The following is a 57671-nucleotide window of genomic DNA, read 5'->3' on the forward strand; positions in this document are numbered from 1 at the left end:
GAATAAATACTTTCCAGTGATCATAATTCAGTGTTTCCTTTGTCAATGAAACCATTACTCCATCTACACGATTGGCCAACATGACCTTAGCATTGGCAACTTCGGTCGCATAGCTTTCATTACATTGCGATATCAGTACAGAATAGCCATGTTTGCTAGCCTCTTCTTGCGCACCAACGACAACTTGTGGAAAAAAAGAGGTAGAGAATTCAGGTAAGACAATACCGATCGTGTTGGTCTTGTTCGTGATGAGGCTTAGTGATTGCATATTGCGTTGATAATCTAATTTCTCAGCCAGTTCCAAGATTTTTTGGCGCGTTTCTGCCTTTACATTGGCATGGCCGGTAAGGGCGCGAGATACGGTGGATTTTGAAATATTTAGTTCGTTGGCTATATCAACAATGGTTATCTGATCACTTTTCATAGAAATAAGCGTTGGTCTCGATTTATAATGAGCTTTAAAAATAAGATATGTTTATGATAAAGTGAACAAATTTAATTTTTAGCGTTGGGACCCTGTCCATCTTTCGGGGATTTATTGAAGTAAAGGTGCATATAGTGACATTTGCACCTTTACTGCTGTAGATTGGCTAACTTGTTGTTAATAACCGGGATTTTGTCTCATCAATGGCATTTTTTGAATTTCACTCAATGGAATTGGTAGGAGGTACATTGCTTTCCTAAAGTTTAACGGTCGTAAAGCTGAACCCACTAAGTAGGTAAAAGTATTATCATTGCGCGTGATAATTATTGTTTTGTTAAAGCCTTTGAGCACATTTTCGGCGATCATCCAGCGCCGAATATCATTAAAGCGATGATCTTCAAAAGCGAGTTCGATACGTCTTTCATTTTGGATAACCGCGCGCATTTGTTCTACATTCATGCCTACTTTTAGTCCATATTGGCGGTCGGCGCCAGGTATTATTCCTGCTCTTTCCCGTATTTCCTTAAGCGCGTCATAAGCTCGATCTGGAAACCCTGCTTCGTTGATTGCTTCGGCATAGTTAAGTAATACCTCCGCATAGCGAATCAGGGGCCAACCGCGTTCGGTAGATCCTGCAGTATTGGTCGCTAGATTTTCATCCTGCATTTTTCTGCTGTAATAGCCCGTGGAGTAATTATTGGGTGTATATGCATCGTTTGTGGGATTAGGCGGGTTTGAACCGCTACTCATATAGGTGTAGATGGTTGTCTTGGGACCTGTATTGGATACATAAGATACGCCATTATAAATGATGGAATAGTCGAATCGCGGATCCCGATTTGTATAAGGGTTGTTGGGATCATAAAGCGGGCTTTCGTCCGTTGGTTTACCATCTCTCATGGGAAATGCAGCGACTAGATTGTGCGTTGGTTTCATCACTGAGCTGCCTGAACGGGTGGGAGGTAAGTAATAGGCCTCCAGCTCTTTCTGTGTTGTGCGATTGTAGGCGAGAATATATTCACTGTTCATTCGTTTGAGGAATACCTGGTAAAAACCGTTCCCTGGGCGAGTTTCATTATCTACATTGAGCGCATATTGATGACTATTGATCACCGCTTGAGCAGCATTTGCTGCATTTTGCCAGCGGTTTTTGTCATAGTTTGGGTATCCTACTAGGGTACTGAGTTCGGCCGTTGCATCGCTACTTAGTCCACCGTTGAACAGTGGGCTTGCTGCGTAAAGCAATACGCGTGATTTTAAAGCCAGGCAGGCTCCATTGGTAATCCGACCAAAGTCGATATCTCTATAGATCACGGGCGCGAGAGTCGCTGCGGCGGCATCCAATTCTTGTACAATATAATTGATGGATTCTTCAAACGTGTTACGTGGAAGGTCAATAAGATCGTTGATTTCGAATACGCGATCACCTACAAGGGGTATACCGCCAAAGGCGGCAACCATATTGTAATAATAGAAGGCGCGTAGGAAGCGTGCTTCTGCAACCATCCTTGTTCGGGTAGCGGGCGTAAATGGCGCATTCGGAAGCTTTGTCAACAGTAAATTTACGCGACGAATATTGGTATAGGGGGTATTCCACAGATCCTTGTTCGCAGCAAAGCCCGTGAGTACATTGCTGGGGGCTATTACACCTTGCGCATAAGCATTTCCCCAGACTGAGACATTATTATTGCCCTCGGCATTATCCGTAGCCAATTCCATGTTACCGGCGCCGCCCGCTGCGGAGAAACGATAAGGGTCAAAGCTATAGCCCATGTCTTGATAAATTCGATTTAGAAAACCGAGTGTCCGAACGCTGTCGGTAAAGACATCTTCAGCAGAAATGCCTACAGTTTTATCATCCAAGAATTTGGAGTTTTGACAAGAGTATATGATGCTTGTCAATGCAATTAGAAATATAAATATCTTCATGATTGTGCTTTAAAAAGTTACATTTAAACCGAAGTTGAAAATACGCGTAGGGGGGTATGGTAGGTCTGCAGATGATTCCAGTACTTCGGGGTCTAAATTGTATAGTTTGTCTAGCTTTGTCCATGTGAATAGGTTGTAGCCGCTGCTGTAGATGCGTAATTGTTTTATTTTAAGTTTTTGAAGTACATTTGCAGTTAGTGTATAACTAATCTCAGCGGTTTTAAGTCGGATATAATCGCCTGGTATAGCCCAGAAGTCCGAATACCAATCCCGGGGGCTTTGGCTCAGCCCACTTGTATATACTTGCGGATATTTGGCCGCGTTTCCTAATTCTGGTGTCCAATGTTGCAGGTGTATCGGGAGTGCTTTGCTGGCGTTGTGATGGATAACAGCACCTTCGGCGCTAGCGACGAAATTGGCAGCTCCCTGAAAGAGCACGGTAACATTAAAATTTTTGTAACCGGCACCCAATGTAATTCCATAGGTTGTATTAGGCAGGTTTGTATAGCCAAAAAAAGATTGGTCACTCGCGTTTATAATCCCGTCCCCATTCAAATCTTTGTATTTTAAATCCCCTGGGCGGCCGCCTGCGGGTTTGGCTACAGTAGGATCCGCAATTTCTTCGGTTGTGTAAAACTCGCCTGTCCAACTGTATTTCAGCTTGGCTCCAATTGCTTGGCCGGTTTGTTTTTGATAAGGGTATAACGGTACTGGTTCGTCTCTAAACAACACCTTGTTTTTCGCCAACGAATAGGTGCCCTTTACAGTGTATCGCCAATCGTCCTGAATTTGGCCTGTATAGCCTAATTCGACTTCCCAACCTTTATTATTGGTTTTCCCTAAGTTGACGTTAGGCAGCGTTTGGCCGAATACCGCTGAAACAGCTCCTCTGCTGGTGAGGATATCAAAGCGATTGTTGTCAAAATAGTCAATGGTTGCTGTTACCTTGCGATTTAAAAAAGCTAAATCAAGACCGATATCCATTTTCTTTTCTTTCTCCCAGGTTACCTGGTTATTTCCTAAGGCACCCTCTGCCGCGGTGACATAGCTGTTATTGTTAGCTTCGCCAAATAATCCCGAACCGCTGCCGATATTGTAGTTTTGAAGATAGGCATATACTCCACCGGTATTGTCTACGCCGGTTAGACCATAGGAGCCACGCAGCTTGAAAATATCAATAAAGGGAAGTTTTTGTTTAACAAATTTTTCTTCCGCGATGTTCCATCCGATAGAGGCTGCAGGAAAGAAGCCAAATCGACGTTCTTTCGCAAATCGATCGGATCCATTGTAGGCGCCGCTGATCTCAAATAGGTATCTATTCTGGAAGTCGTATCCTATACGTGCTGTATAGCCCCGGAAATTCTCCGGAATAAAATTATAATCTTTGGTACCTGTTGCGCTTTTACTATTTTGGTTGTATAATACCAGTGCGGATAGATGGTGTGCCTGTGCAAAACTACGGCTGTAATTCAGCATGGCCTGCAAGGTGATTGCGTAATTGGTACTTCCGGCGCCATAGTTTAAGGTTGGCGTTGCGATACGATAGACATTATCCTGACGCCCGAACGAATAGGAATCGGTTGTCGGATCATAGATATACGATGGGAAACCACCGCCAGCGGTAGGACGTTGTAAAGAACGGTTGTAAGCGTAGTCGTTGCGGTAGGCTATTGTTCCTTTGAAAGACAGCCCCTGTGTAATGAAGTTCAATTTCTGATTTGCGGAGGCTGCCAGATTCATATTATTATTGTGGGTACGATAGTAACCGTTGTACATCAAACGACCAATGAGATTGTTGTTATTTCTGCCGGCAGAATTTCTCTGCCACACGCTGTAGCCTAGACTACCATCTGGATTGAATAGGGGATAGTTATAAGGCGCGGTCTCGGCCGTACGGCTGAGATCGCTAAAAATATTGTCGTTAGCACTGGCATTGTTGCGATTGGTTTCACCTAGGCTACCGAAGAAATCAAAACGCACATCGAGGTCATTATTCACTTTTAAATCTATGTTTGAGCGATAGTTATATCGTTTATAATAGAATTTACTGTTCAGGTCTTCGCTGAAATCCTTTAGTTGTCCACCTTGGTTCAAATACCCTACAGATACGTAATATCTTGCGCGGTCGGTACCACCTGTTACATTCAGTGTATTTGTCGATTGCGGTGCAAATTTGCGTAATAGGATTTCCGTCCAGTCGTTATTGGGGTGTGTATAGGGAGAAGTTCCGTCTTTGAACAATTTTAGATCTTCTTCTGAGAATTGCGGTTTAAAATTTGCGTTCGGATTCAAGTTATTTGTGTTGACCTGGGATTCGACTAGGAGTTTGGCTGATTCGTAGGCGTCTAAATATTTGGGTGTCCGGGTTAATTGACTCAGTGCATATTCAGTCTGAAAGTTGATTTGAGGCTTGCCCGACTTTCCTCGTGTTGTTGTTACTAAGACAACTCCGTTAGCACCTTTGATACCGTAAATGGAGGTTGTTGCAGCATCTTTGAGGATGCTTATCGATTCGACTTCATTTGCATTTAAGGTTTGGAATTGTGCATAGGTGAACTCGATGTCATCAACAATGATAAGCGGTTGGTTGTTGCCGGTATAAGAACTTGTTCCACGAACATAAAACGTGGCACCGTCGTTACCCGGTTGTCCTGAACGCTGCTGACTGGTAAATCCTGTTAAACGGCCCGCCAACGTATTTTGTAAGCTAGGTGATGGGCTTTGCCGAATTTCGTCACCACTAATGGAGCTTACAGCGCCTGTAAGCGTTTTTTTCGTAGTTTTACCATACCCCACCACGACGACTTCATCGATTTCCTGCTCACGCGGCACTAATTGGATGTTAATTGTGTTTGTTCCCTGCACGTCTACCTCCTGGCGTAAATAACCAAGGTGGTTGACTACAATCGTCTCACTGCTGATATTTAATTTAAAGCGGCCGTTTTCATCCGTGCGTGTTTGGCGATTTGTCGCATTTTTCTCTGTAATTGTCACATCTTTGAGCGGACCACTGCTTCCGCGAACGGTGCCTGTCAACTGTCTTTCCTGGCTGAGAGCAGTTGAGCAGGTAATCGTGGTTAGGCCAATGAGATAATATATTAAGTTTTTCATTTTAGAGTATCTGTCTTTTTTGATTAATAATAGCCTTCATTCTGAATCAATGCACGATTTTTAGACGTTTCGCTATAAGGTATAGGCATATGGTAATACTTGGTTTCAAAATGAAAGGGGGTAAGCATTTGTTCGATTGCCGTCACAGATGCCCCTGATTTATGGAGTACAAGACCTTTGAGCGAATTTTTGATGTCTCCAGCATCCTTCCAACGTCTGATATCCCAAAAGCGATGTTCTTCGAAGGCCAGTTCGATACGTCTTTCATTTTTTATAAGATCGCGCATTGCAGTTTGTGCGATCCCTTCCGAAATACCATAGCGACTATTGTTACCAGGTTTAATACCAGCCCGTGCCCGTATCAAGGTGATCTGTTTGACTGCATCTTCGGTACGACCGACTTCGTTAAGGGCTTCGGCGTAGCTTAGTATGACTTCAGCGTAACGGAAATAGGGGAAATTATGGCTTTGATTTGCATAGGTCGTAGCGTTTGTGAAATCACCCAAGAATTTACGTAAGTAGTAAGCGGTCTTGGTCTGATTTAAGAAAGGCTTATTGGGTTTATCCAAGCCACCTTCGAATGTTTCAATCGGCCTGCTCAACCACCGGACTCCATTGTAAAAAAGGATCGCTTTTAATCGGGGATCGCGATTTTCGTATTGGCTGAGATCAGTACTTAAACCAACATAGGGTAAACCGGTATCCATAGGAAAGGCGTTGACAAAGTTTTGTGTAGGGCTTGTTCGACCATTGCTGGCCGCAGGAGCAACATAGCCCACTGGTGCATTATTTGCCTCTAAGGAAGTTGAATTGGCCGATTGCTTGGCAAAGATAATATCCGTGTTTACTTTGGTTGTAAAGATATTTGCATAAGCGATTGAACCTGTGCCAGCTGGTAATTTATGGTAGCCCTTGGCTATCAATTCTTCAGCGGTCGAAAGCACACGCGTCCAACGTCCGTTGTCTTTGTTCGGATAACCATTAAGTAGTTTGATTTGTGGGTTAACGCTAACGCCGCCGCCGTTAAAAAGAGGGCTAGCTGCGTAGAGATATAACCTCAGTTTTAGCGCTAAAGCAGCTTCATTTGTGACACGTCCATATTCCGTTGTAGTGAGCAGGGCCGAAGAAGCTGCGGGCAGATCACCTTTGATCGCCTCACATTCATTGGCAATCAAATCTACACATTCAGCATAGGAGCTCCGAGGGATATTCAGGTCATCGGACAGTTCGAAAATGTTATCGCCCACTATTGGGATCCCACCGTAGCGCTTTAACAACTCAAAATATGCGAATGCCCTAAGAAACCGCGCTTCGGCTTTATAGCGACGGATCATGTTTTCGGGAATGGGTACTACCGATATATTTTGTAAGAATACATTTGCTCGGCGAATAATCGTATAGCTATTCTGCCAGTTATTGTCCGGATAATTTACAGCGGTTAACTGACCGTTTGTAAATAGCCGAATATCCGATGTTTCGGAAGATGGTACAGCATCATCCGTTGCGGCATCAAGCATATCGCCTGTTATGCGGTTGAATCCGTTAGGAAGAAAGGAGTAGATTCCGAATAGATAGGCTTTTGCCTGTACACCCTCCTTATCAGTGGGATCAAATACATCACCGAGCAGAATCCTTTCTTCTGGTTGGTGTTCAAATTTGTTGCAAGAAGCTATCCCGAGCATGGCACAGGCTAGTACACAAATTACTGTTTTTTTCATATCTCCCTGTATTATAGTTGGATGTTTAGACCGAAACTGATGATTTTTTGTATAGGGTACAGACCACGGAAATTTTCTGGATCGGCACCGTTGAATGTTTTTGAGCTAAATGTATATAGGTTAAAACCATTAGCAAAAACCCGCGCCGACTTGATCTTAACCCGTTGCGTTAAGATTGTGGGTAATGTATAGCCTAATTCGACAGTGCGAATGCGTAGATAGTTGCCACTACGTAACCAAAAGGTTGAATATACATTGTTGTTAATCGCACCACTTTGCGGGCCTGAACTGGTGCTTAATCTTGGATAGTCGGCATTCGGGTTGTCTATGGTAAAACGATCGAGCTGTGTGCTGTAAGCCTGACCCGTACCGCTGTTAAATTCCCGGTAACTATTGCCAGAAAGATAGACTTCACGATTTATCATACCCTGAAAGAAGATGGAAAAATCGATGTTGGCGAAGCTAAAGCCTAAATTGGTTCCGAGCAAGATTTGTGGTTTTTCTGAACCTATTGGACCCTGATCATATTGATTGATCAGACCGTCACCATTCCGGTCTCGGTAACGAATATCTCCTAATTGTGGTGTGTAGCCCTCCACTGTTGGTGATGATTGTAATTCATCAGCACTCCTGTATAATCCTTCGGCGATATATCCTATGGTCTGTCCAACAGGATGCCCTGACGAAGACATGTAAGAATAGGCCAACGCAGGTTCGGCTTCGTAGACCATTTTCGATTTTTGGAAGCTTGCGTTCAGTAAGGCATAATAGGAGAATTTAGAGGTATGGTTGCGCCATCCCACTTCGGTTTCGTATCCGGTGTAATCCTGTTTGCCGATATTTTCATTGGGATAACTGATGCCCAACAGCGAATTGTTACTTTTGCGTGTAATATTGAGATCGCGGTATTTATTTTTGTAGTAAGTGAGTTGAAAAGTGAATTGGTCGTTAAAGAGCGCACCATCGATACCGAGATTTAGCATATTCACTTTGGCCCAGGTCGGGTTTGCGTTGGCCAAATAAGACTCACCTATTGTTCCTGCTGAGCCCGCTGTTGATCCGAAAAAAGTTTCTGGCGTACCATTATAACTTTGTATATAGGTGTAATAACTCGCATTGTCACGACCTAATAAACCATATGATCCGAATAGCTTTATTTTGTTTATCCATTTTACGTCTTTAAGTAGTTCTTCTCGGTGTATATTCCAACCTAAGCCGATAGCGGGGAATGTACCGTATTTGAACCCTCCGTCGTTTGGGTAACGATTAGCACCATTAACAGCAAAAGACAGCTCTGCTAGGTAGCGATTGTCATAGTGGTAAGCAGCATGTCCCGATATGCCCTGTACAGTATAGGGTAGGTCTGAACCATTGACCAGATTGTCCCGATTAGCTAACAGTATAAGGTCGATCCCATGCTTTTCGGTTTCATTGGAGTAGCCTATTGAAAGCTCCTGAAAATTTGATCTATTCTGAAAGGCAATGTTATTGCTGTTATTTTGTTCCGTATTATTACCATACTGTTTATATATTGGTGCTTCGAGATCGTCGTTCATTAACTGAAATACGGCGAATGATTTGTTTCGTACGTAATTTTCACGGAGGTTGGAAAAAAATGAAGCTCTGGCTTTTAACCACAAACCTTTCAGTACATCATCCAAAGAACGTTTTAAGTAGAAGTCCGTTAATATAGTTCGCGTATTAGCTACCGCATATCCTGAAGCGTTAGTCTGCGCTAATATATTATTTTGAAATTTGGAAGAGCCGCCAAAGGTCCCATCCAAGTTATATATCGGGTATGCACTATTAGGGGTGTTTAAAATTGACTGAAAGATATTGTCTGTCCCATCATTACCGGGGCTGTTGGCATTCAATATACGGCCTTGGATATACACTCCGGCCTCCAGTAAATCGGAAAGCCTGACATCCACATTCGAACGGACAAAATACCCCTTCGCGTTGGTGTTCGTACTATAATTGTTGTTGGCATTGGTTTTCAGTAGGCCGTTTTGACTGAGATGTTCGAGATTGACGAAATACTTGACATATTTGTTTCCTCCGCGGGTATTCAGATTGTATCGTGCAACAGTAGCGTTGTTTTTAATGACCTGTTCAGCCCAATCTACATTTGGATAGGTCAATGGATTATTACTATCTTTAAAGCTCGTTAGAGCAGTTTCACTAAAACCATTGTTTGTGACCGAAAGCCCATCATTTTTTAATGCTTCATTGTACAATAGGGCATACTGATAGGCGTGCAATGGTTTTCCGATTAAGTTTTGCAATGGTTTTTGGATACCATACTGAGCCGAGAAATTAATCTGTGTCCTATCGGTGTACCCTTTTTTGGTGACAATTGCTATTGCGCCATCAGCGCCACGGATGCCCAGCATTGCTAAGGAGACAGCATCTTTCAACACCGAAATTGATTCGATCTCCTGCATGCCAATTTCGGTAACAGAACGCGGAATACCATCGATTAGGATGATCGGCGGGCGACCCCTGAGTTGATAGCTCATGTCTTCATTTAATGGCTGTCCATTGTTTTGGCTAACCTTTAGACCGGCCAATTGTCCCGCCGCTGCAGTAAGGTAACCAAATACTGGAGTTGAGGCAATTGCATAGCCAGGTAATTTGGACACCGAAGCTGTGGAGTACTGCTTAGGTGTATTGAAATAGATTAATTGATTGATGTTACTGATAGAATCTTGCTCTAGAGTTTTCTCTAAAGAGACATCCTGCTGTGCATAGCTCCACAAGGGGAAACAAAAGAGCATAGCATAAGCTGTCTTAGATTTAAGCAAACTTTGTAATTCTAACATACCTTAATTGGTTTAAAATTGGTCTCTTAACATTTTTGAGCATCACGAACTTCTCAGCCTACATGGAAAAATATTACCGTTATCTTATGCTTAGTGTATTATAAAATAAGGCTTGTAGGTCTACTATATTCGGTTAGTCAATACTCAAAGATATTATAGTTGAATTCGGAAAGATTTGCTAGACTGGTTTTTTTTTAATGAAACCGTTCCCAAATTTTGGGAACGGTTTCACGGTTAGAATGATCCGTTTTGGTGTTTGCGAATTTCAAGTGCTTTTTTTGGGAAAATCTAGGTGGGCGAATACGGTATCTACAATTTCTTCGTCGTAGGAAGAAATACTACTACCAAACCTACAAGTGGTAAGTATGAACATATGCGATATATGTAATCAATACCATGACTATCTGCTATTGCCCCAATCACAGCGGATCCAATACCCCCCATACCGAATGAAAGACCAAAAAATAATCCTGAAATCATTCCTATATTTTGGGGCAAAAGTTCTTGCGCATATAACAATATGGCGGAGAATGCTGAGGCAATGATCATGCCTATAATGAAAGTGAGAACAACGGTGCAGGGAAGATTTGCATAGGGGAGTGCAAGTGCAAATGGTGATGCACCGAGTATAGAAATCCAGATGACATATTTTCGTCCTATCTTATCGCCTAGGGGGCCACCGATCATTGTTCCTAGCGCTACTGCTAAGAGATAGATAAATAAGTACCACTGGGATTGCTGGATAGAAACACCAAATTTATTGATCAAATAGAATGTATAATAGCTTGAAATGCTGGAAGAGTAGAAATATTTAGAAAAAATGAGTATTAACAATATAATAATCGAAAGAACTATAGTTTTTCGCGGTATACATTGGTTCGAAGCATTTCCAGTACTTTTTTTTATGCTTCTCATATTCTCAATTAATTTTGTATTAAACCATTTTGAAATGTAAAACATAATGACAATGGCGATCAGCGCTACTGGTGACATCCAAAAGACATTCAACCTGCCATAAGATGCTACTAGTAGAGCTGCTAATATAGGGCCTAGAGCAGATCCAAAGTTTCCGCCCAATTGAAAGATTGATTGCGTCAATCCTCGTTTATTTTTGGAGCATATATAGGCTATACGTGAAGCCTCCGGATGAAATATCGCCGATCCCGCACCTACAGTAGCTACTGCTACCAGCAGCCATACATAACTGGAGCAAATGGCGAGAAGGATGATGCCGGTCACACTAATTAACATACCCGTGGGAAACAAGTAGGGATAATGTTTTCTGTCAATAATAAAACCTACTATAGGCTGTAATAGTGATGATGAAAACTGAAACACCAGCGTTATGATCCCAATTTGTGTAAAATTTAAAGAAAATTCTTTTTTGACAATTGGATGAATCGCAGGAATAAGAGATTGTATGCTGTCGTTGATAAGGTGACAGAGACTTAACAAAAGTATGAATTTAAAGGAAATGTGCGAAGAGAATTCCGAAACACTATTTTGCCTCATTATGTATGCATTTTTAAATTTAAATAGAAGCTGAATATCAAAGGTCATCGAAGAAGGTGCCAAACGAAGATATCTTTATCCAGCCAAAAACGATTTATACTTATACAAATTTACCCTGTTTTTTGTCATTTCTATCAGTGAATGATAAAAATGTCGGCTACATTTACATATAATTGAGCATAGATTTTAGGAATGTTATTTATTTACCGTTGGTCTGATACAGAATTAGCAGTTAATCTAATTTATATCGTCGAAGACCATTAAACTACTATGTTATGAATACTCGCGTCATTAGAGAAAGCATATTACAGGGCAACACTGCTCTCGGTATTGAGCTGGGTTCAACTCGGATCAAAGCTGTATTAATCGATCAAAATTTTGAAATCATTAGTTCCGGTATCTACGATTGGGAGAATAAACTTATCGACGGTTTTTGGACCTACTGTGAAAAAGAAATAATTACCGGTATCCAGGAAGCGTTTAAACAAGTTTCAACAGAGGTACAAAGTAAATTTGGTATTCCTTTACGGAAAATAGGTACCATTGGATGTTCCGCCATGATGCAGGGCTATATTGTACTCAATAAATCTGGAAAATTACTGGTGCCATTCCGCACTTGGCGTAATGCAACAACGTCAGAAGCATCTTCACAGCTCACTCGAAGTTTTAAAAGTAAGATTCCCCAACGTTGGAGTATATCTCATCTCTATCAAGCTATTTTGGATAATGAACCGCATGTCAGTGATATCAATTATATCACAACATTGTCTGGATATGTGCATTGGCTTTTGACCGGTGAAAAGGTTTTGGGAATAGGTGATGCTTCGGGCATGTTTCCTGTGGATGAAATAAAAAAGCAATTTGATGAGGGGTTGATTCATAAGTTTGACACTTTGATTGCTGACAGAAAATACTCTTGGACATTATTGGACATCATGCCAGTTGTTCGGATAGCCGGTGAACCTGCAGGAAATCTGCATGAGCAGGGTGCCATATTGTTGGATCCGTCTGGTTTATTAGGTGGAGGTATTCCAATGTGTGCTCCGGAAGGAGACGGCGCAACGGGTATTGTTGCGACAAACAGTATTCAAAAGCGTACAGGAAACATATCTGTGGGTACATCTATTTTTGCACAATTTGTTTTGGAAAAAAAGCTTAGTAACATCTATTCTGAAATAGATATTATGGCAACACCTGAAGGAAATACGATAGGGATTATTCTTGCTAATAATTGTTCCAGCGATATTAATGCATGGATTAATATATTCGGTGAATTTTGTAAAAGTATGGGATTGAAAACAGATAGAGACGAATTATTCAATGTATTATTCAATCAAGCAATGTCAGGTGATCGGGATTGCGGAGGTTTAATGAGTTATGGTTATTATTCAGCCGAAAATATTACAGAAATAGTAAAGGGACGCCCACTATTTATTCGTACAGCCGAAAGTAATTTCAATCTTGCAAACTTTATGCGGACGCAACTTTTTTCAGCATTTGCAGTGCTCAGGATAGGAATGGATATATTAACAAATGATGAAAATTTTTCGTTTGATCACATATGTGCTCACGGAGGCTTATTCAAGACACCGGATGTTGTACAAAAAGTCTGTGCAGCAGTGCTCAATGTACCGATCTCCGTAATGTCAACAGCTGGCGAAGGTGGGGCGTGGGGGATGGCTCTTCTTGCTTCTTACTCGAAAGATAGGTTGGAAGGCGAGACCCTCAGCGCTTACCTGTCCAACAATGTATTTAAGAAAAAGGAATATCAAATAGTGTATCCTGATCGAATGGACAAAGAAGGATTTGATCAATTTTTGACGCGTTATAAAAGAGGATTATTGATAGCGAAAGCTGCTGAGAATTATTCCTAAAATGTCACAAGTTGCTTTTAAAAATGGTCTATTAACGGTATCTATTCATTAAATTAGAAACTAGTGAAGCCATAGATTCGATACACCGATCTATGTGTAAAGAGGAGTGAGATCACTTTCTTCTTGGATATCCAGATCATCCTCTTCAGGCATTTCTGGATCTTCATCTGAATCTCACAATCGGACAATTTAGTAAAAAACAGAAATATCTTAAAAAACTGCTTAACTAAGACTGCCGCTTTTATTTGCAAGTCCAGAGGCTTTTATACCCCCAAAATTTCAATGAAGATAGACGTGTTAGTTGAATTTGATGATATAGTGAGTTTACCGTTGATATTTTCCAGCCTATTCTGTATAGATTTAAATCCTATACCTTGTTTAAGCTTTTTATTTTCATTGAACCCCTTTCCATTATCCTCAATTAATATGTTCAATTTGTTGTCTTCTTTATAAATAGCTATCTGTATTTTTTTTGCCTTTGCATGTTTAATTATATTTGTTAATATTTCTTGAAATATATAGATAAGTTGAATTCGGATTTCAAGAGTGATTTTATCTAGCGCGCCTGGGTCAATATTTATCTCTGTTTCATATCTATTTTTAGGCAATGCATATTTGATGATTTTCATCAAATTTTCAATGTATGTTTTGTCATCGCTAATAAAATCTTCTGTGTACAAATTGTGGCTATGTTTCCTAGACTCGTCATACAATTCATTTGAAATATTGATGAGGACATCAACATTTTCGATCTGTTCGGCGCTCATGTTCTCATTTTGTAGTATTGTCAAGCGCTGTTTGACACTTGCAATTTTACTGGAAAATGAATCGTGCAGATCTTGAGCTAATCTTTTCTTTTCATCTCTTCTCACAAATGCTAGTCGTTCTTCCATAATTGAAATCTGGAGGTTTACTTCAGTATTTAACTCTTCAATACGCTTTTTTGATGCTTTTTCTCTCCTTTTTATGATAATATATACTAGAGTCCCAACTATGATAAATATCGATATTAGGCAAATAATCCAAAGATTTCGCGTATTTTCTTTCTCTTCGGAAACTCGCAATAATTCGCGATTTACTTCTGATTCTGTATGTGCATAAATAAGCTTATCTATATCATCGACCAGTAATGCCCGCAACGAATCGCTTGAAATTGCAACTTTTTTCATTTCATTGTAAGCCTTGTAGTAATTTCCTTCTTTCTCAGCTATTAATGTTGTTAAGGCATTCGCTTCGTAATGTTGTTCTTCATTTAAAAATGGGACATTTCTAAGTGAGTCTAGGTAGGAATTTGTTGAATCTTTAATTCCGACGCGTAAATAATATTTGGCTTTGGATAAATAATATTTGCTTCTGATATCATTATTAATTTCATTTGCATTAACAAACTCGCTATTGACAGCTAGTTTCATCTCATTTAAAGCTTGAAGTGCTTTATCCTTTTTGAAAACTCCATTTAAACTGTATTGATATCGGATGTGTGCTTGATAGAAATTAACATATTGGGCTTGTAAATTATCCTGGGGCAGTTTTTGTTTCAATTCAGCGTAAATTCTTTCGGAGAGTGCGAAGACACTATCGGCTTCTTTAATATTTCCAATTTCAACACAGGCCTCCATGGCTGGGTTAAAAAGCGAAATATATTCAATGGAAATATTAAGGTTTAACGCTTTATCTTTGATTAGTTGGGGTAAGGTATTTAGATAGGACCGATTTTTTCTGTACGTATCAACAACTTTTTTGTAGTTTCTATTCTCTAAGTAAACATTTATTTTTCTTGCTGAGACAATTAATGAGCGTTGTTTAAATAGCTTAAATATTTCTTTTTCTGCCTTTTCAAGGAAATAAAAGCACTCACCATTCCTATTTGCATATTGAGCATTATTGGCTAATTTGATGTAATAATTGATTTTATAAAGATAAAACTCCTTGTGTTTTTGTGTCAAGGCGAGATAGGTTTTTAAGTGTTCTGTTAACTCTTCCCTTGAAAAAGTACGGCCTGCCGAGAATTCTTTATCGACCCAAATGTCCATTTTATCCAAGTATTCCCTTTTTTCAACTTTATTATTTTCAATTAGTTTTAAGAAATTATCATTATTAAATTGCCCAATAGCATTAGTAATGTTTAGAAACAAAAATAATATAGATAATGATTTAGTTAATAATGCCATGGTCTTTTGCTATTTTTAATAGTTGAACAATAGAATGACAATTTGCTTTAGCCATCATTTTTTTACGGTAGGTTATAATTGTATGTGTACTCAGACATGCTTTTTCTGCCGCTTGCGCAATACTCAGCCCGCTCATAAAAAGATAAAGGAGCTGAATTTCCCTTTGAGAAAAAACGATCGAATCCTTATGAGCATTATCGTGTAGAACTTTCAATGACTCTTCTATATATAATTCATTTATTTCCACAGCTTTTATACATGCAATCAATGAGGATATTTCACAGGATTTGCTAATAATTCCGTTTGGTCTAACCTGTAGCATATTGTGGATAATATGTGGGCTTGTGGTTGATGATAAAAAAATAAAATGAGGGTGTTTAGCAAGTCTTTTGATATCTTGAAGTACACTAGCGCCATTATTGTCTCCCAAAAAATAGTCTAAAAAAAAATGAATGTTTTTTCTCTCTTCTTGGATAAGGTAATTGATCATCTCGTTAAATTGATTAAACACAAGTACGTGTTCAAATATTTTATATTTCTCTAATAAAAGTGAGAAGGAGTTAGCGAATAGTTTTTCATCATCCAAGATCACTGCCATTTTTACCTCTTTCATAGGTTATATTGTATTTTTTTTGACCTCTAATATAAGTCTTTTAGACTATTGATTAGTTTCAAAAGTGCTTAAAACAAGGTATTTGTAAATCTTGTAGACATTTAACTACCAATTTCTGGGGATAACTAATTATAACCATACCTAAAATTGGTGTTTATCGCTTCCGCTTGTTTTTTATGATTACAGGATTGTTTTGATTTGTCTAATAATGCTTGAAAAGTTTCAAAAAATCGCTATTGCAAAGTCTTTTTGAAGTATGAAAACAAAATTATTACAAAAGATTAAAATTGATAAAAGATGAAAGATGTCAAAAAGAAATATGTTCCTCCTCGCGTAGAGGTGATGGACATTAAAATGGAAAATTCTCTAGCAGCAAGTTCAGCTATTGTGATACCAGGTGATGGATCTGGCGGTGGTATAGCACATGAATGGAAACCTGGCGAGAATAAAGACTGGGAAATTACGTGGTAAATAAAGTTAAATATAATGAAAAGAAATTTTAAACATAAAATAGTTATTGGTTCTGGCGTATTAGTTTTCTGTTTTTTGCTGAATTCATGTAAAAAGGAACATTCCAACCAAATTCATGAGGGCGATGCGGTAAAGGTAATTTTTGATTCCAAAATCAATAGTTTCAATACTAATTCAGCTATTGCAACCAAAGCAACAACTTCGAAAGCAGTCAGTGCAGAGAATCGTTATTCTGTAAATGTTGATGATAAATACTCGATTGAGTGTGTTTTATCGGAAACTTCTAGCGGTCTTATGGCAAAAGCGCAATCAGCAAGTACAAATTTAGTTGCTCAAGTTGGACGATCGGCGGTAGAAATTGGTACGCTATATTCGGTAACATACTATGATAAGGATGGTAAATATGTAGGATTTAACCGATACAAAGTCGGAGATACTACTCCCACGTCTGGCAGTGAATACAAATTTAATGCTGGTGAGAAATATACCTTTATATTTCAGAGTAACAATACTAAACTTTATACGGTTGCTTTGCCACCTTCCAACGAAGATCTTGATAAGGCTGTGGTAGGTAGGCTACTGACACAAAGCGGTGGCCAGAATTTAGATCAGATGTACACTCGAATAGATAAAGTTTTGAATTACGGGACCAATTATATTGATGTGTTGTTCGAACATTTGTTTTGCGAAATCACTGTTAGTTTAGATTCTAAGAATGTTGGAAACATCAATGCAATTGGTAGCTGGAACGCATCTTCCCATTATAGTGGACTTTCTTTAAAAGTGAGTGACGCGAGTTTAACTTATAAAGGTGAAGATTTAATTTCACAAGGTTATCCCATCAATATGACAATTGATGGAACAAGACAATATGCACAATCATCACCCTTTCTTCTGGCAGCGCCCGACGGTCTTGGAAATATAAAAATCAGTGGTATTAATGTTGGCGGAGAAGTAAAAGACTTGACTATTCCTAATGTTCCGTTAACAAGAGGAAAGTCCTACAAGTTAAGTCTAACGCTAAAAAAGAATTCTACTGTAATAAACGGATTGGAATGGGCACCAGGAAACTTGTCAGAGATCAATGGTGCTTATTCCTTTGCACCTAATCTAGAATTGGGGACAGCATTTGGTTGGCAAAGCCTTAAGAGCGGAGAGGCATATGCTTACAATCCTGTAGGAGATCCTTGCTCGAAGGTAACGACAAATGGCGGCGGATGGAGAACGCCTAGTCATGCAGATTTTCAGGCAATAAGCATAGGGTCGACTAAAAGTTTGGTCACAGAAAATGGTCGGCAGGGCGTTCGAATTTCTAATGGTAATGCTGTTGTTATATTGCCAAAGACTCCAGATTTGTACTGGAATGGTGCTAGCACGGCGTCTAGTACGCTGTGGAATCGAACCAAAGCTCCGATTACTATTTCAAACTCAGGTTTTTACTGGGCATCAAATTCTAGAAGCTATTATGGAGTTAATCATGGCACTCAATGGAGTTTTAGTGAGACTTCGGCCGGCTTTGATACAGGATTTCGTACTAGTCCAAGCTACGTGAGATGTGTTAAAGGCACTATAGTTGTAAATTAATTTTGACTCTTTTTGTAAGCTGAAAGCGGGTATAGATTACCTGGATTTAAAATAGAGACTCTTTAAGAATTTCGTTTAATTAAATCAAAAAAAGCCATTATTGTTTTCGATAATGGCTTTTTGTTATGCTAACCTCATCTCAGGGTTTCGAACTCTTGCTGGATGTTTTACGCTTTTCAGCGGTAATGAAGTCTTTAATTGAATCGATTTGCAAAATGGGTTGCTAAATTTCTTTAGATATCGCATGCAGATAAAGCGGTGTTTGAAACGCTCTAGTCACATTCGAGATGGCTTAGGCCCAGAAAGCAGATTTCATCGTGATAAATTGTCTTTTTAGGTATTTAGTTCTGCCGTTAGTCACTCGTAAATCATGTTCGTAAACTTAAACGCCAAGCTCAAATTCGCTTTGTGTTTTACTGAGGTTAGATCATTACTAAATGGTCGGTATTGTTCCGCCGTCAATTACATATTCAGTTCCTGTTAGATAGCTAGCTCTTGGTGAAACGAGGAAGCCGACAAGTTCAGCTACTTCTGCGGGTTCAGCAGGTCTTCCGAAAGGAATTCCCCCCAATGCATCCATTACGCCCTGTTGCGCTTCCTCTACAGTGCTGTTTGAGTTTATGGCAATTTCACCTAACCAGGCTTCGGATGTTGCGGTATTGATCCACCCAGGGGAAACTGTTAGGACACGAATGCCTTTGGGCGTAACTTCGTTTGATAAGCTTTTGCTATAGTTTCTCAATCCAGCTTTTGCCGCTGCGTATGGTAACGTTGAATCATATAAGGGTAATTTGCCTTGAATAGAAGCAATGTGAATAATTACCCCGTTTCTGCGTTCGATCATCTGTGGTAAAAAGCTCCTGTCGAGACGTATCGGTGCCAAAAGGTTAGTCTGTATGGTCGATTCCCAATCTTCATCACTGAGGGCAGCGAAACCTCCTGCAGGGGTAGATGATCCACCGAGATTGTTTATCAGAATGTCTAGCCTTCCATAGTTTGCAAGCACCGCGCTCACTAATTTTTGGGTTCCCTCTGCCGTGCTCAGATCAGACGTAATGTAATGCAGATTACTATTTTCTTTTTCAGGAGCGTTTCTCGCGGTAATGATTACTGTTGCTCCGGCCTGTAATAGTCTTTCTGCAATTGCCCTCCCAGTTCCTTTTGTACCCCCAGTTACCAGGGCAATCTTGTTGGATAACTCATTGTTGAATTTAAACTGTTCCATTTTTTATGCTTTGTTTACAGGACAAAATTGGCGTATAAAAATAGTCTGTGCAAGTAGGGATTTACTAATCATATAGGGATAAATTTTTCCCCTATTGTACAAATGGGTTCATACGTTTAATTTTGAAAAATGTATGAAAGAAAAGTAATTCCAAATCTGAACTGTGGCCTTGACTTGATAGGTGAAGTGCTTTATGGCAAATGGAAAATCCGTTTGCTGTGGTTTATCAACCAAGGATATAAAAGACCCAGTGAATTGCTGCGTAAAATACCGGATGCTTCTCGACGGGTCCTTAACCTCCAGCTAAAAGAACTGGAGGATCATGAGCTTATCACCAAGAAAATATATCCTGTCGTTCCGCCGAAAGTTGAATATTCGCTTACCGATTTCGGGATAAGTTTGATTCCTGTAATTTCCGCGCTGGGTTACTGGGGGGATCAAAACGAGGAAAGACTGAGAAGGGTAATCTTAAAGAGACTTTCAAGTTAAGTGAAGAAATACCAAACTTAGGGCATGAGGCTCATAGTATTTACTTCAATATAGTTTATGAGGCGAGATAGACCAGTCACTGCGTATTACGTACTTTCATTCCACTGTTTTCACGTTCTTGGAACGAGCTGAAGATAAAAATAATTTAAGGTCTAATAACCATTGACTGACCAATTGATGGTTTGTTTTCAGCATTTTCTCTGATACATTGGGCGTCCTCCTTTGATTTGATCACTAGGAACAAACGGATTATTAATTACATCAATCCGTTTGCTATAGTGTCCCACACGTTGATTGTTAAATGGTTCTTTGCTCTACATCTGATGGCTCTGTTGGCGGTTGAAGGGGCAGATCTTCTGCATCATTTGCCTTTTCATTTTTGGCGATAGTTTCATCGTCAAAGCCACTTTCTTCTTGGATATCCAGATCATCTTCTTCGGGGATGGTTTCATCGTCAAATTCACTCTCATCCTCAAAATCAATTTCTTCTTGGATATCCAGATCATCTTCTCCGGCGATGGTTTCATCGTCAAATTCACTTTCATCCTCAAAATCAATTTCTTCTTGAATACCGAGATCATCCTCTTCTGGGATTTCTGGATCTTCATCGGATTCATTTTCAAAAAGATCTTGATCAGGATCCTGTTGTGAGATGATCGCAAATGCAATGATAGGCATACCTTGATGCTGATCGTGCGTTATTTTTTTTCTGTTCATGTTACACGTATTTTATTTGTAGGACACTGCATATTAGACAATTGTTGATTGATTAACTACGCTATAAATGCCGCTTTATACGTGAAATTTCATCTCTACGTAGATTACATTTTTCAATGGACCAACGTGTTTCTACTTTTTGTGACCGATTTATGCGTGAATTAACGCATCCATCAGCTATGATCGAACGAAAGTACTGTGATCGCTGTTAATTTTTAAAAAATTTGCTCACACGACACTGAGTCGATCATTAAAAATTTATAGAGAAAATGGAAAATTCAACAAAAATGGATAGACGCAAGGCTCTGGGAACAATAGGAACTAGTGTATTAGCTTTAGGACTGGTGGGAGGATGGCGGCCAGCTGAAGCTCAACAAGGTGGAAATGCTAATTTACAGAATCCAAACGACAAATATCCTAAACCGCCTTTTCAAAAGCAACTCCAGTCCTGGCCCGGATTGAGTAGTAAAATGAATCCAAGACCCGACCATGGCGAAGAATCATATAAAGGAAGTGGGAGGTTGAATGGACGAAAAGCCTTAATTACCGGCGGCGATTCTGGAATGGGGCGAGCTGCCGCAATCGCCTATGCACGCGAGGGAGCCGATGTTGCTATTAATTATCTACCGGATGAGGAGGTTGATGCCAAAGATGTTGTCGCATTAATTAAAGCTGCAGGGCGAAAGGCGGTGGCAATTCCGGGTGATCTTCGGGAAGAAAAGTTCTGTACGCGTCTGATAGAAGAGGCGACTCAGCAGTTGGGTGGTTTGGATATTTTGGTCAATAACGCTGCGCGACAGCAGACAAAACCTTCCATATTGGATATTACGACCGAAGAATTTGATGCGACCATGAAGACTAATATCTATGCCCCATTTTGGCTTATTAAAGCTGCTCTACCGCATTTGAAGCCCGGTTCAGTTATTATAGGAACAACCTCAGTACAGGCGACAGATCCATCGGAAGATCTTTACGATTACGCGCAGACAAAAGCTGCTACAACAAACTATATACGGTCTCTGGCGAAACAGCTAGGACCTAAGGGTATTCGCGTGAATGGCGTAGCTCCGGGACCTATTTGGACACCGCTACAAGTAAGTGGCGGTGCGACACAAGAAAAGCTTGTGAATTTTGGAGGTGACACGCCCATGGGAAGACCCGGACAACCGGCGGAACTAGCATCGATCTATGTTCAGCTTGCCGCATCAGATGCCAGTTACGCTAATGGACAGATTTATGGAGCTGCTGGAGGAGGCGGGCAACCTTAAGCCGATCCGCAAGCTAATCCCCGCTACTACGGGATCATCTGTTTTATCAAATATCTATCTAAGTGTTTTCTATGTGTTGCAATCGGTGAGAAGCTGATTGCAACTCCTTTTAAAATGTACACTTAACCGCCACTATTATAACCGACAAACCTTGTGCAGGCTCAATTGTTCTTCTCTGAAAGAGAATGGACCCATTGATATACCTTTAAATAATTGGAACATGGATCAGCTTAGTTTATTTGAAAACGAAGGATATAATTTTTCGGAAGAGCTCTTAGACTTTGAAGCGGATTTTCTTACACAAAAAGAAGCTGATGATTTGTTTCATCTACTGCTCAAGGAGGTCAGTTGGCAGCAGACATCGAAGACAATGTACGATCGAACAGTATTGACTCCTAGGTTAACGGCTTGGTATGATGATGAAAATACAAGTTACCAGCTCGCTGGAAAAGCGATCGCTGTAAATCAATGGCTTGAACATTTGGAAGCGTTGAAGGAAAAGATCGAACAGCGCTTCAATTATCGATTCAATTCTGTATTGATTAATTTATATCGCGACAACAGTGATTCGGTGGCCTGGCACCGTGACAGAGATAGCGAACTGGGAGATAGGCCTGTAGTTGGATCGATAAGTCTGGGACAGGCGCGGTTTTTTGATTTTAGGAAGGTTGACGATCATAGTAAAAAGTATTCCTTGTTGTTAAATAATGGTTCCCTTTTGCTGATGAAAGGCGATTTGCAGGAAACTTGGGAACATCGCGTCGCAAAATCCACGCAAAAAATGAAAGCTCGTATCAACTTGACTTTTCGCTTAATCGGCGATGTATATTAGGAATTTTAAGATCTGAATAAGTTTTTAATAGCATCCCTTTATTTATTTTGTCCATCCCACACTTTTCTTCCACTCTTCCATTTCTCGTTTTCTCTTTTCTAAGTCTGTAGGTGGAGACTGCTTTTCACGCAGTGCCTGTATCCTTATCACTTCAGTTTGCTCTTCAAGCGTGTTTAGGCCGATTGACTTTCGTCGTTTATTTACTTTGATCGCATCATCTACTGTATGAGGACTTAGATTTCCGTTTTCGTCCCAATCAAACTGAGTCCCGTAACGTTGTGGCTGATCTTGAAATACAGCTATTCGGTCTGTTAGATAAGCTAAATTTCTAGGATCGGCTTTATTATTTTTTACAGCTGTCTTCAATAGTTCGGCACTTCTCTTCATGAATTCTGGTTGTTCAATTGAGTGCTGTATAATTAACCAGGTGGCGTCGCTAGCTTCTTTTCCTACTTTTTCTGCTGTAGGATAACCGATGATGTTCATGATTTTGTCTAAAATCTGAGCATTTTTATTGTGTAAGATCTTCATTTCTTCATTATATCCATCGCCTAGTTTACCCTCATTAATAAGCTTATCCCTTAATGCTAAGTCTGCATTTTTCAGATCAATTATTTTTTCTGCAATGTCTTTATATTGCATCATAAGTGCTTTTTCGTAAAGAAATGTGGTGATTAAAAATTCTAAGCATACTCATCGTGGTAATATACAACTCATTCAGCAACACTTTTTACTACAATTAGATGTAAATTACCGAGGTTCATAATCCTTTCCCCAAATTTAATGTGTAATTGTTGTATTGTCAATACGTGTTGAATGTCTATTCGCGCTTTTTTAAGATTCCGATTTAGCACATTTATTGGATTCTTTGGAGCCCTAGCGAGTTAAGTATTCTCTTTGGATTGAACTTTCAGCAGACCTTTTTGTTTTGTATTTTTATGAACGGAAGGTTGGTATTGCTTCAATATTTCAGGATATATCAGTTAATACAGTTAATAGTAATTAAATGAATAAGATTATGATAAAGATCAAGTTATGTGTTTTAATTTTCTGTTATGCGTATTTTTTCGCTCACAGCAATTGTAGTGCTCAGCGTACCAAAAGCAATCATGAGACAGGAATTCAACGTATCAAAGGCAATTGGTTCGACAGAAAAAATAAAAGGCATCTATCGATCCATCATGAACGCGGACAGGAGTATTTTACCATTAACGACTGGTATGACATCGGCCAAGGTAGGGAACCAATGATTGATGCCTATAAAGCATGGCCGAGAGGGAATAAATTGATTATGCTTCAAAGTACTACAGATCTGAGAGCCCCCTATGCAGAGATTCTGCCTTCCGGGAAGTTTCTTTTGTATCGTACAAAGAAGATGAATGATGAAAATGGACCTTTTATAGACAGTGCTTTCTTTTCTAGGTACAAATAAGTGATGTTCTAGCGTTCTATTTATGCCCCTAAAACCTCGAAGACCTCTAAATATCGATCAAACTACCTTCTAATTATACAACAAATTATGCTAATTGTATAACTTAAGTTGTCTTATTAATAGGAACTTTATTTCGAGGGAATAATCAAGTTGTATCGCAAATCTTAAGCTAATGAAAACAGACACAGAATTGAAGAACGATGTGGAGTGGGCGATCAAATGGGAGCCCCAGTTGCGTTTTGCTGAAATCGTAGTTACAGGTGAAGATGGAGTTGTTCCCTCTCTGATCACGTTGACAGTTATGCAAAAAAGCTGGAAGCTGAAAATGCATCAAAAAGAATCCATGGTGTGCGGGCATTGGTTGAAAATATTAAAGTACAATTTCCAAGTAATTGGGCAAAGACCGATTCTGAAATCGCAAACAAGGTGTTGACTGCTTTGCGAGGAGCACGGTTATTACCAAAAGACAAGATCGCGATAAAAAAAGGATGTATAGGATGCGCTGTTACTTAGGCTAAAGCAGCAGTAAGGGCAGGAGTTGGGTTAGTAACGGTTAGCGTTCCTACTGATGAAAGAGCAATTTTACAATTGGGCGTTCCTGAAGCTGTGGTTATAATGCGAGAGGAAAATCCCCCTAATGTAGAACGGTTTTCAGCAGTCGGAATAGATCCTGGCTTGGGTATAGATCAAGCCTCTGAAGAACTGCTTTTACTGGCGTTGACACAGTTCAAGCAACCTTTATTATTAGATGCTAATGCGCTGAATATGATAGCAAGTAATAAAAAGCTATTGTATAAAATTCCTCCAGACGATCATTACTCCTCATATTGGATAGTTTGATCGGTTATTTGGTGACCATCAGCATAACGATGAGCGAATAAACAAGGCCATGGAGAAATCAAAAGAATACGATATCATTATTGTTTTGAAAGGCCATCATACCACCATTGTTTCACCAGAAGATATATTTTACAATACAACAGGCAATAGCGGCCTAGCCAAAGGAGGGTCGGGAGACGCACTGACAGGCCTCATCACGGCATTTCTAGCGCAAGGATATACACCACTCATTGCAGCATGTGTAGGCGTATTTATTCATGGTTTGGCTACGGATATTACTTTAAAAACGCAATCAAAGGAAGCGATGATCATTACGGATATTATTAAAAATTTTGGAAATGCATTTAAGAAAATAAGAACATAAACTAAGTAGTAACATTTCATAAGATTTTGTCGAAAAAATATAAAGAAATAGGTTATACGCTGTATCAATTATCACAATAGATGGAAAACAGCGATATCGGTAAATAAATTTTACCCAGCCAAGAAATAAAGTTTAAGGACATTGGAGCATGCATTTGGATATTTATGCTTTTTCGTTCCATTTCCTTTCATCCTGCTCGATCTCCTGCTTTCCCGTTCAGCAGCAATTCCCGGCTCCGCTTATCTTGGACACCTCCAATTGGGTAAAGCAAATGTACGATAGAGATGGCATTGCAGGTGATAAGATCGAGGTGCTCCCTGTAGGTTGTCATACGGGTTCTTTCGTTCCCCATGCAAGTAACGTTCCCAACACCCTTTCGGTACAGCGACAACTTGGAGTATCTCCAGATGAGATTATGATTTTGACAGTTGGTGGAGATGCGGCTCCAAAAGGATGAAAGCATCTGATTGTGTTTAAAAAAATCATTATTCCAAAAGCACTTTCTATTATTGCATTTAAGCGCTATTTTTATCTTTTTAACAGTTTATTTATATGAACTCTTATCCGTTACAAACATCTTCACTTTGAAATGAGGGAGTTATTAGGGGGAGACTGATTGTTAGATACCACTTAGTATTCTAACTTGAAATAGTTTTCTTGTGAAAATTTTATAAATTCGTTTTATGATTTTATTGCTAGTTCTTTTTTCGCGACAACTACACTGTCTAGTTAAATACCGCAGTTACACATCAAGTGGCTTCTGCCTCGATGAGCACGTAGGAAATTGATCGTAGATTAGGCCACAGAAGAAAACCAAAATTAATTCATAATGTTTATATTTGAATAAGAGATATTTCTCCAATTGTTTTATCTTATTTTTACCGATATTGCTTTGGAACATTCTTTTGACTAGTCGTTTGCCGAGAAATTATCAACCCGATTTGTTTTCAAAAGGTATTCCTCCTTGTTTAATATATGTAGAGAATATTTCTAGGCTGACTATCTTTTTATTTGCATTTATTACATCTTTTTCCGTAAGCAACTTGCGGCAAAAGATTGGTTTCTACATTTATGTAGTAGGAGTGTTGCTATATGTTTGTTCGTGGGCGATATTGATTTGGTTTCCTGAAAGCATTTGGAGTAAAGGCATTGTCGGCTTTTCAGCTCCTGCACTGACTCCAGCCATTTGGTTAACAGGAATCTGTCTTATGGGAAATTCATTTTATTTTAATTTACCATTTAAACGCTGGCCATTCATTTTGGTTTCAGCTATTTTTTTGTTTTGCCATATCCATCATACAATCATGGTATATTCCAATGTTAACTAATGTTTATCATTTTCGTTACTATCTGAAATCAGACACCTCACTCGATTTCCTGGCCAACTTTTCCTGCTCACCGCTTCGTGCAGTCGAGCAGCGTCCTAGGCGAAGATTATTTACCTTGTGCTGCGATTTAGCTTAGGGCGTTTTACGATAGCAGAAATTGGACAAACTGTAGAAGCTGTAGGAGAGATCATAAAGCAATAGCACAACAATAAATCGCTACATTGAAATTAGGATTTGAACAACATTTTCTAAGAAATGAACAGCCATTATCTCAAATAACCTAAAGAGCTTTAAAGTCGTTGATGAGAGGTGTATGCATCTTCGGAGAAATTTTTGTTATATCCAAAAATACTTCTCGATAGGCAATTGAGAATAAGAGCATTTCAGTAAAAAAAAAGTTGGTCGCATTTTTCTTTTTGCCCAACCCAAAGTTTTTTTGAAATCTCTTTAATAAGGCAATTGGGTGTTTGATATGCGCTTTCTTTACTGATGAATAACTCCCTGTCTATTTTGCTAATATACTTTTTGTTGCTCAGCGATTCTTTATCTTAATCGACATATTTATGTACATATTTTAGTCTGATCAGCGTATCCATATTAAAAGCTGACATTTTAGAATTGCGGCCTTCTGGAATTGGAAAAAAAATCTGACCAGCACTTTGAGAGAGTAATATCCAATTTGGTCCTGAATGCGAATGTGTAACTAATATTGCAGAACCTATTTTTTTGAAAAGTGCATCAACAGCATCGAAGGGAAATATTGGTTGAGAGTCTCCTGATCTTTGGAAAATTAGACACCTGGAATCCGAACCGATATTGCTGATTCGTTGCGCTGTCAATCACGATAAATTTTTCGCGGGTCTCGCCATTCACCCGAATAGGGTCTATATCAATATCTTCCAGCTTTAATAAATTTTCGAGCATGTTTCCTGTCTTTCCCCCGGAGGTAAAAAGAGCAGTTGAAGCCAAACCTAGTCTTTTCAAGGCCCGAGATACGTTAATTCCTCCGCCACCAAGTTCGTATACAGGTTTTTCATAGCGCAATTTCTTTTCCAGAACGATATGCTGTACGCTGGTACTCTTGTCTACGGATGGATTCAGGGTTATTGTTAAAATAGATTTTACCATTTGTTTATGTTATAAATGCTATTCATCTATAAAATAGTGGATTGTCGAAATGCACTATTAAGTAATTTAAAATAAAGCTACTAATTATAGTTGAGAACGTGCAACCTTATCTACCGAACTTGAAGCTAGCTAATTCTATATTTATCTGTATAAATATTTCATTTACTTTATCATTTTATGGCACGATTATACTTTGTAGCGGAGTTTTCTTTTGGTTCATTTCAGCTTATTCCTTTGCAAAGAATAAACAGAATCTGGATGGAGCCCGAGCAAACATCGGCTGATAATCCGCATCAATAATGATATGATCTATACTATATGTGTCCCCGTTTTGTCTGTAGTAATCGCAGTAACTGAGCCTAGCCTCTCCACAGAATTCAGATTGCGGCGGCCCGTATCAAAGAGTTTAAGCTGATGAGCGTTTAACTGGGTAACACGCGTAGCGATATTCGTTAGCCAGCGAGTTGGATATTATAGGAGTACAAAGAGGTTAGGTTGGGTGGGGGCGTACTTATTGTTTAATAATTATTGTACTGTCATACCCCCATCGATAACCTGCGTTGTCCCAGTAATGAATTGACTGTCGTCACAGGCAAGAAACAACGCTAATTTTGCGATTTCAATTGGTTCTGCATAGCGTCCAAAAGGAATAGAAGCTTCAAATGCTTTTTTGACTTCCTCGCCGTGGCCTGTGGAAGCACCTTCTTCTATAGAGCGCATCATCCGATTGTTAACTGGAGACGGATGAATTGTATTTACTCTTATTTTGCGCGGTGCGGCCTCAATGGCGGTGGCTCTCATAATTCCAACAACAGCATGTTTGCTGGTGACGTAGGCACTTAAGTTAGCAAACCCCACTATGCCAGCGACAGACGAGGTCAAGATGATGCTTGATCCATCTTTCATCTTGGGCAATACATATTTATTGCCCAACCATACTCCCTTTACATTTACAGATATCACTCTATCGAAAATATTTTCTGGATAATCTTCAATGGAATTTACGACACCCTCAATCCCGGCATTGTTAAAAAAGACATCAATCTCTCCAAACGCTCTTACTGTTTCATTGACATATGCTTCAACTTGAGCTGCTACGGAAACATCCGCTACGACATATTTTACATTTTCACTGCCAAGTTCAAGTACTGTTGTTTTTAATGCTTCCTCATTAAGATCAATAAGCATAACATAAGCCCCCTGTTCCAAGAACAATTTGGCTGTTGTTTTACCAATGCTTCCCGAGCCGCCGGTTATTATAGCTACCCGCTTATCTAACTTTTTCATTGTTTTATCTTGTTTGTGAATTTTATACTAACGATCAGATTTGCTTAAACATCAAAATTACGTATATGGTCCTATTATAATGGTGTCAAGGGAAACTTGAATGCAGTTATTGCGTTTAATTTTGATATTTCTGATAGGGCTTAGAATCTAAAGTTTTCTTATTCTTCTAAACTGGAATAATTGTCAACGACCAGATTATTTTTGACATGCCAGATCCCTGGTGTTTTCCAGGCGATATCTCCAGCTTCATCTTTCTGATACCACGAATTGGCAGTCCCGTCCAATGTCACTGTTGTCCCTGATACTGAAACTTTGATATCGCTGTCATCAATAGAACTTCTGTTTAAGGCCTGTTCAATATCTTTTTTCTCTATGGCATTATGGATATCTGATTTGACCGTTATGTTGTTCGTCACGCCTTTCACGCCAGTTAGATGGCTTGCTGCTATTTGGGCTCCTTTACGCTGGTAATCCCAGGGCAACTCACCTTCCAAAGTAACCCAGCCGTCTTCAAGTTTGACAGTGACCTTGTCCTTCGGTACCGACCAATTATCTTTTAAGGCGCTGAGCACTTCGTCTGCCACTTCCTCATCAGTCTTTGACCAATTATTCGGAAATCTCACATCAATATTTTCTACAAGGGCTTTTACGCCAATAACTTTCTTTGCCGCATTTTCAGCCTCCAGCTTTTTTGAGTAATTATCTACAATTCCTGTCAGGGAAACAACGCCATTTTTTGCTGTAACACCGATTTCCGCAGCGTGCAATAAAGGCTCCCATTGTATTGCCTTTTGTACGTCTTTTTGCAATTCTTCATTCGTCTTCATCTGGTTTAATTTTTAGGAACAATGTTATTATTGATCCAGTGTAAAGTTCTTGTTTTCAGTGTTATGTATGTTGTATAATGAGCGTTTTCTTTTGTATAATTAGTAGTAATTTTTTCATTTCTTTTTAACATGAACTGAATTGGGCGATAACCATCAAAAAAATAGCTAAAAAAGGAAAGCGATATACTAGTTTAATCAGGCGAAATGTTTATAAAACCAACGTTTCATCAGCTCTGCCGATAATATATATATGACTACAATACCAAGCATCGCTAAATAGATTCTAAGTGGTAGTATAATAAAACCAAACATTGTTGCAGCAAAAGGAAGAATGGGAAGGAATAATGCCAAGACAGCGATAAACAGCGTCGCCAAAAGCAAGTATTTTCCGGGCCTGCTTATAATAAATGACTGCCGTGTGCGGACGACCAGAACGATGAGGGTAGCAGAAACGACAGATTCAATGAACCAGCCCGTTTGAAACTCTTTTTCCGTCGCATGAAAGTAAAACAATAATACAGCAAAAGTAATATAATCAAATATAGAGCTCAATATCCCAAAGAAAAACATAAAACGTTTAATGAAACCGATATCCCATTTGCGAGGTTTTTGAGTCCATTCTACATCGACAGTATCTGTAGCTATAGCCATTGATGGTAGGTCTGTCAATAAATTGGTGAGTAAGATCTGTTTGGGCAATAAAGGCAAAAATGAAAGAAAGATAGATGCTCCCGCCATACTGAACATATTTCCGAAATTGGCACTAGTAGCCATAAAAATATATTTCTGCGTATTGGCAAAAGTCCGGCGCCCCTCTTTGATCCCCTCAATAAGTACATTCAGATCTTGGCTAAGCAAGACGATATCTGCCGCTTCTTTAGCGACATCAACTGCTGTATTCACCGATATACCGACATCAGCAGCATGGAGCGCAGAAGCGTCATTGATACCATCGCCCATATATCCAAGTACTTTGCCGGCCTTTTTCAAAGCAAGAATAATTCGCTCTTTGTGATTGGGCTCTACCTCGGCAAAGATATCTGTCCTTAGTACCTGATGTAAAAGGGCGTTCTCACTCATTTTTGCGAGTTGTGGTCCCGTGATGATCACAACCTCTTTCATACCGATCTGGATGCCCATATTCTGGGCGATAAGGGCATTGTCTCCAGTAATAACTTTTAACTGGATACCGAGTTTATTTAATGACTTTATCGTTTCAGCTATTCCCTCTTTCGGCGGATCAAACAGGGTGATAAAACCTGCGAATATCATATCTTTTTCATCGTTTTTATGAATAGGCCCATTATTAGCCCATTTTCTATAGGCGACACCTAAGGTTCTGTAACCCTTCGCGCTGAGATCTTTATAGGTCTGTTGGATTTGGCTTTCTGATGCCGCCATTGGAGAAAGTTTTCCCGCTACATCCTCAACCTGGCTGCAGATCTGTGTTACCTGATTCACAGCGCCCTTGGTGACCATAAGCGGCCCATCATCTCCGGAAACCAATAGTGTTAAGCGTTTTCGGATAAAATCATAGGGGATTTCATCTAGGCGCTGTCTTTCGGTATAGTCCTTTAGTTCGAGAGCCGATATGGCTTCATCAATGGGATTTCGGAATCCTTGTTGCAGGCATGCATTGGTTTTGGCCAGCGATAATACATTGGTATTTTCAGTTCCATGAATATCAAGGCCCTGATTGACTTTTACATTTCCCTCAGTCAATGTCCCTGTTTTGTCAGAGCATAGAATATCAATACATCCAAAATTTTCTATCGAATTGAGCCTTTTGACAATAACCTTTTTTTGTGCCATTCTACGGGCGCCCTGCGAGAGATTTACCGTAATAATGGCCGGAAGTAATTGGGGTGTCAGGCCCACGGCTATGGCTAGCGTAAACAGGAGGGAATCCAGTACAGGTTTATGCAGCGATACATTGACCCCGAAGATCAAGATAACCATGACCAGGGTTATCTGCATCAGAAGATAGCCAAAATGCCGTATACCAGCTTCAAACTCCGTCTCTGGAATGCGATTTTGGAGACGTTGACTTATATGACCAAACTCGGTATGAATACCTGTTCCGACAATAAGTATTGTCGCCGTTCCACTGATCACATGACTGCCCATAAATACGGCATTGCTCCGTTTCGCAAGCGCTGTGTCCGCGGGTAAAACACCCGCTTGTTTCTCCGCCGGAAATGTCTCCCCTGTAAAAGCGGCCTCATCTATAAAAAGCTCATTTGATGTCAGTATAGCAGCGTCACCTGGTATCACATCGCCTGCCCGAAGCGACACGATATCACCCGGCACGATTTCCTCAATGGGTAGCTCAATACTTTTGCCGTCTCGGCGTACGGTTGTTGTTATACGCACCAAGGCCAATAATTGGGCTACGGCATTGCCCGCAGCTCTTTCCTGCCAAAAGCCTAGTGCACTGCTGAAACAGACGATAGCAAATATAATGAGCGCATCTGTTCGGTCTGCCAGATAAAAAGACAAGGCTGCGGCAATCAGTAATATCACCGTTATGGGGCTTTTAAATTGATTTAGAAAGAGCAATACAGTACTTTGTTTCCCTGTAGATTTAAAGGAATTGACACCATATTTTTTCCTTCTCATTAAGACGTCTTGCTCCTTTAGACCTTCCGGAGTTGTTTCCAGCTGGTTTAGCAGGTCATCTGTTGGGGTTGACCAAAAATTACTGATACCAGATATTGTATTCGGAAATTTCATAGAAAATACGTTTATTAAAAAACGTTCGATAATCATATTGCAAGATCTGGAACGAAGGACTTGATATTTCAGCGGCTAATTCATCTTATTTTAGAATCGAGCTAGTAAGTAAATTTAAATAAAGCTAATCATTTTTTTTGAGAGTGTGCCACGTTATCTACCGGACTTGAAAACAAGTTGTTACGTCGCAATCTATTCTGCTTAGTACCGTTCAATTACTACCAATTATATAAAAATTAGATAATATTATACAATCTATAGTGATTTATAAATAAGAACTTTGTTTGTATTAAGTTGGTCACTTCGAAGGTTTATCCATCCGAAGATAAATGCAGGTAGAGGTATGGATGGATATCGAAATTTTAAACAAATTAGATATCATGAAAGCGCTCAAGTATTTTCTAGTTGGTTTTTTCTTTATTCTTTGCACAGCGATCCACGCACAGAATGTGAAGATAGATACTGCAATTACAGTAGCGCTCAAGGACAATACATATCTATCCAGGCTGAATTATCCAAAATCAGTTTTCAGGTTCTATACCGACAATTATTCAGGCTATCATTGGACAGATAGTCGGCAAAAACAGGATCAATCGGAAATAGCGCTTTTATTGTTGGCGCGCGCCAACCATTTTGGGCTTTCGCCTTCTGATTACCATCCAGAAATCCTTTCTTTTGAAAAATTAAAACAATGGCGGGATTTTCCCTCTGTAAAGAATCAGACGGAAAGAACCCAGTTTGATATGCTGCTGACAGATGGCCTTATTACCTTTATTAACGATCTTCACTTCGGAAAGTATAATCCATTATATCATAAGTCGCGCATTGATACCAGTAGGATCAATGGATTTTGTGCGGATGAGATATTGTCGGCAGCACGAATGCACACGGATTTCCAGGGAGCAATACTTAAGGCTCAACCAAAGATCAAAGCTTATAGTGATCTTCAGGTCTATCTGGACAGTTCCTATACGGTAAATAATAGTATCACTTCTCAAAGTGAAAGAGGCAAGATCATCATTAATATGGAACGCCTGAGATGGATCAACACGCAAAGTGCCAACTATATTATGGTAAATATTCCTTCGTACACACTGGAGCTTCATCAGGGGGACGAGATGTCGGACTTTAAGGTTGTAGTAGGAAAGCCAACAACAAAAACGCCCGTTTTGGAAAGTGAAATCAGTTATTTTTCAACGGCACCCGACTGGTGGGTTCCCCAAAGTATTTTCCGTAAAGAAATGCTACCGGAAATTTTGAAAGATAAGAGCTACCTAGCTGATCATAATTACTCGATCTATGACCGATCGGGCAATAAAGTCACCGTGAATGCATCAAAATTGAGACAGATCAACAACAGTCCTTATAGCTATAGTGTAAGGCAATCCTCGGGTCATGACAACGCATTGGGTGCTGTCGTATTTAGATTTCAGAATCCCTATGGGGTATACCTTCATGATACCCCTCAGAAACAGTTTTTTGATCGCGGGAAAAGGGCGCTCAGTCATGGCTGTGTACGTGTGGAAAATGCAGATCGCCTCGCCGCTATGCTATTATCATTTGATGGCTCAGAATACAAAATTTCAGAGCTGGAAAATGCAGTACTATCTTACGAAAAGAAGGATTTCGTGCTGAAACAGCCGGTGCCGATTATAATAACTTATCTGACCTGTCTTATAAAAAACGGGAAGCCTGCTTTGTACGCCGATATTTATCAGTTCGACAGCGCACTGGAAGACAAGTTTAATCAAAATAGATAACGGAATCAGGACAGCATGGCGTTGCTGCTCATGCTGGATGTGTTTAAAATAAAGAGATTACTACTTAGTCAAAAGTGATCATGATCATCGTAAAAGATAACAGTGATCATGATCTGAAAATTTTTATAGATCTAACTTTAAAGTATCAAACCATAAAAACAAATTCATTATGAAAACCACAGAAACCCCCGATCAACCAGTTCAGTCTTCACTTGTATCGCAGATAGAAGATTTTTGGGGTAAAAACGAACTTGCCGATGCACTGGAAAAAATGGAACCAACGATAAATATCATTGAAAAGAGTGGTGTTTATAAACTAAGAGTTTCAGCCCCCGGATTTAAAAAAAGAGATTTTAGGGTGGCAGTCGAGGATCGGTCACTGATCATTAGTGCGGAGCACAATGTTGAGAAGAAAGAAGAAAACGAAAATTATGTGAGGAAAGAATTCTTCGCCAATTCATTCTCCCGTAGCTTCCGCTTACCAGATAATGTTACCCTGGATCGCATAAAAGCCACTTATAAAGACGGATTGCTAAACATTACCATTAATAAAACTAATGCGGAGGAACAGGAGATAAAAGACATCAAAATCCGATGAATAAGACGAGGTGATATTCATAACGTGCAGGTGTGCATTTAAGAGTTTTCTTTAAAAAATAGACTGCCGGATGCACATGGGTTTCATTAAAAAGATCAAGATGGAAACTATTTTTATAAAATCTCTCGGAGGGACCGGAACAGTGACCGGATCAAAGCATTTATTAAAAACTACCGAACTCACCATATTAGTCGATTGTGGCTTATTTCAAGGAATTAAATCCTTACGCGAACAGAATTGGGAATCCTTAAATATCCCGATAGCAGAAATTGATCTGGTCATTCTTACCCATGCCCATCTTGATCATTGCGGTTATCTCCCTCTACTCTTGAAAAATGGGTTTAAAGGCCGGATTTATATGACGGAGCCTACCGCGGAACTGACAAAGTTAATCTTGCTTGATAGTGCGAAATTACAGGAAGAGGATGCGAAAAAGGCTAATCAACATCATTATACCAAACATCATCCTGCAAAGCCCCTGTATACACAGGATGATACCGAAAGGGCTTTCGAGCATTTTTATATTGTAAAGGAAAATACCGATATCAAACTAAGCGATCACATTCAATGTCAGTTTAAGCCCTGCGGGCATATTCTTGGCGCCTGTTCGGTGGCAATTACATGCTTTGACAAAACGACTGTCTTCTCAGGAGATATTGGACGAAACCGTAGTGAGATTCTGCCTATCCATGACTTTTTTACCGAAGCGGATTCTTTGGTGATGGAGTCTACTTATGGAGACAGATTGCACGACAACACAGATTTGTATGATAGTCTGCAACATTGGATCAACCTTATGGTTAAAAATCACGGAAACATTATTATTCCAAGTTTTGCCGTGGGCAGGGCGCAAGAACTTATCTATATGCTCTTTCTAAAATTCCTCCTCAACAGATCATGCTGGTACATGGCGAACCATGTGCATTGGAAGCATTGCGTGTAAAGATCCAAACAGAACTAGAAATACCCGTTAAAATTTTAGTGAAAGATGAGCAATTTGCACTCACATAGTTTGCCGGAGTTGCTTATAATCACTTAAAATTCACTTTGTTGTATGCAATGTCCCTTGCCGTCCAAAATATACAGGTAGTCATGATGCATGGGGAATTGTGATAGCGGCGTATCTGTCTCATCGTTTGAAATTGATAATCTTATTGGAAGAGTGTGATCGTATTTTATGATAATTTAATAACTACTAACATGTTAGGAGAATTGAGTAAAAGAGAAATTATCACCTTATTAGGGAACCAGTTTATTGGTCGTATAGGGTGCCATGTCAATGGTGAAACCTACATTGTCCCAGTTAACTATGTTTACCAGAATAATTCGATATATGTTCAGTCAGGCGAAGGTAAAAAGATTGAAATGCTGCGCGCAAACTCTCAAGTTTGTTTTCAGGTTGACGAAATTGATAGCATGTTCAAGTGGAAAAGTGTGATTTTGTGGGGTAATTTTGAAGAGCTGAAGGGTATGGAGCGACAACAGGTTATGCAGGGCTTGATCTTGCGCATTATGCCTAATACAAATGAGACTGGACGAAATCCTGCTCATGCAATATATCCACAGTTTCATGATTCACTAATTGTATTTCGCATCAACATCGAGCATGGGACCGGGCGATTCGAATCACATGATGCAAGATAATGACTTTAACTCATCGATGCCTCTCTATTGATCGTTCAAAGCTTGCCATCTCTGCAGTGGTCAGAGAACTTAATGAAAATATAAAAATATTATTCATTTTAAGATCTCTATTTTTTGATTTTATGGAATAACCTAAAATAAGGGTTAAGGATACCGAAATTTAGTAAATCGTTGTCTGATAATTATTTAAAAACAAATTGTTAGGCAAACATGTTTAGTATATAGCTACTTTGTTTTTGTGATAGATAACTTAGCCCATTTATTATTTGTGCTATTGGACCAACCGACATGAAATTAATCATCCAAAATATGGTGAGCCGCCGTTGCAAAATGATGGTAAAATCTGAACTCGATAAATTGGGGATAGCCTATATATCAATCGAATTAGGCGAAGTTAGATTAGCACAGCCTATTTCTAAAAATATCAAACTAAAGCTCCAGGAAGCGTTGCATCAATCGGGATTGGAATTGCTGTACGACAAGAGAGCCGAATTGATCGAAAAGATAATCAGTATTATTGTCGAAATGATCCATTACTCCAAAGAATTCCCGCAAGTTAATTTTTCTACTTTATTAAGTGAGAGACTAAAAAAAAACTATCATTATCTCGCCGAGATATTTTCCAAAACAAAGGGGATCACGATCGAACATTTTATCATATTGCATAAAGTAGAAAAAATTAAGGAATTGATCCTTTATGGCGAATTGAACCTTACGGAAATATCATATCAGCTGCATTACTCAAGTGTATCCCATCTCTCCAAGCAGTTTAAGCAGGTCACAGGGCTGACACCTACATTTTTCAAAAAGTTTCCATTAAGAACGCGAACAAATCTCGAAGATCTTTAATGTCACTCAGTCTACCTACCAATTATACAACAATCCATTCGAATTGTATAACCTATACTATTTTATTAATCAGAACTTTATTAGGAAGTAATAATTTAATTGCGTCTTAAAATTTAAGCAGATGAAAACAGATGCAGAATTGCAAAAAGATGTCGAGCGGGCAATCCAATGGGAGCCCCAGTTGCATTTGGCAGAAATCACTGTTATGGTTCATGAAGGTGTTGTTTCTCTCGCTGGTTATGTGGACAGTTATGCAAAAAAGCTACAGGCTGAAAATGCTGCAAAGAGAGTTCATGGCGTGCGGGCACTGATTGAAAATATTGAAGTTCAATTTCCAAGTAACTGGGCAAAAACTGATTCTGAAATCGCAAATGAGGTTTTGGCAGCTTTGCGGGCTGCTTGGCTAGTTCCAAAAGACAAAATCGGAATAAAAATTGAAAATGGATGGGTTACATTGGATGGTGCCCTACAATGGAATTATCAACGAGAAGCGGCCAGAAATGCTGTAATTTATCTTATGGGTATCAAAGGAGTAACGAACAATATAAAGGTTAAAGCCGATACGAGCAATACTATTGAGAAAAAAGATATTGAAGACGCATTGAAAAGAAGTGCTATTGACGCTAGTAATCTCCTTGTGACGGTATCAGGCAGCACGGTCACCTTAAGAGGTAAAGTCAATTCCTGGTATCAAAAAGAAGAGGCAGAACGGATTGCGTGGAACACACCCGGTATATGGGAAGTGAATAACGAGCTTTCCATTGATTATGAATATGCCTTTAGTTAATAAGCGATTGTTTATAAAATAATCCAATAGACAAGAGCTACCATATATCAATAATACGACATACAACTATCCTTAGGAGCCTCCGTAACCGAGATGCTTTTAAGTATAATTTTCAACAACTGCTAATTTGATCTTTCATGGTATCCATGAGTGTTTTTGAATTTTTTTACTAAAATTACGGCACTCATCCTATTTCTTTGTCTACGATATTCTTTTATGACCGATAAAGGCTATAACGCTAATGGTATCATGTCGTTTTTTATTCGAGCTGTGTACTTTATTAAATCCTTTCTAATAATTATTTTATTTAAGAAAATGAAAACTTTAACACTATTTCTGATTGGCATAATGACCTTATTGGGGTGCAATCAGTCCGCCGACAGGCGAGCCAATACGGCAAAACAAGAAAGCAAAGATATCGGGCCTGAACCAGATACGGTTAAAACAAAAAGAATAGCAGACTGGCACCGATTCAAACTTGAATCTGACAGTGCTATTGCGAAAATGGACAATGATCTCTTGAATCTACAGGCTAAGTTGGCCAAGGCAAATTCAAAAGATAGGGCTAAGCTCGATGACGATTATAACAAATTAAAAATTGAAATCGCAAGATTGAAGGAGAAAATTCGCCAAAAGAATGTTGCATTCGACAACGATATGCAGCATGCTAAAGATATGACATTACAAGAAAATGAACAGTTTAAAAAAGATGTGAAAAATGATATTGACAAACTGGGGAAATCTGTCGATCAGCTTTTTAAAGATGAGAAAAAATAAATTTTACGTTTAAAAGAGTATGGTTATGTCACACGATAATTATATGTTTTTTGGGATGCACCTTATTTGGTGGGTAGTATGGTTATGTTTCATCTTTTGGATCTTTTTCATCCCATACGATATACCAGGGGAGAGGAGAATGAAAGATTCTCCATTGGACCTTTTAAAAAAGCGATTGGCTTCCGGTCAGATCAGCATTGACGAATATCGGGAGGCAAAGAAAATGCTTGAGGATTAATATAATTTGTGTCAATCCGCTTGCTTGTTTGCAAGCAGTGGTCTTGTACTAGCTATGTATTGCGGGTTAACAATCTATCAAAATGATCGAGCTAACAAGAAAACAAATTAAATCTCAATTGAAGACAAGGCAAGTCTTCTCCAACAAATGGGATTATGGACGCGCGTTTATCATCGCCGGTCAAAAATTCGCTGATAGCGTTGCAAGATTTGGAGGAAGTTGGATATTTATCATTAATACCTCGCAAAGGGTTATAGGTAAGATGAAGTACTTATCAGCTTTAAGTATGTTGATTAGAAAATAAAGGATATGAAAAATGTTGTCCCGTCCGTCATTGCCGATATAGCTTCGGCAAAGAAAAAAATTGCTGTAATCGTCGCGCACCCTGACGATGAGACCCTCTGGGCAGGAGGTACCATTCTTGGTCACATCGATTGGCAGGTGTATGTTATTAGCGTATGTCGAGGCGATGATCCTGATCGGGCCCCAAAATTCAACGCTGCACTTCGAGTGCTTCGCGCCGAAGGGGCAATGGGTTGTCTGGACGACGGCGTGCGACAGATACCATTGAGCGCATCCGAAATTCAACATACCATTCTCGCACTGTTGCCACCTCTAGTATATGATCTGGTAATCACCCACAACCCTTCGGGCGAATATACTTACCATCGACGGCATGTAGAAGTCAGCGAGGCCGTCATAAAACTCTGGAAAAAGCGCAAAATAAAAAGCAAGGAATTGTGGACATTTGCCTATCATGATGGGAATCGTCAATTTTATCCACGACCTAATAAAACTGCCCCGATAAAAAATCAGCTGGACCTCGCTATTTATGATATCAAGTATGAAATCATGAATAGAGTATACGGTTATCCAAAAGATGGTTGGGAGGTGATTACTACACCAAGTACAGAAGCGTTTTGGTCCTTTACTGATACGGGCAAGGCCATGGCCTGGCTTTCTAGGGGAGGGGTATTGGCATGAAAGTCTTATTATTATATGATTATCCACCCTCGCCGGGGGGCTTGTCCACGCAAGGGGATCTACTTTATAAGGGCTTGCTTGCCATTGGTGTTGATGTTCATGCAGTCCACTGGCAGTCGGATCAGGAGAAGGAATGGTATTATGACTGGTTCAGGCCCGATGTTGTTGTGGGTATCGGATATTGGGGACATGTCCCTGCCATTGTATTACATCCACAGCTCTTTGGGCAGAAGGCAGTACCCTGGCTTGTCGCCGACGGATACATCGCCAATTATAGAGATGTACTCAACCAATTGCCACTTATCTTGGTGACCTCCAATTGGGTAAAACAAATGTATGTAAGAGATGGCATCGCTGGCGATAAGATCGAGGTGCTTCCAGTAGGTTGTCATACAAATTCATTCGTTCCGCATGCTAGTAACGATCCCAAGATTCTTGCTGTGCGGCAACAACTTGGAGTGTCTCCAGATGAAATTATGATTTTGACCGTTGGTGGGGATGCGGCTTCAAAAGGATCAAATGAAGTGATGCAGGCATTGGCTTTAATCGACAAAGATGTGCCCCCTTGGAAATATGTATGCAAAGTATGGCCTCAACCGCGCACTTCTTTTCAAAATCAATATGATCACGATCTGGCCGAAAAGCTAGGCATCAGCAAAAAAGTAATATATGCCACTAATACGATATCAAGGGATTTTATGCCTTATCTGATCGGCGCTTGCGATATCTACGCCGCACCTTCCAGACTGGAAGGCTTTGGGATGCCACAGGTAGAAGCTGGCGCATGCGGAAAGCCGGTTATAGGTATCCGGGCCATGGGTATGCTCGATACACTGGTGCATGGTGAGACTGCACTATTGGCGGGTGTGGCCAAGGAGATTGTCGTCAACAAAGTCACTTTGGGTACTGAATCCGGTTATGAAGATAATCATGTGATCCAGTTTGATGTTCCTCGCACGGTGGACTATAGAGCAGATGTCAATGATATAGCAGATTGCTTGCTGGCCTTAATGCGGGATGCTACGATCCGTACGGCAATGGGGCAAGCAGGACGAAAAAGGGTCGAAGAACGATTTGACTACAGAGAGGTAGCGCGTCGCTTTGTCGGAATAATGGAAAAATATTTTAGGTTCAACTAATTTGAAGAAGGGATGCTTACAGAAAACCAATGTCAGGCGATAGATGCCGCAAAGATAGCTGCAGAAAGCGTGCTGTTAAATAATAGCAACGGACCATTTTATCATCTCCCGCGTACTGCCGGCTGGGGCTACCCCGAACCTTACAGCCGCGATCTTTTATTCTCTATACTTGGTATTGCCAGTACTCACAACACCCAGCTTTATGATAGCATCAAGAGCGTGCTGGAAGTACTAGCATTGACTCAGACCGTTCATGGACATATCCCATCCATCGTGTATGATCCTAATAATTTGGGCGCGAGCGATACAACACCGTTGTTTCTTATGGCGGTGGGTATATATCGTAAAATGACCGGAAATACTAGTTTTCTTGAAAAGGCTGTTCATAAATCGCTACGTTGGATGCAGTATCAGAGCCCGGCAGATAATGGAGTGGTCGCCCAGCAGCCTACTAGTGATTGGCGTGATGAGCAGTGGGTACTGGGATATGGACTCTATGTTAACGCATTATACCACAATGCGCTGCAGGTATTAGGCTATCAGAAGCGGGCGGATAAGCTCGCCAGAGGATTGAATATTCTGTTTGCAGGACGGAATCCTTATTATCCCCTTTGGACATTTAAATTATACCATAGCGACAGATTTGATCTCTTGGGTAACAGCCTTGCGATAATTGGTGGAATAGCATCTGTGAAAGAAGCAGATACGATCATAGACTGGGTCGAATCCTCCTGTGAACTCATGAGGAAAGAAGGACTTTTAGCGGTGGACCTTCCTCCCAATTTTTTCCCATTTATTTATCCAAAAGATAGTGAATGGCACAACCGCTACAGGGAATTTAATGAGCCTGGCGATTATCATAACGGTGGGATATGGCCTTTTATATGTGGGTTTTACATTGCAGGCCTAGTGAAAGCACAACGGTTCGATCTCGCTGAGGCAAAGCTTTTGACCCTCACCACACTTGTCACGGCGGCGGTAGATCGTCAATTAGAATATGGTTTCAATGAATGGCTTAAAAGTCAGGACGGAATACCTTATGGGCAGGACTGGCAAACTTGGAGCGCGGCACTCTATTTATATGCCGCAAAATGCGTTCAGACCCGGACCGTACCATTTCTTTAGCGGTGGGGGTGGGCAATTAGACTGATATCAAAATCATACTATTGTACTATTTTTATTTCCAACATTCTATTAACCAACTAAAAAATGTTAGCAAGTTTCGCCTGTCTTTAAAGACATTGATGCATTTGAAGAATGCATTAAGAATCTGTTTTTCTTATAAGGTTTTACGAGGGTTCAGTCGCTGTTTCTCCATTCGTAAGTAGGAGTTTGTAATACATGATCTAAAAAGGGCATTTATAAATATTTAATAATACTCATTAAGTATTGTTATGTATAGCGTATGTAAAAAGCATTGACCTAATATCATTTTTAAGAAATGATAATCCATTTACTGTAACGATTCTTGTTTACTGTCTTAATTAGAACTTCTTTCAATTAATTTTCGTATATTTATAAACCTCCCTACGTGTAGCGCCTTGTCAAAGATACAAGAATATCGTAAGCCAGGACTTCACTTAAAAAACCAAAAATGATTTCAGCAACAAAAAGAGGTATAGCGTTCCTATCCACTTATCCTCCGCGCGCCTGCGGTATTGCAACCTATACAACAGATTTGATGAAGGCTATCGCAAGTAAATTCGAAGAGTCGTTCCGGCTAATCCCTATACCCATAGTAGAAGATTATACCTCTCAACATGATGGCCCGTTGGGTAAACTGGATATAGCCGATCCACTTTCCTTCGACAATATTCTTAAAAATATTTTGCTTGATAGGGATATCAAATTGCTTTGTATCGAACATGAGTTTGGCCTTTTCGTTGGTCAAGAAACTAAGTTTATTTCTTTTCTTTCGGATCTTAATGCAGCACAACTTGCCATCGTTGTAACTTTCCATACGGTATTGCCGGCACCAGATCGAACACTACTTGATCATGTATCTCAGATTGCATATAATTGTTCCCAGATCATCGTTATGACTCAGGGATCTGCTGATATTCTTGCGGATACTTATAAAATCCCCCCCAACAAAATAACGGTGATAGCACATGGTACACATTTAGCCCCAGCAATTGACAAACACGCCATTCTTGAGCATTACAGTCTGGTTGGAAATAAAATCCTCAGTACATTTGGTTTACTTGGCCCTAGCAAGAGTATAGAAACCACACTATATGCACTCCCTGCTATCATTGAACAAAACCCGAATGTAAAGTTCCTTATTTTAGGAATGACGCACCCCAATCTGCTCCGGAGTGAAGGAGAGAAATATAGAAATCAACTTGAAGCGATAGTTAATCAATACGGTATTTCTGATCATGTCCGATTCGTCAACGAATTTCTTTCGACGGAAGACTTGCTGGCCTATCTGTCGATTACCGATGTGTATCTTTTTACATCAAAAGACCCTTTGCAAGCAGTTAGCGGCACATTTTCTTATGCGCTGAGTTCTGGATGTCCCATTGTGTCAACACCAATTCCCCATGTAAAGGAGGTTTTAAAAGAAGATATGGGTACTATAATCGATTTTGAAGCCTCTGATCAGCTTGCAGCCGCTGTTAATCAGATCTTGGATGATGAAGTTAAACTAAGTAAGATCCATCATGTGAATCTTCAAAAGATGGTTGAGACGTCCTGGCAAAACGTTGCAATTGCTCATGTTTGCCTTTTTGAGCTACTTATAGATCAAGAGCGGGAGATGATATACTCCATTCCACCAATCAACCTGGATCATATGTTCAGAATGTCTGAAGAGCTTGGATTTGTTCAATTTGCAGATATCTCATCTCCAGATCTAGCAAGTGGTTATGCGCTAGACGACAATGCAAGAGCGCTTATATGCATCTTACATCACTATAAATTGTATGAATTTTATGAAGATATTGCCCTGATTCAGAAATATCTGAATTTTATTGGGTATTGCATGCAAGCAGATGGCACGTTTTTGAATTATGTAGACCGGTACGGTGATTTTACCATACAAAACGAACAAGAGAATCTCGAAGATGCCAACGGGCGGGCAGTCTGGGCCCTCGGCGAGGTGGTTGGCATGGCCAATCTTTTGCCTGAAAGAATAGTAAAACTTGCAATAGAACTTTTGGAGCGGGCCTCTAAGCATGCAACGGTCTATTATTCGACAAGGTCGATGGCCTTTACCATTAAGGGGCTGAGTTTTATGAAGAGCCATAATTATACGACTATCATAGAAATTTTGGCTGATCGTTTGGCTGCCATGTTTGATCATGAAAGTACTGCAGATTGGCAATGGTACGAGTCTTACCTGACCTACGGCAACAGTGTTATCCCGGAAGCGATGCTGATCGCCTATGAAACAACTGCGAATAGCCGATATAGAGAAATCGCCTGTCAATCCTTTAATTTTTTGTTGAGCAAGATCATTGTCGACAATGAGGTTCATGTGATTTCTAACAAGGGATGGGCAAAACGTGGGCAGCCAATAACAGAATCCCAGGGCGGCGAGCAGCCCATTGATGTTGCTTACACGATTATCGCGCTAGATAGATTTTATAAGTTCACAAAAGATGAGCAGTATAAGAATACTATCCGAATCGTATTCGAATGGTTTTTGGGGCGCAATCATATTCGCCAAATCGTTTATAACCCAGTGACAGGTGGTTGTTTTGATGGTCTGGAGGAATATGCGGTCAATATCAATCAAGGTGCAGAATCCACTATAAGCTATTTAATGGCTAGACTTAAAATGGAGCATTATACATAGGAAAGTGCAAAATAATTTATTTTGAAAAGTTAATGCGCTATTGTCAAATATTATTGGTATATTTATTAAAAGGGATCTACTATTTCATATAACCCCATTCTGTAGATCCACTATGATAAATACACATGTTTTATCTTTAAATTCTCCAAGATATATCTTCCAGAAATTTCTAATTCAACAACTAACGGCTAGCGTATTCCATTGATAAAATATGTTTTAGCTCAATATTATTCCTCTCTATCAAATATAAAATTGAAAAGTACGAGGATCTTGTACACTATAAAAATCAAAATATCATGAGTAAAGATGCTAAAAAGGAAAAAAGCACAAAAGAGAAAGCGCAATCTTCCTATCAAAAAGAAAAAGATACGGTCTCTAAAGATGTAACGGATAATGTATTCCGTAAAAAAAGAAAGTAGGCGATTAAATAATAGTCTACTGTTTATTCTTTGCGCAGAGGTAGATCAATTTGGAGCGGGTATAAAAGCTGGATTAATAAGACCAGGCTTTTGCTCGCTTTTTTCTTCTAAATTCCAATATACGATATCGCATGCGATAAATACAATGATACTAAATCTGTTTGCAAGAAGAAAAGCCAAATGTACTTGAGTGGCAAAATTTTATACCACCTTATTTTTACAGGCAAAATAAAAATTTTAAAAAGTATAGACAAGGCGCAATTTTGGCGTATCTCTGAGAGGAAGAAAAAAGAAATGGATATTACAGTCCGTAAGATCCACTTTTTACAAATGATGTTTTTAGCAATTAACATTTGACCCAAAGTATTAAAAAACATAAAATGAAAAAGAAAATTGTGATATGTGATGATGATAAAGAAATACTGAACGCATTTTCTATAGTGATGGAGGATCAAGATACGATTGTTATAACCGTAGCGGACAGTCTAGTATTGTCAGAGGTGTTGGAGTGTATAGATGCTGATATACTATTTTTGGACATTCATATGTCCCCACGCAATGGAGATCTTGTATTGCGTGATCTGCGAATGTCATCTAAACATGATAAACTGCCTGTGATCATGATTTCAGGCCATATTGACGGACGAAGAATTTCAGAAGAATGCGGAGCTGACGGCTTTTTAGCTAAACCCTTCGATCTTACAGATGTAGAAGACTACATACGAAGATTTGTTTATGAAAATGAAGATTACTAATGTACTCGGTTTTAAGTTGCCTGAAATTTTGTGTAACTTCCATATTAGTTTAATAAATCAAAAACTATCAATATTTTGGACTTTTTGTTGAATTTAGGAAATAAATGTTTAATAGATAATGGGTGTTTTTCGATGGATTCTCGGAAAACCTATTTAGTGGCGCGGAAGTAATCAATGCATTATTAAAGTGCGACTTAATTGACGATTTTATCATCTCAGTTATTCCGGTTCTGCTAGGGAATGGGACAAGACTTTTTAAAGACGGAAGACCTGAGCAAGCCCTAAAATTTATTACATCAAAAGCCTTTGATTCCGGATTGACACAACTACATTATAAGTGTACCTAAAAAATACAAAGGAGTTTGGGAATAAATATTTTCATAAAATCCTCAATCTTTGGCTACTTCGCATTATTCAGCCATTTTAGAACACCGAAATCAGTCAGCAGCTGGCAAATTTACCCTCGCTGTGCTCTTCGATCTAAGTAGCATAAAAACCATCTCCATATCCCGTAAAAAAAAGAAGATTTTTTTTGAAAGCGATAATTTAAATAGTGTTCGAATTTTTCGGAGAACATATTGTCCCAATTTTTATCGAGCAGCGTATTCAAGCCGTTATGTTCACCCAAGTATAACAGGTTACCATACCAGGATGACTTTCCTATTCACGTTTTGAAAGTGCTCTTTTTTTCAATGTAAATACCTGCCAAACCTTTTAGACCTTGGGGTTGTTCATTTGTTGGATGAATCGGTAAAAACTCTTTCGCAAAAACGCCGATTATTTTCAATTTATCAATGAAGGTTACCTAAGGTTACCGACACTGTAAGGCCTTGACATTTGTACTGACCCTTACAAATTTTGTAAATCAGATATTGTCTGTAATTATTTAAAAAAATGGTATGAAAAAAGCAGCAAGTAAAAAGATTAGACCGTTACAAAAGCAAAAGCGACCCGGATTGGAAATAAATATGACTCCAGTTCCTGACACTTCTCCGTTAGCCTATCCTGCAGAAGGAAAATTGAAAAATAAGGTAGCGTTAATTACGGGGGGAGATAGCGGCATAGGCAAAGCTGTAGCTTTGTTATTTGCAAAGGAGGGAGCTGATATTGTTATTGCCTACCTTAATGAGACAAAAGATGCAAAAGAAACCAAGAAAGAGATTGAATCCTTCTCTAGAAAATGTACGCTAATTAAAGGTGATTTGGGAAAAGAAAATCACTGTAAAAAATTAATTGAATTTACGATAAAAATGCATAAGAAAGTTGATATTATCGTTAATAACGCGGGGCTTCATTGGGAAACAGAATCAATTGAAAAAATTACTACTGAACAGTTGCAAAAGACTTTTCAGAATAATTTCTTTTCCTATTTCTGGGTCACAAAGTATGCCATACCTTATCTTAAAAAGGGGGCAAGCATAATTAACACATCCTCTGTGACTGCGTATCGAGGCAGTCCAAAGTTGATAGATTATTCTGCAACAAAAGGTGCGATAATTTCTTTTACACGAAGCTTGTCAGCAAATCTTATTGATAAAGGAATTAGGGTCAATGCTGTTGCGCCAGGTCCGGTATGGACTCCATTGATAGCATCCTCATTTGACTCCAAAAAAAACTCAGAATTTGGAAGCGACTCGCCAATGAGAAGGGCAGCAATGCCAAATGAAATTGCACCAAGCTTTCTATTTCTAGCGAGCGAAGATTCACATTTTATGAGCGGTCAAGTTTTACACCCTAATGGCGGAGAAGTCGTCAATGGTTAGCCAAGGAATAAATCATAAGAGTCAGGTTGTCTATCGGCACGAGTATTCAGCTATCTAAAGTGTTCATCTACTTCAAAAATGGGAACTGAAGGTTTAAAGGCGATATTTTTTACATCTTGTAAGCATTGCGCTCATATACAAGACCCTTGTTTATGTTGTTTTTCTCGAGTGATGAACTATTGCAATCCGAGGAATATTTAAGGAATAAATGTGATAATCTTGTTAAGATTTAGTTATTTGAGAGGCTATGATTGATATAGACAAAATATTCTCGGACGGAGTGGAAGGCTCATTCCTTGTGGAAATTGCAGCGAGAACGATAATAATGTTTCTTCTGATTTTGATCATACTGAGACTTTCAGGTAGGAGAGGTGTTAGACAGCTAACTGTTTTTGAAGTTGCGATTATTATCAGTCTTGGCTCGGCCGCGGGAGATCCGATGTTTCAGGAAGATTTGCCCATTTCCTATTCGGTTGTTGTTTTTATCTGTGTAATTTCAGTCTACAAGTTGATAACCTGGCTCACGTACAAGTCTGAGGTGATCACTCATCTATTAGAGGGTAAAGTTTTACCCATTGTGAAGGACGGAGTATTTCACATAAAACATGAAAATGATGACAATTTTTCGAGAATGGAGTTCTTTTCAGAACTCCGAAATTTAAATGTTGAACATTTGGGTCAGGTTAAGGAAGGGGTTCTAGAGATTGATGGGACATTAAGCGTATTATTCTATGCTGATGATGACGTCAGATATGGGCTACCATTGTTCCCTTCCTCCTATAAAATGGTTAATGTATCCAACTCTGAAGGACCATTTGCATGTATGTATTGTGGCCAAGTTGTGTTTAGTTTTGATAGCGATTCTCAATCCTGTACTAGGTGTCATAGAAAGCAATGGAGTAAAGCCATGAATTCGAGAAGAGTTTAGAGTTGTCAGTTTCTGTAAAAATATTCATTCTCCGCGCAGACAGCGCTTCTTCGTCTTTTCTTCGTCAAATATGTTGCCCATGAAATCTTGGTTAAATATGAATAGCCTTTATTTCAAGTCTAATATATGTAATTTGATGGAGAGCTGAAAATTCGAGAAAGCCGCCCGGACCTTTAGTACAGAGAATGTATCATATCTGCCGCTCGGGGGGAATGATCTTCTCCTAATTGGAGATTTGGGTACCGTTAATTGTTCAGTTTGGAAAACTGATGACCATTCAAGTCCGGCAATTCTGGCCCATTGAATATTAAGCAGAAAGTTTCAATGCCCGAAAGATTAGCGAAGCATCTATTTTATAATTTGTTGAATGCGTATATTTGAGAGCTATGTACAATAATACCAACACACCTTGACAGTAGTAGAAAATTATAAAACTGAACTCGAGTTAGTTCGACAGAACCCAAAGCTCTTGGACAATTATCGCTTTGATAGAGACGTCATAGATTCAAAACACTTTGACCGATTAAGACTCAATATTGCGATTTACAATGATCTTAAACAAACGGACTATGAAATCGTGAAATATCTTTTTGCAGAGGAAAAGGAATGGCGAAAATATGGGAAAGACGGTAAAGTTGATAATTTATATTTCTGCGCCTTCATATTGGCACTTTTCAATTCACCTGAAACCGTCTGGTTATTTTTTGAAGCTAAAAATATCGATTTTGACAGCGGAATTGGATTTGATGGCGAATATTTGGTTTCGGCAGGAATTAAAGAAACCTACCAATATTTAAAAACAGCTGACAACCCAAAGAAAACTGAACTGTTAAAGTATATTGGAGAAACGGAAGAAAGCTGTATTTATTCGCAAGAAGACATTGACGATTGGAAAGAACATAAAAGGTCCTATTTCAAATGTTACAAATTTCCAATTCAAGATGAGCTGTATTTTCTCTATTCGGCAAATGAACGAGAACTATTTTTGAAGAAACTACCTGAATGGATCGATCAAGAAAGAGCATGGACTTATAACGAATTAAGTTTATATAGAACATACGCGAAATATGCAGACGACAAGGTTTTAGAAATTGAAGCATTCAAATTGACACTCAAAAAAAATGATAAAGATTTTCTAATCGAAGGCTACAATAAACAATTGGCAGAGCTATATGTTGAGATCGGCGAAAATGCTAAAGCTCTTGAAATCCTTGAGAGCATAATAAATGGAACAGATAACAGAAATATTGTACGAGATTGTGTTGAACAACTTTGCAGGATAATTATTAGCACAAACAGCTCATCAGACGAGATAGCTAAGCAATCATATCATATTATAAAAGTTGAACATAAAAAGTACAGCAGCTTTTTTCCAATGGTGGACGGTTTAATTAATAACGTTACAGAAATAATGGGAGAGGGAAAAATTACTGCGCATAACAGCAACTTGCCAAAAGCGGGGCGGAAATGGTGGCAAAGGGTCTTTTGCTCTGAATAAACTAAAGTAGTCAAGACTTAGTGTGAGAGTTGCAGTAAATTAATAATTGTAATATACACCAAACTGTCACCCTTTGCAGCACTTTCTTATGCCAATTTTCGTAAGCCTTTTGCACTCCTAAACGATTTCTCCAATTTATCACCTGAGCAATTATTTCGGGTATTAAATCCATGTTATCAAAAACTAACCAGCGATCAAATATTGGAATATAAATGTTAAACAGTTTTTCTAAATCTTTATTTTCATCAATTCCGCTATACTCTCCAACATAATTCGTCCAGCTGGGGTATAGGTACGCTTTGCGGGTTGAAAGGAGAAATACCCGCTGCTATCTTGTCGGCATTTACAAATTCCCTGCAATCTAATATCTCAGGTAAAACGGTGTAACTGTATTATAGAAACTAATATAATCAAAGTTTCGCCGATCCAACCTTATATATGTATTCCATTATCCTCCAGAACGATTGACGCAATTGATTTCCAATCTAACTATTATCCTGATCTATTGACAAAGGAGCATAAAGAAGAGTTCACGTGAAAGGCTAATGGGCTACATCTGCAATTTTTTTGGTAAAAGTAAAATTCAATACAGCAGAGAATAAAAGAACAGAAGATGACAGATTTAAATTGTTTTATAAATCTAAAGTACTGTAGCGGTAAGATCTAACACATCATTTTTTTTTATTAATAAAAAAGGCGACTAAAATATTGGGAATCCAACAGAGCCATGCAACAGTGACGTATGAAAAGGAACTATCATCAGTCATTTTTACTAGAAGTGGATACCATACCCTTAACGTAACCGCAGCAAAGGTGCAGGCGTAGCTGTATATCATAAACTTCTGATGGACTAATATATTTCCTTTTCGGATCACTAAAAATGCAGTAAGTGTAAACATAAACCAGATCAATCCAAGAAAGATAAATCCTAATGCCGCTGCAGCACCTTCATTTGCATAAAATCCCAAGTAGACTCCTGAAATAGCGCCTATTAATGCAGATGTAATATAAATTTTTCCGATAACTCTGTGTAGTTTTAAGTGCTTATCTCGAAACTTACTGCCAAATTGGGTACATCCAACCAATAACGAAAGACCTGCGAAAATAATATGTAGAAAAAATGCAGATCTCCAAACTGAATCAGAAAGAAGCTCTGGGGTTTTGAGATGTAAGAAAGTATTTTTATGATCTACAAAAACATAGGTCAATGGATACGCACCGATTATAAGCGCGAGCACACAAATTAGTATAAACATTAGTTTTTTCATTCTGAATTTTCTGTAAATATTAGAATCACAGATGATCAAAGTGTCCCAAAATGAAAGATGATACCTATTTTTCGATCATTGAAATAAATAAGTCTGTTTAAATTGCTGTACTTAGTATTAAGAAATAAGCTTATGATCTTTTAAAAACTCTCTAGGTGAACAACCCGTATATTTCTTAAAATTTCTATTAAAAGAAGTCTTGGAATTAAATCCGCATTCGAATGCCACTGTGAGGATTGTAAATTTTTGATTTTCTGGCAGTAAAATGATCCTTTTAAATTCTTCGATGCGGTACCAGTTGATATAATCATAGAAGTTTTTATTTTCGATAGAATTAATGGTTTGCGACAATACATTTGGATGAACATCCAATAGTTTTGCTATACTGACCAGATTGATTTCGGGATTCTTATATAGCTTCTGATCATTCATCCAAGAATCTAAATTTTTATAAACGCGCTGGATCGTTTCATCACCGGCAAAATTTTTCTGGTATTTTTGATACTCAACATCATCGTCGGCACTTAAATATCCCTCGCGGTCCTTTTCAAGTAGAGTTGGATTTAAAATACCTACCTTACTGATTCCAAAATAAGCCGCCGATACTACAAATAATACTACGAGAGCAAAAATAATAATTTCAACTTTTATGATAACGGCTATCCAAATCGCTAACATTCCAATAATAAGATAGTAACCCCAGTTCAGATTGATCTTTTTAGTGTTTAAAAAGACATTTGATATCTGTTTTTGATATTTTTTTATCGCCAAGGTACTTAAAATGACATATAAAATACCCGATATAACTATCGTACAGCTTATGACAGTACGTAATAACTTGTACGAGCCTCCATTAAGTTGGTAAATATGGATCTTATCTTGTGACGGCATCAAAAAAAAGGGTAGCAATATAAAGTAAGTAATTGCTGCGGGAACCAGATGTAACAACCATATTTTACTTCTGGGTAGATTACCCGTAATACAGCTGATATAAAGATAAAGCATTGGACCGTGTAACAGAGGCAGGGGTATTTCTAATCCAAGAAGATAAGGAAATTTGATGAAGGCGTTCGAGAATATAAATAAAAAACTGATCAGATGGATTCCAATTAGAAGAAGCCATATCGACAGAAGATAATCTGCCAATTTTTTTTGGGATTTTCCCATTATCAAAAAGCAGGCAAAAAAAGCAATTAAAATTCCTGCTAAGTAAAACAGTTGGGAATAAAAATATTCTAAGCTAAGGTTCATCAAAAAATAGAAATAAAATGAACGGAAATATATCCATTTTAAATGTAATGCTAAAACTAAAAATGTCGCTTTGTTAAAACAAATTTATTCTTATCCATTTCCTGTCTATCCTACTATATTTCTCAAGCCATGTTATCATATAAATTGTCTGATGTTGAAGTAGTGATAACAGAAAAGAATGCTCATTAAATGTGTCCAGATGTTAAGACCTTTGTGATGTTTGTCGCTATTGTGTTTAGATACAGGTTTTTTTAGAATATCACGGTCTATCTTGGATAGAAGCCGACTTAAAACTTTTATATTTACCATTGCATTGGTGGCGTAGTGGTGTCTTCAATATAATATTTTTTGAATTCATAATGCCTCGCTTTTTTATGCGTTTTTCCTAATCGTTTTCGACGGTAGTGATGTAAATTTGTAAAATGTAATTGATTAACAGCTTCAATGGAACTAATCCGAAAATATTTTGAAAGGAGATTTGAGCTAACAGACCATGATTGGCAGGCTTTTTATTCTAAACTTACAAGGCAGAATTTTCCTAAAAAACATATCCTCTTAAAGTCGGGTCAAATAGAAAATAATCTGTCGTTCATTGAAACAGGAATTGTGCGTTTCTACATCCCAAAAGAAGAAAATGACCTTACTTTTTCGTTTGCATTTAATAACAATTTTGTAAGCGGGTACAATTCCTTTTTAACTCGAAATCCCTCAACTTACTATATAGAAACCTTAACAGAAACAACACTTTGGCAACTTACCTTTGATGATCTGCAAGAAATTTACAAGAAAACAAAAATCGGTAATGCAATTGGGCGACAAGCCAGCGAAGAATTGTTTTTGAAAAAGTCGCAAAGAGAGCTTTCTCTGTTGAATGAAACCGCTGAAAGGAGATACTTAAATCTCTTTACCGAGCGACCGGAGCTTATAAAAGAAATACCACTGAAATATATTGCTTCTTACATTGGTATTACACCACAAGCATTAAGTAGAATACGCAGACGAATTTCTTAACTTGGGTTCATTGATTTCTCTAAAGCAATAAACGAACTTTGCCTATAAAAAATGAAACCGTTAATTGTTTTACTTGGTGTGTTTGCTGTTTCCCTATTGGTTACGAAATTACTTTATGGTACTTGTCAATGTGCTTTATCGGGCAGAATAGCTATGTTTGCAATGTTGATATTTTCTGCTATTGGGCATTTTGCGTTTACAAAGGGAATGGCTTTAATGATACCTGGATTTATCCCGTTCAAAACAGAAAGTGTTTATCTAACAGGAATTGCAGAAATTATTTTTGCCTTTGGACTTCTATTTCCAAATTATCGGACTTTAACTGCTTGGTTACTTATAGTATTCCTGATATTGGTACTTCCTGCAAATATTTATGCTTCCATAAAACAAATAGATTATCAAAAGGCTACATTTAATGGGAATGGAGTGACTTATCTTTGGTTCAGAATACCGTTACAGCTATTCTTCATTGTCTGGACTTACCTATCGGCAATCAGTAAATATTGATTTAAACTATGCCAAGAATTTAACCGACCATGTTGTTTATCGGGTTGATTTAATAGTAAAAGCCTAGATTATTAGTCTAGGCTTTTATATACTTTAAGGCATTATTAATATATCATATGTTGTAGATACCGGTCCGCAATCACTATTCATAGTACATTTTAGAGTCACCCAATCACCATTTTCTGGATCTAAGTAATTGTATGAGGTTGGGACACTCAATTTAACATTTGTTCCATTTGGTGACAATGTTATCATATTGCTATTTATAGTCCATGTATGATTTGTATAAGGGCCACCTGCTTCAAAAAGTTCATACAATCTATTTGACCACCCTCTTTTTAAAGTCGTATAACCTTCAATCTGACCTTGGAAAAGTGGGCCAATGTGGATATTCTTTTTATAAACTTTACCATTTGATGTTGAAACTAAATTTACAGGTCCATTAGCTGTACCTGTTCTAGTCACTTTCCACTGATTATTTCCTAAAGCAGTCAACGTCGCAATCCCTGATGCGTTTTCAAGGGTTATAGTACCAGGACTAGTAATTGTGTAGATTCCTTCAGAGCAAATAGACGATGGTCCTGTAAATACAGGGGTATATACTATATCAAATTTAAAGGTTTCACCCCATTGCGGACACGTAGAACTTTTCCCAGCAACGGTAATCACTTCAATTGATCATCGGTGATATTTACATTAAACGATGGAGTAGTGGTTGTCGTCTGAATACCCGTATTCGTCGTCCATATAAATGATGCGGCAGGAAAATTTGAATTAACTATTTGCGCTGTATAAGTTTTATTCCCTCTAAAATCACCTGGAATTTCTCTATCCCCAGTTATAACATAGCGGGAAGGTATGTTCACCTTCACATCTTTATCCAAATAAGTGGAACCGCCAGAAGTTCCATCAAATTTTATCGTTTCGTATTGAACACGAAGTTTCCATTTTCCATTTTCGGTCACCTTGTTATACCATTTAACAACAACAGTATTTGAATTTTGGCTAATAATTTGACCATCGGTTATCGACTATAAAAAATAATTGCCGAAGGAAGATCCACTAAAAGAGTAGGTATAATTTGTCTCTGGACACGGGTTTGCCTCACCACTAATTACTTGTCCGATTACCCGATTTAATAAAAGGCTAAGGAAGAGTATTAACGTCAGTTTTATTCTCATTTCTCTATTATTTTTGGTGACCATTCTTCAAATTCTCTTTCTTTCGCATCAAATGAAAATATTTTGTGCATATAATATTTTCCATATTCTTTTATTGTAATTTCTTTACTGCTGTAGGCTTTTTTACCCTGCCCTTTCTCGTCGGTCATAATCACCGCTATAAGATATTTGCCCGGGTAATAATCTTGAAATGTAATGCCGGAAGCGATTGTGATATTATCTGTTTTGACTTCAGTATTCGACTCTTTATCAATGGCAATGCCTTGAATAGCCTTGTCGACATCTTTTATGACTAATGTTTTGTCATGGCTTGGCCACATCACAATAGTCATTTTTTCTGGTGATACGAAGAAGTTTTGCCATTGGTTGTAGTTAACAATACTGGTTTGCACATGTACCACAGACGTCTTTTCCGGAATTCCCAAAAATGGATCTTTAGGAGCTTGATAAATACTGTCCAACTGGTTTTTCTCCTCAGGAATAAAAGGATCGTTTACCCTTTTCGAACAACTTATTAAGATTGCTAATAAAGAGGGGAATAGTAATAATTTACTCTTCATGCTGATTATTGTTTATGTTATTAATTAATTTTAGGCTTAATTACTCTATAATATCACATACACAAACATTTGTTGTGCAACAAATACTAAATATCTTTTCACTTGATAATATAATTTAGCCATTAAGATAAATAAATCTGCGATGGAAAGTGTCATTAATGGAGAATTACTACCCAAAAGTGTAGAGTCAGGATTAGTAAAACCTATGGATATACACCCATCGCACTCGTGGCAATGTAACCACTGTAACGTCGTTTGGCGATAATACTATTCATTTTGATCCTTTGATAGGTGAGGCCTATTTATTTAAACTTCGCGATGCTTGTGGAAGAGAAGTTCACTTCATATCTGCTTAAATTTGCTGCTGATTATTCGACGGATGAAAATTATTTCTAGATGTCGAAAATGCATTACTAGCGGTCGAGAAGTTTTCTGTTACCGAATATTTGACTATGCATGATCTGAGTAGTAAAAATGTTTTACATTGACAGATCAAGTATGAATGACCATGGAAGAGCCTTTTGATAGGAGAGGGCTATCATTATCGAATTAAAGTGTATTGCCATTGTTAGCCACAATTACTTTTTTGATGCATAATATTCTTTCCAGGTTTTTATTCTTCCAACAAACATTTTCAGGTAGTTTTCTGTCAAAAAGATATTCGACCAATCAAATCTTTGTGCTTGAACGCCGAGATAAAAAGCAAAAATAGCTGCCCCAGCCTCTGGAATTAGTTTAATTTCTTTTTTCGTAATCGCTCTTACCTTTCGGTAGCCACTAAGAAAGCTTTCAACTTTTGATTCATAGATTTCTTTATTTAACTCTATGTGAAATAATTGGATAAAGAAATAACCAATGTCTAAAAACAAAAAGCCATTACCGCAATTGTCAAAGTCAAAAATGGTTATTTCTATTTTACTATTAACACTTACATTATCATACCAAATGTCGAGATGGACTATTCCTTTCTGAACTTCGGATTGTTCTATTTCTTGAAATGTATTGGAGATTTCAAGACCTATTTCTTTAAGATATTTCATCTCGCTCAAATCCTCTGAGAAATAGTGCTTTAATAATTCGTATGATTTATTTAAAAGTGATTCTGAATTATAATTGATTCTATTTATGTTTTTATTTGAAGTAATGGTGTGTAACCTTGCCATTAGAGATCCAATTTCATAACAAGTTTCATTATCCATAAATCGCATTTTTTCTCCTTCAGCATATGAAAATAGTACAATGTAGCGCTGCCC

52 protein-coding genes and 2 pseudogenes (2 of these 54 running past the window's edge) are annotated in these 57671 nt (G+C 38.6%); 32 read left to right on the top strand and 22 right to left on the bottom strand.

Features of this window, described 5'->3' with window-relative positions:
* The 6 genes from J2X77_RS14795 to J2X77_RS14820 form a co-directional block, all read right to left on the bottom strand.
* On the bottom strand, nucleotides 1-424 hold the start of the coding sequence (locus tag J2X77_RS14795) for a LacI family DNA-binding transcriptional regulator (protein ID WP_310081323.1). Its footprint begins 605 nt before the window's first position; only the first 424 of its 1029 coding nucleotides appear in the window; it begins with the start codon at nucleotides 422-424; its stop codon lies beyond the left edge, outside the window.
* A gap of 177 nt (nucleotides 425-601) precedes the next feature.
* On the bottom strand, nucleotides 602-2353 hold the full coding sequence (locus J2X77_RS14800; protein ID WP_310081325.1) for a RagB/SusD family nutrient uptake outer membrane protein: 1752 nt from the start codon (nucleotides 2351-2353) through the stop codon (nucleotides 602-604).
* 9 nt (nucleotides 2354-2362) lie between these two features.
* A complete protein-coding gene (locus J2X77_RS14805; RefSeq protein WP_209574216.1) occupies nucleotides 2363-5464 on the bottom strand; it encodes a TonB-dependent receptor in 3102 nt (1033 codons plus the stop codon).
* Nucleotides 5465-5487: 23 nt separating this feature from the next.
* The gene (locus tag J2X77_RS14810; protein WP_310081327.1) at nucleotides 5488-7182 is read right to left on the bottom strand and encodes a RagB/SusD family nutrient uptake outer membrane protein; all 1695 of its coding nucleotides are present in this window, start codon (nucleotides 7180-7182) and stop codon (nucleotides 5488-5490) included.
* 11 nt (nucleotides 7183-7193) lie between these two features.
* Nucleotides 7194-10004 (bottom strand): SusC/RagA family TonB-linked outer membrane protein, encoded by a 2811-nt coding sequence (locus J2X77_RS14815; RefSeq protein WP_310081329.1) that lies wholly within the window; start codon nucleotides 10002-10004, stop codon nucleotides 7194-7196.
* Nucleotides 10005-10313: 309 nt separating this feature from the next.
* Complete coding sequence (locus tag J2X77_RS14820) at nucleotides 10314-11516, bottom strand: MFS transporter (RefSeq protein ID WP_209574206.1); 1203 nt, start codon at nucleotides 11514-11516, stop codon at nucleotides 10314-10316.
* A gap of 275 nt (nucleotides 11517-11791) precedes the next feature.
* Between J2X77_RS14820 and J2X77_RS14825 the strand changes: the two genes are divergently transcribed.
* Nucleotides 11792-13390, top strand: coding sequence for a xylulokinase (locus tag J2X77_RS14825; protein ID WP_209574203.1), 1599 nt, complete (start codon nucleotides 11792-11794; stop codon nucleotides 13388-13390).
* Nucleotides 13391-13653: 263 nt separating this feature from the next.
* Here the strand turns inward: J2X77_RS14825 and J2X77_RS14830 are convergent, their stop codons facing one another.
* Together J2X77_RS14830 and J2X77_RS14835 are read right to left on the bottom strand one after the other, a co-directional pair.
* Nucleotides 13654-15561: a sensor histidine kinase gene (locus J2X77_RS14830; protein ID WP_209574200.1), complete on the bottom strand. Its 1908-nt coding sequence runs from the start codon at nucleotides 15559-15561 to the stop codon at nucleotides 13654-13656.
* On the bottom strand, nucleotides 15545-16174 hold the full coding sequence (locus tag J2X77_RS14835; protein WP_209574196.1) for a response regulator transcription factor: 630 nt from the start codon (nucleotides 16172-16174) through the stop codon (nucleotides 15545-15547). The genes J2X77_RS14830 and J2X77_RS14835 overlap by 17 nt, the downstream gene beginning before the upstream one ends.
* 297 nt (nucleotides 16175-16471) lie before the next feature.
* On the opposite strand from J2X77_RS14835, the gene J2X77_RS14840 reads away from it, so the two are divergent.
* The gene (locus J2X77_RS14840) at nucleotides 16472-16645 is read left to right on the top strand and encodes a hypothetical protein (protein WP_209574193.1); all 174 of its coding nucleotides are present in this window, start codon (nucleotides 16472-16474) and stop codon (nucleotides 16643-16645) included.
* A gap of 75 nt (nucleotides 16646-16720) precedes the next feature.
* Nucleotides 16721-18229 carry a hypothetical protein gene (locus J2X77_RS14845; protein WP_209574190.1) on the top strand — a complete coding sequence of 503 codons (1509 nt, stop codon included), beginning with the start codon at nucleotides 16721-16723 and terminating at the stop codon, nucleotides 18227-18229.
* 433 nt (nucleotides 18230-18662) lie between these two features.
* Here the strand turns inward: J2X77_RS14845 and J2X77_RS14850 are convergent, their stop codons facing one another.
* Nucleotides 18663-19454 (bottom strand): SDR family oxidoreductase, encoded by a 792-nt coding sequence (locus J2X77_RS14850; protein WP_209574187.1) that lies wholly within the window; start codon nucleotides 19452-19454, stop codon nucleotides 18663-18665.
* A 129-nt stretch (nucleotides 19455-19583) separates the two neighbouring features.
* Here J2X77_RS14850 and J2X77_RS14855 point away from each other — a divergent pair, with 129 nt between their 5' ends.
* Nucleotides 19584-19943 carry a helix-turn-helix domain-containing protein gene (locus tag J2X77_RS14855; protein WP_209574184.1) on the top strand — a complete coding sequence of 120 codons (360 nt, stop codon included), beginning with the start codon at nucleotides 19584-19586 and terminating at the stop codon, nucleotides 19941-19943.
* A gap of 297 nt (nucleotides 19944-20240) precedes the next feature.
* Here the strand turns inward: J2X77_RS14855 and J2X77_RS14860 are convergent, their stop codons facing one another.
* Nucleotides 20241-20660 carry a hypothetical protein gene (locus J2X77_RS14860; RefSeq protein ID WP_209574181.1) on the bottom strand — a complete coding sequence of 140 codons (420 nt, stop codon included), beginning with the start codon at nucleotides 20658-20660 and terminating at the stop codon, nucleotides 20241-20243.
* A gap of 269 nt (nucleotides 20661-20929) precedes the next feature.
* On the opposite strand from J2X77_RS14860, the gene J2X77_RS14865 reads away from it, so the two are divergent.
* Nucleotides 20930-21928 (top strand): SDR family oxidoreductase, encoded by a 999-nt coding sequence (locus tag J2X77_RS14865; protein ID WP_310081334.1) that lies wholly within the window; start codon nucleotides 20930-20932, stop codon nucleotides 21926-21928.
* Between the two features lie 220 nt (nucleotides 21929-22148).
* Nucleotides 22149-22760, top strand: a complete 612-nt coding sequence (locus tag J2X77_RS14870) for an alpha-ketoglutarate-dependent dioxygenase AlkB (protein ID WP_209574175.1) — start codon at nucleotides 22149-22151, stop codon at nucleotides 22758-22760.
* 42 nt (nucleotides 22761-22802) lie between these two features.
* On the opposite strand, the gene J2X77_RS14875 is transcribed toward J2X77_RS14870, so the two are convergent.
* Nucleotides 22803-23405, bottom strand: a complete 603-nt coding sequence (locus J2X77_RS14875; RefSeq protein ID WP_209574172.1) for a DUF6624 domain-containing protein — start codon at nucleotides 23403-23405, stop codon at nucleotides 22803-22805.
* Between the two features lie 373 nt (nucleotides 23406-23778).
* Here J2X77_RS14875 and J2X77_RS14880 point away from each other — a divergent pair, with 373 nt between their 5' ends.
* From J2X77_RS14880 to J2X77_RS14895, 5 genes and pseudogenes are all read left to right on the top strand, one after another.
* Complete coding sequence (locus J2X77_RS14880; protein ID WP_209574169.1) at nucleotides 23779-24192, top strand: hypothetical protein; 414 nt, start codon at nucleotides 23779-23781, stop codon at nucleotides 24190-24192.
* A gap of 172 nt (nucleotides 24193-24364) precedes the next feature.
* Entirely contained in the window at nucleotides 24365-24625 is a 261-nt protein-coding gene (locus tag J2X77_RS14885; RefSeq protein ID WP_209574166.1) for a hypothetical protein, read from the top strand.
* 92 nt (nucleotides 24626-24717) lie between these two features.
* Nucleotides 24718-25032, top strand: a pseudogene (locus J2X77_RS23760) (NAD(P)H-hydrate dehydratase); the annotation flags it as partial.
* A 7-nt stretch (nucleotides 25033-25039) separates the two neighbouring features.
* Nucleotides 25040-25396, top strand: a pseudogene (locus tag J2X77_RS14890) (NAD(P)H-hydrate dehydratase); the annotation flags it as partial.
* Between the two features lie 148 nt (nucleotides 25397-25544).
* Nucleotides 25545-25853 carry a hypothetical protein gene (locus tag J2X77_RS14895; protein WP_310081337.1) on the top strand — a complete coding sequence of 103 codons (309 nt, stop codon included), beginning with the start codon at nucleotides 25545-25547 and terminating at the stop codon, nucleotides 25851-25853.
* A gap of 1609 nt (nucleotides 25854-27462) precedes the next feature.
* On the opposite strand, the gene J2X77_RS14900 is transcribed toward J2X77_RS14895, so the two are convergent.
* The 4 genes from J2X77_RS14900 to mgtA form a co-directional block, all read right to left on the bottom strand.
* Complete coding sequence (locus J2X77_RS14900; RefSeq protein ID WP_209574157.1) at nucleotides 27463-27852, bottom strand: PfkB family carbohydrate kinase; 390 nt, start codon at nucleotides 27850-27852, stop codon at nucleotides 27463-27465.
* 525 nt (nucleotides 27853-28377) lie between these two features.
* Nucleotides 28378-29139 (bottom strand): SDR family NAD(P)-dependent oxidoreductase, encoded by a 762-nt coding sequence (locus J2X77_RS14905; protein WP_209574154.1) that lies wholly within the window; start codon nucleotides 29137-29139, stop codon nucleotides 28378-28380.
* 158 nt (nucleotides 29140-29297) lie between these two features.
* Nucleotides 29298-29966: a BON domain-containing protein gene (locus J2X77_RS14910; protein WP_209574151.1), complete on the bottom strand. Its 669-nt coding sequence runs from the start codon at nucleotides 29964-29966 to the stop codon at nucleotides 29298-29300.
* Between the two features lie 195 nt (nucleotides 29967-30161).
* A complete protein-coding gene (mgtA, locus tag J2X77_RS14915) occupies nucleotides 30162-32699 on the bottom strand; it encodes a magnesium-translocating P-type ATPase (RefSeq protein ID WP_310081339.1) in 2538 nt (845 codons plus the stop codon).
* A 329-nt stretch (nucleotides 32700-33028) separates the two neighbouring features.
* Here mgtA and J2X77_RS14920 point away from each other — a divergent pair, with 329 nt between their 5' ends.
* The 19 genes from J2X77_RS14920 to J2X77_RS15005 all read left to right on the top strand — a co-directional run bounded on the left by J2X77_RS14920 (nucleotide 33029) and on the right by J2X77_RS15005 (nucleotide 50640).
* Nucleotides 33029-34459 carry a L,D-transpeptidase family protein gene (locus tag J2X77_RS14920; RefSeq protein WP_209574145.1) on the top strand — a complete coding sequence of 477 codons (1431 nt, stop codon included), beginning with the start codon at nucleotides 33029-33031 and terminating at the stop codon, nucleotides 34457-34459.
* 169 nt (nucleotides 34460-34628) lie between these two features.
* On the top strand, nucleotides 34629-35057 hold the full coding sequence (locus J2X77_RS14925; protein WP_209574142.1) for an Hsp20/alpha crystallin family protein: 429 nt from the start codon (nucleotides 34629-34631) through the stop codon (nucleotides 35055-35057).
* Nucleotides 35058-35157: 100 nt separating this feature from the next.
* On the top strand, nucleotides 35158-36000 hold the full coding sequence (locus J2X77_RS14930; protein WP_209574139.1) for an MBL fold metallo-hydrolase: 843 nt from the start codon (nucleotides 35158-35160) through the stop codon (nucleotides 35998-36000).
* Nucleotides 35955-36068: a hypothetical protein gene (locus J2X77_RS23765; RefSeq protein ID WP_209574135.1), complete on the top strand. Its 114-nt coding sequence runs from the start codon at nucleotides 35955-35957 to the stop codon at nucleotides 36066-36068. Before J2X77_RS14930 ends, J2X77_RS23765 begins: the two co-directional genes overlap by 46 nt.
* A 189-nt stretch (nucleotides 36069-36257) precedes the next feature.
* On the top strand, nucleotides 36258-36701 hold the full coding sequence (locus J2X77_RS14935; RefSeq protein WP_209574132.1) for a pyridoxamine 5'-phosphate oxidase family protein: 444 nt from the start codon (nucleotides 36258-36260) through the stop codon (nucleotides 36699-36701).
* Nucleotides 36702-36989: 288 nt separating this feature from the next.
* Nucleotides 36990-37550 (top strand): AraC family transcriptional regulator, encoded by a 561-nt coding sequence (locus J2X77_RS14940; RefSeq protein WP_209574128.1) that lies wholly within the window; start codon nucleotides 36990-36992, stop codon nucleotides 37548-37550.
* A 121-nt stretch (nucleotides 37551-37671) separates the two neighbouring features.
* Complete coding sequence (locus J2X77_RS14945; RefSeq protein ID WP_209574124.1) at nucleotides 37672-38337, top strand: BON domain-containing protein; 666 nt, start codon at nucleotides 37672-37674, stop codon at nucleotides 38335-38337.
* A gap of 315 nt (nucleotides 38338-38652) precedes the next feature.
* The gene (locus J2X77_RS14950; RefSeq protein ID WP_209574121.1) at nucleotides 38653-39114 is read left to right on the top strand and encodes a hypothetical protein; all 462 of its coding nucleotides are present in this window, start codon (nucleotides 38653-38655) and stop codon (nucleotides 39112-39114) included.
* Nucleotides 39115-39139: 25 nt separating this feature from the next.
* Complete coding sequence (locus tag J2X77_RS14955; RefSeq protein ID WP_209574118.1) at nucleotides 39140-39352, top strand: SHOCT domain-containing protein; 213 nt, start codon at nucleotides 39140-39142, stop codon at nucleotides 39350-39352.
* A gap of 309 nt (nucleotides 39353-39661) precedes the next feature.
* Nucleotides 39662-40336, top strand: coding sequence for a PIG-L deacetylase family protein (locus J2X77_RS14960; protein ID WP_209574115.1), 675 nt, complete (start codon nucleotides 39662-39664; stop codon nucleotides 40334-40336).
* Nucleotides 40333-41475, top strand: coding sequence for a glycosyltransferase family 4 protein (locus tag J2X77_RS14965; protein WP_209574112.1), 1143 nt, complete (start codon nucleotides 40333-40335; stop codon nucleotides 41473-41475). The genes J2X77_RS14960 and J2X77_RS14965 overlap by 4 nt, the downstream gene beginning before the upstream one ends.
* 12 nt (nucleotides 41476-41487) lie before the next feature.
* Complete coding sequence (locus tag J2X77_RS14970) at nucleotides 41488-42600, top strand: amylo-alpha-1,6-glucosidase (protein ID WP_209574109.1); 1113 nt, start codon at nucleotides 41488-41490, stop codon at nucleotides 42598-42600.
* A 469-nt stretch (nucleotides 42601-43069) separates the two neighbouring features.
* Nucleotides 43070-45277, top strand: a complete 2208-nt coding sequence (locus tag J2X77_RS14975) for a glycosyltransferase (protein WP_209574106.1) — start codon at nucleotides 43070-43072, stop codon at nucleotides 45275-45277.
* A 296-nt stretch (nucleotides 45278-45573) separates the two neighbouring features.
* Nucleotides 45574-45696 (top strand): hypothetical protein, encoded by a 123-nt coding sequence (locus J2X77_RS14980; RefSeq protein ID WP_310081346.1) that lies wholly within the window; start codon nucleotides 45574-45576, stop codon nucleotides 45694-45696.
* Between the two features lie 380 nt (nucleotides 45697-46076).
* Nucleotides 46077-46451 (top strand): response regulator, encoded by a 375-nt coding sequence (locus J2X77_RS14985; protein ID WP_209574103.1) that lies wholly within the window; start codon nucleotides 46077-46079, stop codon nucleotides 46449-46451.
* Between the two features lie 122 nt (nucleotides 46452-46573).
* Nucleotides 46574-46798 (top strand): dihydrofolate reductase family protein, encoded by a 225-nt coding sequence (locus J2X77_RS14990; RefSeq protein ID WP_209574100.1) that lies wholly within the window; start codon nucleotides 46574-46576, stop codon nucleotides 46796-46798.
* Between the two features lie 552 nt (nucleotides 46799-47350).
* Complete coding sequence (locus J2X77_RS14995) at nucleotides 47351-48214, top strand: SDR family oxidoreductase (RefSeq protein WP_310081349.1); 864 nt, start codon at nucleotides 47351-47353, stop codon at nucleotides 48212-48214.
* 247 nt (nucleotides 48215-48461) lie between these two features.
* Entirely contained in the window at nucleotides 48462-49142 is a 681-nt protein-coding gene (locus tag J2X77_RS15000) for a YetF domain-containing protein (RefSeq protein WP_310081351.1), read from the top strand.
* Nucleotides 49143-49719: 577 nt separating this feature from the next.
* Nucleotides 49720-50640 (top strand): hypothetical protein, encoded by a 921-nt coding sequence (locus J2X77_RS15005; protein WP_310081353.1) that lies wholly within the window; start codon nucleotides 49720-49722, stop codon nucleotides 50638-50640.
* A gap of 671 nt (nucleotides 50641-51311) precedes the next feature.
* Here J2X77_RS15005 and J2X77_RS15010 read toward each other — a convergent pair.
* The 3 genes from J2X77_RS15010 to J2X77_RS23770 all read right to left on the bottom strand — a co-directional run bounded on the left by J2X77_RS15010 (nucleotide 51312) and on the right by J2X77_RS23770 (nucleotide 53468).
* Nucleotides 51312-51908, bottom strand: a complete 597-nt coding sequence (locus J2X77_RS15010; RefSeq protein ID WP_310081355.1) for a DUF2306 domain-containing protein — start codon at nucleotides 51906-51908, stop codon at nucleotides 51312-51314.
* Nucleotides 51909-52025: 117 nt separating this feature from the next.
* Nucleotides 52026-52799, bottom strand: coding sequence for a helix-turn-helix domain-containing protein (locus J2X77_RS15015; RefSeq protein WP_209574086.1), 774 nt, complete (start codon nucleotides 52797-52799; stop codon nucleotides 52026-52028).
* Nucleotides 52800-53294: 495 nt separating this feature from the next.
* Nucleotides 53295-53468, bottom strand: coding sequence for a DUF4372 domain-containing protein (locus J2X77_RS23770; RefSeq protein WP_209574083.1), 174 nt, complete (start codon nucleotides 53466-53468; stop codon nucleotides 53295-53297).
* A 135-nt stretch (nucleotides 53469-53603) separates the two neighbouring features.
* Between J2X77_RS23770 and J2X77_RS15020 the strand changes: the two genes are divergently transcribed.
* Complete coding sequence (locus tag J2X77_RS15020; protein ID WP_310081357.1) at nucleotides 53604-54170, top strand: Crp/Fnr family transcriptional regulator; 567 nt, start codon at nucleotides 53604-53606, stop codon at nucleotides 54168-54170.
* A 51-nt stretch (nucleotides 54171-54221) separates the two neighbouring features.
* Nucleotides 54222-54677, top strand: coding sequence for a hypothetical protein (locus J2X77_RS15025; protein ID WP_310081359.1), 456 nt, complete (start codon nucleotides 54222-54224; stop codon nucleotides 54675-54677).
* Nucleotides 54678-54770: 93 nt separating this feature from the next.
* Here the strand turns inward: J2X77_RS15025 and J2X77_RS15030 are convergent, their stop codons facing one another.
* The 4 genes from J2X77_RS15030 to J2X77_RS15045 all read right to left on the bottom strand — a co-directional run.
* Complete coding sequence (locus tag J2X77_RS15030) at nucleotides 54771-55346, bottom strand: hypothetical protein (protein ID WP_310081360.1); 576 nt, start codon at nucleotides 55344-55346, stop codon at nucleotides 54771-54773.
* Nucleotides 55343-55642, bottom strand: coding sequence for a hypothetical protein (locus tag J2X77_RS15035; protein WP_310081362.1), 300 nt, complete (start codon nucleotides 55640-55642; stop codon nucleotides 55343-55345). The genes J2X77_RS15030 and J2X77_RS15035 overlap by 4 nt, the downstream gene beginning before the upstream one ends.
* Nucleotides 55643-55854: 212 nt before the next feature.
* On the bottom strand, nucleotides 55855-56418 hold the full coding sequence (locus J2X77_RS15040) for a hypothetical protein (RefSeq protein WP_310081364.1): 564 nt from the start codon (nucleotides 56416-56418) through the stop codon (nucleotides 55855-55857).
* A gap of 578 nt (nucleotides 56419-56996) precedes the next feature.
* Nucleotides 56997-57671, bottom strand: the 3' portion of a protein-coding gene (locus J2X77_RS15045; protein ID WP_310081366.1) for a phosphotransferase. Its footprint extends 309 nt past the window's final position; 675 of the gene's 984 nt are visible here — the last part of the coding sequence; its start codon lies off the right edge, out of view; it ends in the stop codon at nucleotides 56997-56999.

This window comes from Sphingobacterium sp. 2149 (assembly GCF_031455655.1).
Lineage (GTDB): Bacteria > Bacteroidota > Bacteroidia > Sphingobacteriales > Sphingobacteriaceae > Sphingobacterium.

Excerpts from the sequence above, each read along its gene's own strand:
- J2X77_RS14800 (WP_310081325.1), bottom strand. The coding sequence starts at position 2,353 with ATGAAGATATTTATATTTCTAATTGCATTGACAAGCATCATATACTCT.
- J2X77_RS14805 (WP_209574216.1), bottom strand. The coding sequence starts at position 5,464 with ATGAAAAACTTAATATATTATCTCATTGGCCTAACCACGATTACCTGC.
- J2X77_RS14810 (WP_310081327.1), bottom strand. The coding sequence starts at position 7,182 with ATGAAAAAAACAGTAATTTGTGTACTAGCCTGTGCCATGCTCGGGATA.
- J2X77_RS14815 (WP_310081329.1), bottom strand. The coding sequence starts at position 10,004 with ATGTTAGAATTACAAAGTTTGCTTAAATCTAAGACAGCTTATGCTATG.
- J2X77_RS14820 (WP_209574206.1), bottom strand. The coding sequence starts at position 11,516 with ATGAGGCAAAATAGTGTTTCGGAATTCTCTTCGCACATTTCCTTTAAA.
- J2X77_RS14825 (WP_209574203.1), top strand. The coding sequence starts at position 11,792 with ATGAATACTCGCGTCATTAGAGAAAGCATATTACAGGGCAACACTGCT.
- J2X77_RS14830 (WP_209574200.1), bottom strand. The coding sequence starts at position 15,561 with ATGGCATTATTAACTAAATCATTATCTATATTATTTTTGTTTCTAAAC.
- J2X77_RS14835 (WP_209574196.1), bottom strand. The coding sequence starts at position 16,174 with ATGAAAGAGGTAAAAATGGCAGTGATCTTGGATGATGAAAAACTATTC.
- J2X77_RS14840 (WP_209574193.1), top strand. The coding sequence starts at position 16,472 with ATGAAAGATGTCAAAAAGAAATATGTTCCTCCTCGCGTAGAGGTGATG.
- J2X77_RS14850 (WP_209574187.1), bottom strand. The coding sequence starts at position 19,454 with ATGGAACAGTTTAAATTCAACAATGAGTTATCCAACAAGATTGCCCTG.
- J2X77_RS14855 (WP_209574184.1), top strand. The coding sequence starts at position 19,584 with ATGTATGAAAGAAAAGTAATTCCAAATCTGAACTGTGGCCTTGACTTG.
- J2X77_RS14860 (WP_209574181.1), bottom strand. The coding sequence starts at position 20,660 with ATGAACAGAAAAAAAATAACGCACGATCAGCATCAAGGTATGCCTATC.
- J2X77_RS14865 (WP_310081334.1), top strand. The coding sequence starts at position 20,930 with ATGGAAAATTCAACAAAAATGGATAGACGCAAGGCTCTGGGAACAATA.
- J2X77_RS14870 (WP_209574175.1), top strand. The coding sequence starts at position 22,149 with ATGGATCAGCTTAGTTTATTTGAAAACGAAGGATATAATTTTTCGGAA.
- J2X77_RS14875 (WP_209574172.1), bottom strand. The coding sequence starts at position 23,405 with ATGATGCAATATAAAGACATTGCAGAAAAAATAATTGATCTGAAAAAT.
- J2X77_RS14880 (WP_209574169.1), top strand. The coding sequence starts at position 23,779 with ATGATAAAGATCAAGTTATGTGTTTTAATTTTCTGTTATGCGTATTTT.
- J2X77_RS14885 (WP_209574166.1), top strand. The coding sequence starts at position 24,365 with ATGAAAACAGACACAGAATTGAAGAACGATGTGGAGTGGGCGATCAAA.
- J2X77_RS14895 (WP_310081337.1), top strand. The coding sequence starts at position 25,545 with ATGCATTTGGATATTTATGCTTTTTCGTTCCATTTCCTTTCATCCTGC.
- J2X77_RS14900 (WP_209574157.1), bottom strand. The coding sequence starts at position 27,852 with ATGGTAAAATCTATTTTAACAATAACCCTGAATCCATCCGTAGACAAG.
- J2X77_RS14905 (WP_209574154.1), bottom strand. The coding sequence starts at position 29,139 with ATGAAAAAGTTAGATAAGCGGGTAGCTATAATAACCGGCGGCTCGGGA.
- J2X77_RS14910 (WP_209574151.1), bottom strand. The coding sequence starts at position 29,966 with ATGAAGACGAATGAAGAATTGCAAAAAGACGTACAAAAGGCAATACAA.
- mgtA (WP_310081339.1), bottom strand. The coding sequence starts at position 32,699 with ATGAAATTTCCGAATACAATATCTGGTATCAGTAATTTTTGGTCAACC.
- J2X77_RS14920 (WP_209574145.1), top strand. The coding sequence starts at position 33,029 with ATGCAGGTAGAGGTATGGATGGATATCGAAATTTTAAACAAATTAGAT.
- J2X77_RS14925 (WP_209574142.1), top strand. The coding sequence starts at position 34,629 with ATGAAAACCACAGAAACCCCCGATCAACCAGTTCAGTCTTCACTTGTA.
- J2X77_RS14930 (WP_209574139.1), top strand. The coding sequence starts at position 35,158 with ATGGAAACTATTTTTATAAAATCTCTCGGAGGGACCGGAACAGTGACC.
- J2X77_RS23765 (WP_209574135.1), top strand. The coding sequence starts at position 35,955 with ATGCTGGTACATGGCGAACCATGTGCATTGGAAGCATTGCGTGTAAAG.
- J2X77_RS14935 (WP_209574132.1), top strand. The coding sequence starts at position 36,258 with ATGTTAGGAGAATTGAGTAAAAGAGAAATTATCACCTTATTAGGGAAC.
- J2X77_RS14940 (WP_209574128.1), top strand. The coding sequence starts at position 36,990 with ATGAAATTAATCATCCAAAATATGGTGAGCCGCCGTTGCAAAATGATG.
- J2X77_RS14945 (WP_209574124.1), top strand. The coding sequence starts at position 37,672 with ATGAAAACAGATGCAGAATTGCAAAAAGATGTCGAGCGGGCAATCCAA.
- J2X77_RS14950 (WP_209574121.1), top strand. The coding sequence starts at position 38,653 with ATGAAAACTTTAACACTATTTCTGATTGGCATAATGACCTTATTGGGG.
- J2X77_RS14955 (WP_209574118.1), top strand. The coding sequence starts at position 39,140 with ATGTCACACGATAATTATATGTTTTTTGGGATGCACCTTATTTGGTGG.
- J2X77_RS14960 (WP_209574115.1), top strand. The coding sequence starts at position 39,662 with ATGAAAAATGTTGTCCCGTCCGTCATTGCCGATATAGCTTCGGCAAAG.
- J2X77_RS14965 (WP_209574112.1), top strand. The coding sequence starts at position 40,333 with ATGAAAGTCTTATTATTATATGATTATCCACCCTCGCCGGGGGGCTTG.
- J2X77_RS14970 (WP_209574109.1), top strand. The coding sequence starts at position 41,488 with ATGCTTACAGAAAACCAATGTCAGGCGATAGATGCCGCAAAGATAGCT.
- J2X77_RS14975 (WP_209574106.1), top strand. The coding sequence starts at position 43,070 with ATGATTTCAGCAACAAAAAGAGGTATAGCGTTCCTATCCACTTATCCT.
- J2X77_RS14980 (WP_310081346.1), top strand. The coding sequence starts at position 45,574 with ATGAGTAAAGATGCTAAAAAGGAAAAAAGCACAAAAGAGAAAGCGCAA.
- J2X77_RS14985 (WP_209574103.1), top strand. The coding sequence starts at position 46,077 with ATGAAAAAGAAAATTGTGATATGTGATGATGATAAAGAAATACTGAAC.
- J2X77_RS14995 (WP_310081349.1), top strand. The coding sequence starts at position 47,351 with ATGAAAAAAGCAGCAAGTAAAAAGATTAGACCGTTACAAAAGCAAAAG.
- J2X77_RS15000 (WP_310081351.1), top strand. The coding sequence starts at position 48,462 with ATGATTGATATAGACAAAATATTCTCGGACGGAGTGGAAGGCTCATTC.
- J2X77_RS15010 (WP_310081355.1), bottom strand. The coding sequence starts at position 51,908 with ATGAAAAAACTAATGTTTATACTAATTTGTGTGCTCGCGCTTATAATC.
- J2X77_RS15015 (WP_209574086.1), bottom strand. The coding sequence starts at position 52,799 with ATGCCGTCACAAGATAAGATCCATATTTACCAACTTAATGGAGGCTCG.
- J2X77_RS23770 (WP_209574083.1), bottom strand. The coding sequence starts at position 53,468 with ATGGTAAATATAAAAGTTTTAAGTCGGCTTCTATCCAAGATAGACCGT.
- J2X77_RS15020 (WP_310081357.1), top strand. The coding sequence starts at position 53,604 with ATGGAACTAATCCGAAAATATTTTGAAAGGAGATTTGAGCTAACAGAC.
- J2X77_RS15025 (WP_310081359.1), top strand. The coding sequence starts at position 54,222 with ATGAAACCGTTAATTGTTTTACTTGGTGTGTTTGCTGTTTCCCTATTG.
- J2X77_RS15040 (WP_310081364.1), bottom strand. The coding sequence starts at position 56,418 with ATGAAGAGTAAATTATTACTATTCCCCTCTTTATTAGCAATCTTAATA.